This window comes from Chryseobacterium paridis (assembly GCF_016595215.1).
GTDB classification, from domain to species: domain Bacteria; phylum Bacteroidota; class Bacteroidia; order Flavobacteriales; family Weeksellaceae; genus Chryseobacterium; species Chryseobacterium paridis.
Genome location: NZ_JAENHK010000010.1, coordinates 519,044 through 576,714, shown reverse-complemented (window position 1 = coordinate 576,714; position 57,671 = coordinate 519,044). Strand labels below are relative to the sequence as shown.

Here is a 57,671-nt window from a genome sequence, read left to right as displayed (position 1 = left end):
AGATTACCACACCTATAACGACGGATTCTACGGTACAATTATTGACATGGAATGATGATCTTGGAAAGAAAGCTTTTTGGCATTCTTCTGCCCACCTTCTGGCGCAGGCGATCTTAGAATTTTATCCTGATGCTAAACTTACTATCGGCCCTGCCATAGAAAATGGATTTTATTATGACGTAGATTTTGGAGACGAGAGTTTATCTGAAAAGGATTTTGAGAAGATTGAAAAGAAAGTATTGGAAAATGCAAAAAAAGGTTCTACTTTCTCATTATACCCTGTTTCCAAAGAAGAGGCTTTAAAAACATATGCAGATAATCCATACAAAGTAGAATTGATCTCTAATCTTAATGATGGAGAAATTACTTTTGTAACTCATGATAACTTCACAGACTTATGTCGTGGAGGACATATTCCGAATACAGGAATTGTAAAAGCTGTAAAAATATTGAATGCAGCCGGAGCATACTGGAGAGGTGATGAAAAAAATCCTCAGTTAACAAGAGTATATGGTATCTCTTTCCCTAAACAGAAAGAACTTACTGAATATCTTGAAAGATTAGAAGAAGCAAAAAGAAGAGATCATAGAAAGCTTGGGAAGGAATTAGGAATTTTTGCATTCTCTGAAAAAGTGGGTGCCGGACTTCCATTATGGCTTCCAAAAGGTACTGCATTAAGAAGAAAATTAGAAAACTTCCTAAGTGATGCTCAGAAAAAAGGAGGTTATGAGTTTGTAATGTCCCCTCACATCGGTTCAAAAGAACTGTATGTAACTTCAGGACACTGGGATAAATATGGTGCAGACAGTTTTCAGCCAATAAAAACACCCAATGAAGGTGAAGAGTTTTTATTGAAACCTATGAACTGCCCTCACCACTGTGAAATCTATAAGACTTCGCAATGGAGTTATAGAGATCTTCCAAAAAGATATGCAGAATTCGGAACTGTGTACAGATATGAGCAAAGTGGAGAACTTCATGGACTAACAAGAGTACGTGGATTTACTCAGGATGATGCTCACTTATTCTGTACTCCGGATCAGCTTTTAGAAGAATTCGAGAAAGTAATCGATTTAACGTTGTATGTTTTTAAATCATTAGGATTTGAAGATTTTGTAACTCAGGTTTCTTTAAGAGATCCTGAAAACAAACAAAAATATATCGGCTCTGATGAGAACTGGGAGAAAGCGGAAAACGCGATCATCAGTGCAGCAGAGAAAAAAGGATTAAAAACAGTAATTGAATACGGTGAAGCCGCATTTTATGGTCCTAAACTGGATTTCATGGTTAAAGATGCCTTAGGAAGAAAATGGCAACTAGGAACCATCCAGGTGGATTATAATTTACCAGAAAGATTTGATCTTCATTATATCGGAAACGACAATGAAAAGCACAGACCGGTAATGATCCACAGAGCGCCATTCGGTTCTATGGAGCGTTTTATCGCCATTTTATTAGAAAATACTGCAGGTGATTTCCCATTATGGTTGAGCCCTGATCAGTTTATAATTCTACCGATAAGTGAAAAATATGTAGATTATTCAAAAAAAGTTTCACAATTTTTGGAAAATCACGATATTAGCGGTCTGATTGATGATAGAAATGAGAAGACAGGAAGAAAGATCCGCGATGCTGAAATGAAGAAGATTCCTTTCATGCTTGTAGTGGGTGAGAATGAAGAAAACGAAGGAACAATTTCTGTAAGAAGACGTGGAGAAGGAGATCTTGGCGTAATGAAGATGGAAGATTTCGTCAATTATTTTAAAAAAGAAGCAGCTATATAAGAAAGCTGTCAATAGAAAGTTAACCAATAAAATTTAAGACAATAGCACAAAGATTTAACAACAGAGGCCCAATGCGTCGTCCCGTACAGGAGGATTTGCATCAAATTAATGGTAAAATCAGAGCCAGAGAGGTTCGTTTAGTAGGTGACAATCTGGAGCCTGGTGTTTACCCATTAGAAAAGGCTTTGCAAATAGCCAAGGATCAGGAATTAGACTTGGTTGTGATTTCAGACAAAGCAGAACCTTTTATTGCGAGAGTATTAGACTATAAGAAGTTTTTATACGAGCAAAAGAAAAAGCAGAAGGAACTTAAAGCCAAGCAAATAAAAGTGGTTGTAAAAGAGATCCGTTTCGGACCTCAGACTGATGACCATGATTATGAATTCAAGAAAAAGCACGCTGAAAAATTCCTTGAAGAAGGTTCGAAACTTAAAACTTACGTATTTTTTAAAGGACGTTCAATTATCTTTAAAGATCAGGGAGAGATCCTACTTTTAAAACTTGCACAAGAACTTGAGCATGTAGGAAAGGTAGATCAATTGCCTAAACTGGAAGGTAAAAGGATGATTATGATGATGAGTCCTAAAAAACCAGCAAAATAATTTAATTAAATTTCGTATTTAATTTGTCAGATATAAACCTCAAAGAAATTTGAGGTTTTTTATTTTTCACAAATCCGAATAAAATATCCTATGTTAAGATGTACAAGTATGAATAAATTTAACTTTGGCTTAGAAATAACAGATAAATAATCTGATATTGTAAAGTAAATTATTAATCATATTAAGAAATAAAACAATGAGTACAATTCAGCTAAAAGACGGGACAGAAATTTATTACAAAGACTGGGGAAAAGGGCAGCCTATTTTCTTTCATCACGGTTGGCCTTTATCAAGTGACGATTGGGATGCACAAATGCTATTCTTTTTGGAAAAAGGATACAGAGTAATTGCTCATGACAGACGTGGACATGGAAGATCTACACAAACTGCAGAAGGACATAATATGGATACATACGCATCTGATGTTGCAGAAATCGTAACAGCGTTGGATTTAAAAGATGTTATTCATGTTGGCCACTCTACCGGTGGTGGTGAAGTGATCAGATATGTAGCACAACACAGTAAAGGCAGAGCTGCTAAAACCGTTTTAATTAGTGCTGTAACACCGATTATGGTTAAAACAGACAACAATCCAAATGGAGTTCCGATGTCTGTTTTTGATGAAATTCGACATAATACAGCTACGCAAAGACAACAATATTTCGTAGACTTCTCACTTGCCTTTTATGGATATAACAGAGAAGGAGCGAAAATATCCCAGGGTATTCGTGATAACTGGTGGAGACAAGGAATGATGGGATCAATTAAAGCGCATTATGATTGTATTAAAGCGTTTTCAGAAACTGACTTTACAGAAGACCTTAAAAGCACAGATGTTCCTGTATTGGTTCTTCATGGAGAAGATGATCAGATTGTACCTTATGAAATTACAGGTGTGGTAGCCGCAAAATTAGTTAAAAACGGAAAACTGATTACTTACCCAGGCTTTCCTCATGGTATGCCAACAACAGAAGCAGAAACCATCAATAAAGATCTTCTTGCATTCTTTCAATCTTAATTAAATACTTTATATGAGTATAAATTATAAAACCTCGATTTAATCAATCGAGGTTTTTATATTAATATATCATTAATCAGTGTAATTTTAATTGACTGAAAACCCTATAAATACATTGTTTTGTAAGTATAATTAACTCTTTAAATTGGGATTTAGTAAGGGATTATTTATATTTGCAGCTCAAAAATAAGTTATGAAGATAAAATTATTGACTTTCGTAAGTCTTTCGATGCTTTTAGCATCTTGTGGTCAGGATGATACTCTTGACAATGTAACAGTGGAAAATGGGAAAGTAAAAACAACTGAGAACGCAAATACATCTATTCCTGGTGGTGGTCTTACAACATTAAAATTTATTTCGGAGACAACAAGTCATCCACAGGTATTAAATGCTGGTGAGTCAATTAGTTTAGAAAATAATGGTGTTATCTATCGACTTGTAATGCAAGGAGATAGCAATCTTGTTCTATATGTAGAAACACCAGGTAGTTACAGAGCAGTATGGGCATCTAATACAGTAAGAAGCGGTGGTACTCCAAGACTTATTGCACAAAATGATGGGAATCTTGTCATCTATAATAATAATGATCCTCTTTGGAATTCAGACAGTGCAGTTGCAGGCAATGTTTCCAATCCACATATTAAACTCCAGCTTTATTCAAGAACTGGTTATTTAATAGGTAGTGGCTTTAGAATTAAAGTTATTCTAGGTGGGAATAATGAAGAAAGAAGAGAAATAACCTACAGAGATATCTAGTAAGCAATTCAATAAAATTATAAAGACTTTCTATAAAGGCCGTTTTCTATCAAGAAGCGGTCTTTACTTTTATTTTACCAGATAAATACTCTCATATCATAATCTGTCTTTTTATATCATTTACAGTTTGAGTTTTTAATTTTTTTAACAATGCTTTTTTTTCTTATTTTGCATTCGAAAACTCCTTAATAATTGAGGAGAATAACTCTAACAAGACTTACATTGATGCAGTTCGGATATAGACCTTTTTTTATTTTTTCTGCCCTTATTTTTTTTCTGAGCTGTTGGTATTTTTATCCTTTTATATCAGACGATAGTTTAATTTCATTAAGATATGCACAGCGTTTTATTGAAGGAAAAGGAATCAGCTGGAATGACGGTCATCCTGTAGAGGGTTACTCTAATCTTCTCTGGATTTTAGGAATATCTTTTTTAGGAAAGTTTGGAATCGATCTCATTTTATCAGCAAGAATTCTGGGAATCCTCTGCTCTCTTGTTACCATTTGGAGTATTTTAAATTATTTCAGAAAGCAAAATGTAAGAAAAGAGTATGTTTTTCTGGCGATTACCTTATTGGTAACGACTCCAGGTTTTGCCGTATGGGCTATTGGAGGGCTTGAGCAACCATTGTATGTTCTACTAGTGACGTTGGTTATAATAGAAGTCTTACACATTACAAACAACAAAAACTTAAAAAGAGCTTATTATTTATCCTTTTGGCTGGGTCTACTTTCAATAACAAGGCCAGATGGCTTTTTATTTTCAATAGTTACTGCTTCTTTTTTATTGTTTATCAATAGACATCAGAAATCAAACCTCTTAAAAATTGCTGTATTCACAATTACAATTCCTTTGCTGTTTCTTTTATCCCAATTGTTGTTCAGATATATTTATTATAGTGAATTAGTTCCCAATACAGCATTAGTAAAAGTAAAAATCAGCTTTCACCATATCATTAGAGGCATTTATTATCATGTAAAAGCATTCTTTGGAACATTACTTATTTCTTCATTAGGATTTTATTCTTTATTTGTACTGGTCTTCAAAAAAAAGAATCTTCCCGGCATTTTCATTTTTCTACTTCTTATATCATGGACTGAATATATCAGCCTGGTGGGAGGTGATATTTTCCCGGCATTTAGGCACTATGCCGTGGTTTTAATTTTTCTTGTATTCTCAATTGTCCTTGGACTGCCAGATATTAAAATAATTGATTTTAAAAACAAAAAGGTACTGATCGGTAGTGCATTATTATTGGTGCTTAATTTTACTATCCAAATGCGGTTCCCTCAAAACCAAGATGCAATCTCGGAAAGATGGGAATTTCATGGAATGCAATTAGGAAAAGAATTAAAGCAAAGTTTCCCTAATAAAACTTTAATTGCTGTAACAGCAGCAGGATGCATTCCCTATGCTTCGCAACTTCCATCAATAGATATGCTAGGACTTAACGATTACTATATACCCAGGCATCCACCTGCTAATTTCGGTAACGGCTCATTAGCACATGAGTTAGGTGATGCTGATTATACTATGAAACGGAATCCTGACATTGTAATTTTTTACACTGGCACCCCTATTTCATATGGTGATTTTAATATTACCAGTCAACTTAAAAAGAATAATACATTTACAGAAAACTATGTTGAAGTAAATGCAAAAACACGGGAAACTGAACATTATATATACATCAATAAATATGGTGAAAACGCTGGAATCAAAATGAATAACAATGAATTAAGAATTCCAGGATATTTATTCAGCAATAAAAAAGATTCATCAAGCTCTTTTTATAATAACAACGGATTAGTAAAAAATATACTTCCCACAATTGTTTATGAGGTTAGCCTAAAAAACACATCTGAAAAAAAATGGGAAATAAAAGAAACTGATCACTACAAAAAAGAAGATTTCAAAACGAATATCAAGTATGAAAATGATCAAATAAAAATATCAATTTCTTCTTCCCATAATACTTTGCTGGATTTTCTGGTATTAAAGGAATCTAATTAATGTTTTTTTTGTATCTTTGCACACTATTATTCCTAAGTGTCTTTTGGGAAAAATATAACAAATCAGATATTGATAACAAAATATAAAAAAGCAAGACAATGCCAAAATTAAAAACGAAATCAGGTGCTAAGAAACGTTTTGCTCTTACCGGTACTGGTAAGATCAAAAGAAAAAACGCTTACAAAAGCCACATCTTAACTAAGAAAGAAACTAAGCAGAAGAGAAATCTTACTACTACTTCTTACGTAGCTAAAGTGGATGAAAAAAGCGTTCAACGTCAATTAGCAATTAAGTAGTTTTTATAAATCTATATTCGGTTTATAAGAATTCAAAAAAAATTCAACAATTTAACCCTGAAATGGAGCAAATAAGTGTAATGAAACAGTTTACCGCCCTTTTCAAAAAAACAATTTAAATTATGCCTAGATCAGTAAATGCAGTAGCTTCAAGAGCTCGCAGAAAGAAAATTATGAAGCAAGCTAAAGGTTTTTTCGGTAGAAGAAAGAACGTTTGGACTGTAGCTAAAAACGCGGTAGATAAAGCAATGCAATATGCTTACCGTGGAAGAAAAGAGAAAAAGAGAAACTTCAGATCACTTTGGATCACTCGTATCAACGCGGGAACTAGAGAACATGGAATGTCTTACTCTCAATTTATGGGAGCTCTTAAAAAGAATGAGATCGAACTTAACAGAAAAGTTTTAGCAGATTTAGCAATGAATCACCCTGAAGCTTTCAAAGCAGTTGTAGATCAAGTAAAATAATGTAAATTTTTTTGTTATCAATATAAATCCTGAGTTTTTTGCTCAGGATTTTTTAATTATATACATTTGTTTCATCAAAATCGTAACAAATAAGTAATTCTTTTATAAAGTGAAAAAATTAACTACTCTACTTCTTTTTTCTATTGCTTCGTACAACATACAGGCACAAAGTTTCGTTCAGGCTTATCAAAACAGGGCATCTCAGACAACCCAAACCAATATTACGTCTCTTTTGCATGAGTTCGAAAATCTGGGTGTTAAAACTACAGGTTCGGCAAATAATACCAATACATTAAACTGGATCAAAAATAAGTATTTGTCATACGGATATACAGCCAGCCAGATGGTTGAAGATCCTTTTTCGTTTGGCAGTACAAATTCAAAGAACTTAATCATTACAAAAACAGGAACTGTTTATCCGGATACCTATGTGATTATTTGCGGGCATTATGATACCATAACTGGTTCTGGTGTTAGTGACAATGGCAGTGGGACTTCGATCATTCTTGAAGCTGCCAGAATTTTAAAAGATATACCAACGGAATACTCTATCAAATTTATTCATTTCTCTGGGGAAGAACAGGGATTAAAAGGAAGCTATCATTATGCAGATAATGTAGTGTTTCAAAATGATGTTCGCCAGATGAATGTAAGGTTGGTATTTAATATTGACCAGGTGGGTGGCCAATTGGGAAATAATAACAATACCATACGATGTGAAAAAGGAGTAAATGGAAGCTCTGCTAACAATACAACTTCGAGCGCTTTTACACAACAGTTAGCTACTTGTACAAGCCTTTATTCACCACTTCAGACTTTAACTACCAATGCTTATTCTTCAGATTATATTCCTTTTGAACAAAATGGAGATATCATCACAGGTTTCTATGAGAATATCAGAAGTAATAACGAGCATACGGTAAATGATACCTTTGCCAATATAGATCCTGTTTACGTTTTCAATGTGGGTAAAGCTGCTATAGGGGCACTTCAACATTTTGCTGTAGCCACATCATTGAATTTAGGAACAAAAGAGACAGAGGGACAAAAATCATTAGAATCCGTAAAGATCTACCCTAACCCGGCAAAAGAGGTTTTTAATATTGAGCTTCCAAATACCATTAAGGATTTTAATCTTGAGCTGAGAGATCTTTTAGGACACACTTTAGTTAAGCAGGAGAATAAAAAAACAATTAATGTTTCTGCTTTAACAAATGGAGCCTATTTAGCTGTAATAAAGGCGGGAGATTATACTGCAGTAAGAAAAATTGTAGTTGAAAAATAATTTGATTTATATTAAAAAGTAAATACATATAGCCTTAAAAAATGCTCTTACTATTAACAATATGAGCATTTTTTATTTATAATATAAAAATTATATTCTTTCATTGTGATTTTATTATTACTTTTACAAAAATCACCGAACAATGAAAAATATAATTACTTTTCTTCTTTGCGGCTTATTAAGTCAGCAATTACTGTCTCAATCATTTATTCAGGCCTATCAGAACAGAGCCAATCTTGTTACTCAGACTAATGTAACAACCAATTTACAGCAATTTGAAAATCTGGGTGTAAAAACTACAGGTTCCACCAATAATGCTAATACCCTTACATGGATTAAAAATAAGTATATATCTTATGGTTATACTGCGAGTCAGATCGTTGAAGATCCTTTTACATTTGGAAGTACGAGTTCCAAGAATCTGATCATAACAAAAACAGGCACTACATATCCAAACACTTACGTGATTATTTGTGGACATTATGATACTATAACAGGCTCAGGTGTAAGTGACAACGGAAGCGGAACTTCAATTTTACTGGAAGCCGCCAGAATTTTAAAAGATATCCCAACCAAATATTCAATTAAGTTCATTCATTTTTCAGGAGAAGAACAGGGACTTTATGGAAGCTATCATTATGCTGATAATGTAGCTTTTCAAAACGGAGTTCGCAAGCTTAACATAAGATTGGTTTTCAATATTGATCAGGTAGGTGGCAAGTTGGGAAATAATAACAATAAGATAAAATGCGAAAAAGGAGTTAACGGAAGTTCTGCTAATAACGCAACATCAAGCTCTTTTACTCAGCAATTGGCTACTTGTACAAGTCTGTATTCCCCACTTCAGACAGTAATGGCTACCGCTTATGCTTCAGACTATATTCCTTTTGAAGAAAACGGAGATATTATCACAGGTTTTTATGAAAATGTTAGAAGCAATAATGAACATACAGTGAATGATACGTTTGCCAATATAGATCCCGTTTATGTTTTCAATGCAGCCAAAGCGGCCGTTGGTGCACTTCAACATTTTGCTATTGCAAATACAACAGCTGAAATGGTTTTAAATACCAAAGAAGCAAAATCACAAGCATCACTAGAATCAGTAAAAATCTACCCCAACCCTGCAAGAGATGTCCTGAATGTTGATTTGCCAAGTATCATTAAAGATTTTAATCTCGAGTTAACGGATCCTTTAGGAAATATTTTGATCAAAAAAGAAAATCAATCAAAAATAGATGTTTCAGGATTGAAAGAAGGAGCTTATTTAGTCATTATAAAAACCAAAGATCATGCTGCCGTAAGAAAAATAGTTATTGAAAAATAACTTAATCTTATATTTAGATACATTAAAAATGCTTTTATTATTAACAATAAGAGCGTTTTTTATTTATAACATAAAATTTTTATTCTTTCATTGTGATTTTATTATTACTTTTACAAAAATCACCCACCAATGAAAAAAACAATTACTTTTCTTTTTTTAGGCTTATTAGGCCAACAATTACAATCTCAATCTTTTATTCAGGCCTACCAGGATAGGGCTAATCAGGTAACCCAAACCAATATTACCACAAATTTACAACAGTTTCAAAATCTTGGCGTTAAGACAACTGGTTCTACCAATAATGCCAATGCACTTACGTGGATTAAAAATAAGTATTTAGGATATGGCTACACAGCAAGCCAGATCGTAGAGGATCCATTTACTTTTGGAAGTACAAGTTCAAAGAATTTAGTGATTACAAAAACAGGAACTGTATATCCTAATAAATATGTTATTATTTGTGGGCATTTCGACAGTATTGTTGGCCCAGGTACCAATGATAATGGAAGCGGAACTTCAATTATTTTAGAGGCAGCCAGAATTCTTAGAAACGTTCCTACTGAATATTCTATAAAATTCATCCATTTTTCCGGAGAAGAACAAGGATTAAGAGGGAGTTCTCACTATGCTAATAATGTTGCTTATCAAAATGGTGTTCGAAAACTGGATATAAAACTCGTTTTCAATCTTGATCAGGTAGGGGGTAAAATGGGTAACACCAATAATAGAATTTATTGTGATGAGGATCAGGGAGGTCTTAGCAGTAATAATGCAGCGTCTACTGCTGTTACTCAGCAATTGGTAAACTGCACTACTTTATATTCTCCACTTCTAACAGGTATTGATCCTGCAGAAGATACTGACTATATCCCTTTCGAGCAGAAAGGAGAAGTAATCACAGGATATTTTGAATATAAAAGAAGTAGCTATCCGCACACTGCTAATGATACTTTTGCCAATACAGACCCAGTATATATTTTCAATGTAGGAAAAGCGACTGTTGGGGCTCTTCAACATTTTGCAGTGGCATCAACAGCATCATCTATAGTTTTAAATACAAAGGAGACATCAATCAATGCATTAGAATCTGTAAAAATATATCCTAATCCGACAAAAGATTTCCTTACTTTAGAAGTACCCTCTAATGTTAAAAATTTCAGTTTTGAAATTACAGATTTGCTTGGACGCTCTTTACTTAAGCAGGAAAATCAAACAAGAATTAATGTTTCTAATTTACCAAAAGGGGTTTATTTAGGAAACCTTAAAGCTGATGAGCATACGGTAGTTAGAAAAATTATGATTGAATAATCACTTATACTATATATCAATGCAAAAGCTTTCTATTTTTAGAAAGCTTTTGTTGCTTTATGAGTTTAGGAGACAAGCAATTTTACTTTTGATTTCTACTCTTTAAAATCGCCTCAATTTCTTTAAGAGAAAATCCCTTTGCTTTCAGCAAGATCAGGAAATGATATAAAAGATCAGCGGCTTCATTTTTAAATAAATCAGCATCATTATCTTTAGCTTCAATTACTACTTCTACTGCTTCCTCTCCTACTTTTTGTGCGATTTTATTGATTCCTTTCTGATAAAGCGAATAGGTATAAGATCCTTCTACTTTTTCATCAATTCTCTTGGTGATCTTTTCCTCTAATTCATATATAAATCCTTTAGAGTCTTTTTCTCCAAAACAGCTGAAACTCCCGGTATGACAAACTACATTTTTAGGAATTGCTTTAATAAGAATGGTATCCTGATCGCAATCGATATCAATACTTTTTACCGTTAAAAAATTTCCAGATTCCTCTCCTTTTGTCCATAATCTATTTTTGGATCGACTGAAAAAAGTAACGATCCCATCATTCTTGGTTTTGTTAAAGGCCTCTTCATTCATATATCCAAGCATTAAAACCTGTAGAGTTATATTATCCTGAATAATTACCGGAACCAGCCCTTTTGTTTTATTAAAATCAATCATTGTCTTATCTGTATCTTTTGTGTTAGTAATTCATTTTTTAAACCCTTAATAGAAACTTCTCCAAAATGAAAAATACTTGCAGCTAATGCTCCCGTAGCTTTTGTTTCTTTAAATACTTTTTCAAAATCCTGTATTACTCCAGCTCCACCTGATGCAATGACAGGAATATTGATAGCTTCGGATACAAATTTGGTAATTCTCAGATCAAAGCCGTTTTTAGTTCCATCACCATCCATGGATGTCAATAAGATCTCACCAGCACCTAGAGATTCAGCTTTTTTTGCCCATTCTATTGTTTTGAAATCAGTGATTTCTCTTCCTCCTTTAACGTGAACCCAATCTGTCCCATTGATTAACTTAGTATCAATGGCAACAACAACACACTGGCTTCCAAACTCTCCGGATAATTCATTGATCAACTGTGGATTTTTAACCGCAGATGAATTAATACTAATCTTATCTGCTCCGGCTTCCAATAATTTTCTGACATCATCAATCGAGGAAATTCCACCACCTACTGTAAAAGGAATACTTAGTTCTTTAGCAATATCCCGGACAAGATCTACAAATGTTTTTCTTTTTTCAATGGTAGCAGTGATATCAAGAAATACCAGTTCATCAGCTCCATCCATTTCATACTTTTTGGCCAGTGCTATAGGATCTCCTGCATTTCTCAACCCTTCAAAATTAATTCCTTTTACCGTTGTTCCATCCTTGATATCCAGACACGGAATGATTCTTTTTTTAAGCATTTTCTATAAAATTTTGAAGTTCTTTTAATGCTATTTTTCCTTCGTAAATAGCTTTTCCGATGATCGTTCCTGAGCAGCCGATTTCTCTCATTCTGTAAACATCATTTATTCCTGAGATTCCCCCACTAGCAACCAACCTAACGGAAGTATTTCCTAGAATATCTTTATATAATTCCGTCGAAGGACCTTCCAACATTCCATCTTTGGAGATATCTGTACAAATGACCTGCTGAACTCCCTTATTCTTATATTGAAGGATAAAATCGATAACATCTTTATCACTTTCTTCCAACCAACCCGAAGTTTTTATTTTCCGGTTTTCACAGTCTGCGCCCAGGATAATCTTTTCGGCTCCATATGCATTGATGATGGAGTAACAAAATTCAGGATCCTGAACTGCAATACTCCCTATTGTTATTTGATTCGCTCCGCTATTAAAGGCAATTTCAATGTCGTGCAGACTTTTCAATCCGCCTCCAAAATCGATTTGCAAAGAGGTTTCGTTAGCAATAGATTCCAGCACTTTTTGATTGACAATATGTTTAGATTTTGCACCGTCCAGATCTACTAAATGAAGGAATTGGATCCCAAAACTTTCAAACTCCTTTGCAACTTCCAATGGGTTTTCATTATAAATCTTTTTAGTACCATAATCTCCTTTGGAAAGGCGTACACATTTTCCGTCAATAATATCGATAGCAGGAATTATTTTCATACTTAGAGTTTTAAAAAGTTTTCAAGTAACAAAGCCCCGGTTCTTCCCGATTTTTCAGGGTGAAACTGAGTGGCGAAGAAATTATCTTTTTGCAATGACGCACTAAAAGGCAAAATGTAATCACATACCGATGTCGTATATTTTGATAGTTCACAATAATAACTGTGAACAAAATAGACATCACGTTCTTTTTCAATATCTAAAAAAATAGGTGATTGGATATCAGTAACTGTATTCCATCCCATATGAGGAACAATATCCGTTTCCGGAAACTTCTTTACATTAATATCAAAAATTCCCATTCCTACGGTATCTCCTTCTTCGTTATTTTGACACATCAGTTGCATGCCCAGACAAATTCCCAATACGGGTTGTTTTAAAGTAGGAATAAAGAGATCCAGTCCTTTTTGCTTCAAAAGCTTCATTGTAGAAGAAGCTTCACCAACGCCTGGAAAAATAACTTTATCTGCATTTTTAATTACATCAAAATCATCTGTAATAGCAGATTCTACATTTAATCTACTGAGCGCATTCTGAACGGATTGAACGTTTCCGCCATTGTATTTGATAATAGCAAGCATCTTATAAACTCCCTTTTGTTGATGGTACATTAAAATTCTGATCCGTTTGCTTTACAGCCATTTTTAAAGCTTTAGCAAAAGCCTTGAAAATAGATTCAATCTTGTGGTGTTCATTGCTTCCTTCTACTTTGATGTTCAAGTTGGATTGAGAAGAATCTGTAAATGATTTAAAGAAATGCGAAAACAATTCAGTAGGAACATCTCCTATTTTTTCTCTTTTAAAATTAGCATCCCATACCAACCAAGGTCTCCCCCCAAAATCTAAAGCAACCTGAGCCAGACAGTCATCCATTGGTAACAAGAAACCATATCTTTCAATTCCTTTTTTATTTCCCAATGCTTTTAGAATAGCCTGACCTAAAACAATAGCGGTATCTTCAATTGTGTGGTGTTCATCCACCTGCAGATCTCCATTTACTTTTATGTTCAAATCTAAATTTCCGTGTTTTGAAATCTGTTCCAGCATATGATCGAAGAAATTCAATCCCGTTGAAATTTCAGAATTCCCTTTACCATCAAGATTCACCTCTATTTCAATATCTGTTTCATTTGTTTTTCTTGATACTTTTGCCCGTCTTGGCATTTTCTTTAAAAATTGGTAGATCTCTGACCAATCTTTAGTAGCCAGTTCAGCCTTTTCATTCGCTTCTTCACTAATGAATATTGCTTTTGATCCTAAGTTTTCTGCCAATTGAATATCAGTGATCCTGTCTCCTATGACAAAAGAATTTTTAAGATCATAATCTCCATAAATATACTTTCCAAGAAGTCCTACTCCTGGTTTTCTAGTGGGTAAATTTTCGTTTTCAAAACTTTTATCAATTAATATATCACTAAAAATGATCCCTTCATTTTTAAAAGCCTCCAGCATCTTTTCCTGAGGTTTTATAAAATCTTCAAAAGGAAAACTTTCTGTTCCCAATCCATCCTGATTGGTTACTATAACTAATTCATAATCCAGTTCTTTCACAATTTTAGAGAGATTTTGAAAAACGCCTGGATAAAACTCTAATTTTTCAAGAGAATCAACCTGAAAATCTGTTGGAGGTTCGATAATCAAAGTCCCATCACGATCTATAAATAATACTTTTTTCATAATCACAGATTTTTTAAAGCAGCAATTAAACTCTTATTTTCTTCTCTTGTCCCAATATTAATGCGGATGCAATCAGGAATTGCCGGAGCTCTTTTATTCGTTAGCACTTCTTTTTCCAGCAATTTTTGATATACCAGATTCACATCATCAAATTCAACAAGGAAGAAATTGGCATCTGTAGGGAAAATTCTTATAACACACTGAATCTGTTCAAGCTCACTTTCCAACCAAGCTCTTTCAATTAAGATATTTTCGACGTTCTGTTGAAGTTTATCTGACTCATCAATACTTTTTAAAATCAATTCCTGACTTAAAGAATTTACATTATAAGGAGCTTTCACTGTATTAATCAATCGAATAATTTCTTCTGTAGCACAGGCAATTCCTACCCTTGCTCCTGCTTTTCCCCAGGCTTTAGAAAAGGTTTGCAGAACAATAAGATTAGGATATTTTACAAGCAGTTCAAGACTTGATTTTTTAGTTGAAAACTCAATATAAGCTTCATCCACCACCACAATTCCATCAAAATTCTGAAGATAAAACTCAATATCTTCTACACTGTTCCCTGTGGGATTATTTGGTGAGCAAAGGAAAAATATCTTGGGTTGAGTTTCCTTTGATACTTTTAAAAAGTCCTGTTTTATGATCTCGAAATTTTCATCAAGATCTATCTTAATTACTTTATTTTCATTAATTGCAGCATAAAAAGCATACATCGCAAATGATGGGTTCATCATCATAATAGCATCTTTTTTAGGTTCACAAAAGATCTTGATGATCAAATCAATAAGCTCATCACTTCCGTTTCCTACAGCAATTTGATTTGGAGATAAGTTTTTAAAGTCAGCAATCTTTCTTTTAAGCTCTTTCTGTGTTGAATCAGGATAACGATTATATTCGCCAAAAGGACTTTCATTAGCATCCATTAAAACAGGTGCCTGAAACTTATTATGATCCCTAAAACTAATATAAGGCTGTAATTCTAAAATGTTCTTTCTTACCAACTGACTGATCGTTAATTGCTTCATTATTTCTTGTATTTTAATCGTATTGAAACGGCATTTTTGTGAGCAAATAATCCTTCTGCCTCTGCCATAATTTCTATTGTTTTTCCTAAATTTTTTAGTCCTTTTTCTGAGAGTTCCTGAAAAGTAATTTTCTTTACAAAACTATCCAGTGAAACTCCACTGTAATTTCTAGCGAATCCATTTGTGGGAAGTGTATGATTGGTGCCACTTGCATAATCTCCGGCACTTTCACAAGAATAGTTTCCAAGAAATACCGAACCCGCATTCTGAATTGATGAAATGTATTTTTGAAAATCATCTATTGCTAGAATAAGGTGCTCAGGTGCATATGAGTTACTAAACTCTACAGCATCTTCTATTGAATTCAACAAAATAAAATGACTGTTATTCAGTGATTCTTCTGCTAATTTATTTCTGGGTAATTTTTTAATCTGAAAATCTATTTCTTCAATGGTTTCATTAAAAACATTCAGATCTGTAGAAATAAATACAACCTGACTATCACTTCCGTGTTCTGCCTGGGAAAGAAGATCAGCCGCACAAAATGCAGGAATAGCCTGTTGATCAGCAATTACCAGAACCTCACTCGGTCCGGCTGGCATGTCAATAGCAACACCATAATTTTGTGCAAACTCTTTTCCTGCAACAACAAACTGATTTCCCGGGCCAAAAATCTTATATACATTCGGAATACTTTCCGTACCAATAGCCATTGCTGCAATAGCCTGTGCACCCCCTGTTTTAAACATTCGGGTTACTCCACAAAGCTTTGCTGTATAAAGAATGGCCGGGTTTACGTTTCCATCTTTGTCCGGAGGTGTGCATAGAATAATTTCTTTACATCCTGCTAATTGGGCAGGTATTGCAAGCATGAGAACTGTTGAAAATAAAGGAGCTGTTCCTCCTGGAATATAGATTCCTATTTTTTCAACTGCCCTATTTTCACGCCAGCAAATAACACCATTTGTTGTTTCTATTTTTTCAATCTCTGGCTGTTGTGAATTGTGGAATGTTGTAATGTTTTCTTTAGCTTCCTGAATGGCTTTTTTCAATTCATTGCTGATCAAGAATTCTGCCTGATCAATTTCATCCCTTGAAATAACAATACTTTCAATTTGTGCTGAATCAAATTTCTTACTGAATTCAAGCAAAGCTTCATCACCATTTTGTTCTACCTTTTTGAAAATTTCTGAAACTATTTCCGAAACTTCTTCTTTTTTCAAAACAGGACGTTGTACCAATTCCGCCCAGGTTTCTTTTTGAGGATATCTGTGTATAAACATATTAAATCACCATTTTATCAATTGGAATTATGAGAATATCTTGTGCACCATTTTCTTTGAGCTCATCTATGACCTCCCAGAATCTTTCTTCAGCTATTACAGAATGAATACTGCTCCACCCTTCTTCTGCTAAAGGAAGTACAGTAGGGCTTTTAAGAACAGGAAGGACATTCGTAATGTCTGCAATCTTCCCGTTCGGAACATTCATCAGGATATATTTGGATTTTTTAGCTTTTAAAACCGCTTTAATGCGAAATAAAAACTTCTCCAGTATCTTTTCTTTCTCCTCATCTAGCTGAGGGTTCTTAGCCAAAACAGCTTCAGAAGTCAATAGTGTAATAGTTTCTCTTAAACCATTTTTAAACAAAGTGCTTCCCGAACTTACAATGTCACAGATTCCATCTGCCAAACCAATATTAGGAGCAATTTCTACAGAGCCGGAAATAACGTGAATATCTGCTGAAACAGCATTTTTTGTTAGAAATTTTTTGAGGGTATTCGGATAAGAAGTAGCAATTTTTTTTCCTTGAAAATAGTCCAGATCATCTGTATCTATATCTTTAGGAACTGCCAGAGAAACTCTACATTTTGAAAATCCGAGTTGTTGAACAATTTCAATTTGTTTTTCTTTTTCTATCAGCAGGTTTTCACCGACAATAGCAATATCCACCACTCCGTCCTCAAGATATTGAGGGATATCAGAGTTTCTAAGGTACATAATTTCGAAAGGAAAATTATCTACCGAAACTTTTAGTTGGTCTTTTCCATTGTTAACGAAAATCCCACAATCCTTCAAAAGTTGTAAAGAATCTTCATACAATCTGCCACTTTTCTGGATGGCAATTCTTAATTTACTCATTGTTGCACTTATTGAGTCTGAGTAAATAAAAAGTATTTTTGAAAAATTTCCGGGAAAGAATTTAGAAACAAAAAAACCGTCTGTTACTCAGACGGTTTTTAATTATTTTTGATTTTAACACAGGTTACTATCAATCAATTCCGTCTTAGCAGAGATGATGATAATAATGATGTAGTGTTAAAAAATTCGGTTTCATGTTTGAAAATTGTGGTACAAATGTAGGACTTATTTTTAAATAACAAAGTTTTTTTTATAAAATTTCCTGATATAAATTCATCAGCTCTCCTGCAATCGGCTCATCATTAAATTTTTGAACAAACTCGAAACTCTTATCAGCACGGCGTTTTCTTTCAGATTCGTTGTCCCAGAGAAATTGTATTTTCGATTGAATATCTAAATGACTTTCCGGATTGATGTAAACCGAATCTTTTCCTCCTGCCTCAGGTAAGCTGCTTGTATTACTTGTAATGGTTACAATCTTTGAAAAAAGGGCTTCTATAATTGGGATTCCAAAGCCTTCAAACAAGCTTGGATAGATGAAAATATCAGCTAGTTTGTAGATGACAGCCAGTTCATCCATAGAGACTCCTTCCAGGAAATGAATCTGCTTTTCAAGGTTATTTTTCTTAATGAAAGCTTCTACTTTTTTGTAATATCCTGTTTTTCGTCCGACCACAACCAAAGGGATTCCAGTTCCGCTCACTGCTTTCACGACATTCAGAAGATTCTTACGTTCTTCAATGGTACCAACATTGAGAATAAACCTTTCAGGAAGTGTAAATTTATCTTTAGTAGCCTGGATCAGTCCTTCGGATTGTTGTTCTTTAAAAGCCTTATGACATCCCTGATAAATGACTTTTATTTTATGTTCCGGTACTTTTAAATACGTGATAATATCGCTCTTGGTTTGCTCCGAAATTGCTATGATCTTATCCGCATTTCTGGCTGCTTTTTTGAATTTCCATAAATGAATTTTCCTATCAAAAAATGAGTAATACTGAGGGTACCTTACAAAGATCAGATCATGAATTGTTACGATTTTTTTTATCGGTTTCTTATCCCATTTCAGAGGTAATTCTCCCGACAATCCATGGAAAATATCAGCATTATTCTTTTGTGCATCCTTTCCCATTTTAAATTGACGTGACATACTTCCTTTTGACGTTTCAACAAAATGAACGTTAGGATTCTCCATAATATCTGCTCCTCTGTCAGATTTATTTTTATTGAGCAACAAATACTCATTATCGGGATAATATTGAGAAAGAATTTTTATCAGATCTCTTGAGTAATTCCCCAACCCTGATGTATTGTGAAAAAAACGTTTGGCGTCAAAAGCAATCTTCATGATTCTATCTTTTTTTGAAATTCCTGGAACGTTCCAAAGCTATACTTTTTATTTTTAAGCCAGCCTATGAATTCATCAAATCTTTCTACCATATCTTTCCCTGATCTTTTCACAGTAAATCCAGGAAGTTTGAATGCTTCATCCTTAATCTCAGCAAATTCCCAGGGATGAAAATAGACATTCAGATAATTATCTTTTTTAAGACTGTCTGAAGCCAGTTTCTTATAGAATGATAAAGGAAAATTGTGAAAGCTTAACCAGAATAAAGGTATTCTGAAATTAGGTGAAACCGATGCCGGAATCTGGGTCACATTTCCTTCTTTAAAATAGGTTCTTGACACTTTCAGATTATTATATCTTCCCGGCAAAAAAGTAGGATTGATAGAAGAATTATAAGAATAGCCTGCTTTTTCAACAGCAGTTTCATTCACTGGCATCATTCTGGGCATTCTTAATCCGGTAACTTTTGTGGAAAACAACTCTTCCAGTCTTTCTCTAGATTCTTTTAAATGTTTTTCTTCAAATTCAGAATGAAACCAGGTATGAGAAGCCAGCTCATGCCCTTCTTTTAAAAGTCTTTCAATTAAATGCTTACTGTTTTCTGCAAAAATAACTGTCGAAAAAAAAGTAGCTTTTACCTGATGTTTTTTCAGAAGATCCAAAATCCTCTCCAGTCCGGTTTGTGAAATCGAAATCTGCCTGTCAAAGGGAATTTCTCCTTTATACTCTAATGGCATATCAAATTCCTCAATATCAAAACTTAATAAAACCATTTATAAATTTTTATTTTTAATAATGTAATTCGGTCTCTCTTTAACCTGTTTAAAGATTTTACCTAAATAGATCCCAATAATCCCCAGGATAATCAATTGTAAACCACCAAAAAATACAATGGTCATGATTAACGACGCCCAACCAGAAATCTCTGTATGAGAAACGAAAGAATGAACGACGTAGATCCCATATCCTATAACAGAAATTGCAGAGAATAAGAATCCCAGATAAGCAGCTAAATACAATGGCTTCACACTGAAAGCCGTAATTCCTGTAAATGCAAAAGTAACCATCTTTTTGAGGTTATAACTGCTTTTACCAGCTATCCTTTCGTTAGCTGTAAAGTCAATAGCCGTCTGCTTGAAGCCCATCCAGCTTGTAAGACCTCTTAAAAACAAATCATCTTCATTAAACTGTCTCATTACTTCTACAGCACCTGCGTCTAAAAGTCTGAAATCAGAACCACCCCCTTTTGTCAGGTTTACATCTGAAAGGCTGGATAATATTTTATAGAAAAAATCAGAAGTTTTTCTTTTGAAGAAAGAAATTTCTTTTGGATAGGTTCTGACGGTTAATACAACGTCATACCCTTCTTCCCATTTTTTAATCATTTTCGGAATGAGTTCCGGTGGATGCTGAAGATCTCCATCCATAGAAATGACTGCATTTCCATGAGCCTGATCCATACCAGCTTTTACTGCAGGCTGATGTCCGAAATTTCTTGAAAATTCTATAAATTTCACTTCATCATATTGCTCCGCCAGCTCTTCAAGTTTTTGTTGTGTACTGTCCCTGCTTCCATCATTTACAAATATAATTTCAAAATCATAGTTATTTAATCCAGAAAAAACTTCCTTGATCTTTTGATGGATCATTGCCACATTTTCTTCTTCGTTATAGGCAGGAATTACAATAGAAATTTTTTTCATAAGATTATTTCAGGCTATAATTCTTTTCAAAATCTTTAGTTAAAAGCTCATAAACCACTCTCAACCAAACGACGATACAAGGTACTGCTTTTAATGAATATTTAATGATATAATCATTTTTTACAGACTTTGGAAACAAATCAGAAGTTGAAAAACAAGTGAAAATAATTACAAAAACCAACAAACCAATAATGAATGGTGTTCTCTCTTTTTGAAGGAAAAACCAGATCATTACCCCTACTACAGCAATAATATAGGTTGGAGATTCTGAACTTGAACTGAATAGTACAAGAAACAATAATGTAGAAGCCAGAATCATCAACTGAAAAGCATAATTTTTATATTGTTTTATCCTTACATACGGCAACGCAAATAAAGGTAAACCAAAAGCAAGAAATACCAGATTAGAAATCGAAGCATCACCAAGAATTCTTCTCACAAAGCCCATTAATGAAATATCCTGCATATTTCCCAATACCTGATTTTCATTATTCTTTTCTATAATAGAATGAAACCAGTCTGCATAACTCTGTAAGACAAATTGAGGAGTCGAATAGATCATAGGAATGACAAGAAATAAAGCCGCGATTGCTATTCCTGAAAGAATGAACTTCATTTTATTCTTGATAAAGAAAAATTGGGTAAGCCCAACGATACCATATATTTTCACAAAAACACCAATTAGTATCGCAGTCGCTGACTGTACTTCTTTTCTTTCATAAATATATACTGCTGACAGTATTAAAAGGCCTGTTAGAGCCACATTAAACTGTAAACTTAAAGCTGCTGTAATATACTCCTGAAGACACAGCAATCCAAAAATCGCTTTTTTAGAATCTGAAAATGGTAATTTATAAATAGCAAATACAAAAATAAATGTATTGATCAGATTCCAGAGAGAAATCCCTAGCCAGTCCGGCATGACCGCAAAAGGAGCGATCAGTAAGCTAAAAAAAACTCCATAATGATTCAAATCAAAATAGAGATCGGGATAATGGATAAATAAATTTTTCTGATGTATCGTATTAAAAAATACATTTTTAAAAATCAAATAGTTATTGATAGCATAATCACCTCTGAGGTATTTGGAAATCGCTGTAACTACTGATATAATAAGATAAACCCCAAATATATATTTAGGGTTTAATATAAATTTTAAAACTTTTTCTTTCAAAATTATTTGTATTAGGTAGGTTAAGGCTTAAACAGCTACGTTGTTTTCCCTTAAAGCATCGTTAAGAGAAGTCTTCTTATCTGTAGATTCCTTTCTTGTACCAATGATCAATGCACATGGAACCTGGTACTCTCCAGCAGGATACTGCTTGGTATAGCTTCCTGGAATCACTACTGAACGTGCAGGTACTCTTCCTTTGATTTCGATAGGCTGATCTCCTGTAACATCAATAATTTTAGTTGAAGCTGTTAATACTACATTTGCTCCCAATACCGCTTCCTTCTCTACATGCACTCCTTCTACTACGATACATCTTGATCCGATGAAACAATCATCTTCAATAATTACCGGTGCAGCTTGTAAAGGCTCTAAAACACCACCAATACCAACACCACCACTTAAGTGAACATTTTTACCAATCTGTGCACAACTTCCTACAGTTGCCCACGTATCTACCATTGTTCCTGAATCTACATACGCTCCGATATTAACGTATGAAGGCATCAAAATTACCCCTGAAGCAATAAAAGAACCTTCTCTGGCAACAGCATGAGGTACAACTCTTACTCCTTTTTCAGCATAATTTCTCTTTAAAGGCATTTTATCATGAAATTCAAATGGACCCACTTCAATAGTTTCCATTTTCTGAATTGGGAAATACATTACTACCGCTTTCTTCACCCATTCATTTACCTGCCATCCGTTTTCTGTAGGTTCAGCAACACGAAGCTCTCCGGAATCTAATAAAGAAATAACCTCTCTTATTGCCTTTTGGCTATCTTCATTTTGTAATAGATCTCTATTATCCCAGATGTTCTCAATAGTTTGTTGTAACGACATGCTTCTAATTTAAATTATTTTTTTCTAGTATAAATAACGACCCGTTGGTGCGTTATTTCCGGCGATAAAAGTACAAAAGTTTGTTGTAGTATACAAGTTCAGAGCAATGACAAATAGTAAGAAATTAACAATATCAATCATTTTATACAATCTCGGATCGGACTGATATTTTTCTATTCACAAATAATAAATTCCATCGTTTTATCAATATGCTTTTGTTCGGTTATTGGCTTTGCATATTGTTTGGTGCTGTATTTTGTTAAATAAGCCTGATTGATAGAAAAAGTAAGATCGTTGAGATCAGGTGGAATACAAGCCTTGATGCTGAATATCTGATCTCCGCATTTTATTTGTCCACAAGAGTCTTTTAAAAAGGTATTATACCAGCTTTTTTCAGCAAAGCCCCAGGAACGGGCAAAAATTCTATCATTTACAACCACCATCCAGATATCTAAAAAGGTGTCCCGTTGTAAACCTGCTTTTATTCCAGTAATTTCATTTTCATTCACATACTGGATAGCCATTTGTTTATTCATTTTGTTATGATTTTTCACAAAACTAGCCTGAATAGAAATACGAAAAAATTTAATTATTTAGTTGGCCACGAATCATATTTCGTTGAACGATATATCTATGTGGATGGATTATAGCATCATTGTGTGCAAGGTATTTGTAAAACATTCCCGGTAGCTTTTCGCTACAGTGATCTTTAAATCTTTACAAATGATTTGATTATTTTCGAAAGATTCAATATTGGTTAGGTTCACAATATATGAATTATGAATACGCATAAATTCATCAGGTAAACTTTCAATTAAATCTTTGAGCGTTTTATAGTAAATGTATCGTTTTTGATCACGGGTATAAATTTCGACATAGTTACCAAGCCCTTTTATGACCATAATATCATCAAAGAAAAGCTTAATCAGTTTTTTATCGGTTTTGATAAAGGCAAATGTCTTATTTCCCATGTGTACTGTTAATCATTACAAGACCCTACGTGCATGCAGGTAAGCTTTATTCCAGTATTTTTCATTTAAAGAAGAAATCATTACTCCTTTTGAGGTTGAAGCATGAATAAATTTAATTTCTCCATCGTTGCCAATGTCATGTACGATACCTACGTGAGACACTCTACTTCCACCAGCTGTAGCAAAGAACAGCAGGTCGCCCGGCTTTACATCAGTAATGTCTATTTCTTTCCCGGCACCCGCCTGATCAGAAGATCTTCTCGGCAGTCTCTGATCATTCTCTTCAAATACTTTTACGGTAAAGCCTGAACAGTCAAAACCAGAAGAGGTGTTTCCTCCGAATTTATAAGGTGTACCGATGTATTTTTCAGCATCTTTTAAAACACTATTGATTGAGCCAGATACCTTGCCATTAAAATTAGAATCCAGGCGTCTCAGATTTTCAGATTTAGCTACTGTTTTTGTTGTATTCTTTTTGGAGGAAACACTTTTACTGCTTCCACACGAAATCACAAATGAAGTTGCAATCAGTAAAGCAGCCAGCTGCTTTATTCTCATTTTTCCAATAAATAATCCTGCTTTCATATCTATCTGATTTTTACCAATGTATGTAATTATCCACAAATATACATTTTATATTTTAATTATATATATTCTATACTACAACTATATTATAAACTTATGTTAAAATTTTGTATTTAATTAATTATCATTATATTTGGATCTAATTTCATTCAAATGGCCACATATGAAAGCTTAATTAAAATAACCGGCTCTGTGGGAGATTTGGTTTTTTACACCCTGAACGGAAAGAATATCGTTCGGAAAAAAAGTGGATTCAATAAAACTGCTTTCAAAAAAAGTCCTACTTATGAAAAAGTAAGACAAAACAGTTCTGAATTCGGGCATTGTTCTAAAGTGGGCAAAATAATCCGTCTTGCTCTTGATCCTTACATAAAAGCAGCTGAGGATCCTCTCCTCTACCAAAGCTTTGCGAAGCTGATGACAGAAATAAAGGATCTCGATCTTACTTCAGAAAAAGGTAAGCGTACCATACGAAATGGAATTTCAGGAGAAACAGGAAAAGGTTTACTTAGAAAGTTTCAATTTGGTAAGCTTCCTAATCTGGAAAATGAAGCTCTTATATCATTTGATCTTTGGGAAAACAATCTAAAATTAGACAGAACCCTTGAAGCTGACGAAGTTATTATACTGAGTATAAAAGTAGATGTTGAATCCTACTTGACAGAAAAGTTTGAAGAAGTTATTTCATTAGAACAACAAACAGAGATCATTAGGTTTGAAAAGCATTTTTCCGATGATGATCTTATTCTTTATTGCGTTGTGATTAAAAATAATGGACAAGTTTCAAAGATGGGATTTGTTTGATCTGAAATAAATGGTTCTAAAATAAAAAAAGGCGACCCTGTTAGGTCGCCTTTCAATATTGTGAATATTAATTATCATTTTTTATCCTTTTCTCCAGACCATGATCCAGATCTTGTAGGAGTAGGAACTTCGTTAGTCCAGCTTCCGCTTCCTTTTTTATCTGTATCGAAATTCCCTCTGAACTCACCATCGGCTGGTAGACCTAATGAAGCGTTCAATTCCCCTGAATCACTAAGATGACCGTCTATCTTATAATTTTCATTATTAACATCAGAGTGCATTGTTCCCTTGACGGTTCCGTCACTTGCCACTACTACATTCCAAACTCCTTTATCACTTCCAGCATAAGTTCCGGACCAGGTTCCAATATAATCATAGATTGTGTCATCGTCCGAGCTACATCCTATGAATGTAAAAGCAGCTAATAAAAGAAAGAAAAATTTCTTCATAGTTTTAATAGTTTACAGGTATTTGTGGAGAATACGGGGATCGAACCCGTCACCTTTAGACTGCCAGTCTAACGCTCTAGCCAGATGAGCTAATTCCCCATGTCTACTCCCATTTTTTCGAAGCGCTACAAAAGTAAGTATTTATCACACATATACAAATAGTTTGTTAACTTTTATTTAATAAGATTCGCAATTAACTGGATAATAGTCATAAATTTTATGAATTTTAAGATGATAAACAATCCAAATTGTATTTTTTTTACCGCCATCGTATTTTGAATGATGCTGGTACTAACAAAAAATCTCCGATAGATACCGGAGATTTAATCTTAAATAATATATAAAAATTGATGTGGTGTATTGCTTTTATATAATTGATTTTAAGGAAAACCTCAATATCTATCGTATTTAAAGCATAATTTGCAGTTGCGGTTTTGTTATCTGCAAATACTATACCCTATGCATCTTTAATTTTAATTTAATTTTAAGTTTTTTTTCAACTCATGCAGTATCAACAGGTTAATTTTATTCTTTTTCTGTTTTAGAATATAAGATAAAGTCCGTTTCTAAAAACAGGAAGGTGTATTATAGAAAAATCCCACCATCTGCGGGATTTCTGAGATATAACACTATCAAATCTTATTTAAAAAATATAAGCAAGATTATTTTGCATTTTTCAATTGGAGTGCACGTTGAAAAAATGATTGATTGGCAATTTTTTCTTCTGCTTCGTCGATAGCCTTCAGGAGATGATTTTGATTATCTGCAATCTCTCCCAGTACTGTTGCAATCAACTCCCAAACTGGTTTCATTTTTTCTATCAGTTCAAGGCCTTTAGGAGCAAGCTCTATCAAACGTTTTCTTTCATCCAGCTTATCTTTCCTGGAAATGATCATTTTCTGTTTTTCAAGCTCTTTTAATAGGCTTATAGTAGATGGATGGGTATATCCTATTTCATTTGCTATTTCTACAACGCTAAGTATTTGCTTATGATGCAGCGTAAAAATGACAGGAAACCATTTAGGCTCAAAGTCGATATCGAAAGCTTTATAGATTAATGCGCCATCCTTACGCAGTTGCTCACTTAGTCTTTGCAATCTCGTGGATATAGCAAGAATACCCGATTCGTTGATAACATTCATACAGCTTGATTTAAGTTTAAAATATAGAATACATTATCAGCACTCATTAACGGAAATTTAGGAGGCAACTTATCTTTCTCAATTTTTTGAAAATGATTCCGCTCATAGAAACGCATTGCTGCATTCAGAACAGAAACTGTACCCAACATAATTTCATCAATTCCATTCTCATGACAATAAGAAATCAGAATTTCTAATAGTTTCTGAGCGATCTGATGTTCTTTTCCTCTGAACTCCTTTTTGACAAACATTTTTCTAATGGCTGCTGCTTTTTCATCAAATTTAACCAATGCAATGGTTCCTACCAATTCACCATCAATGAAAGCACCCCAAAAGTTTCCTCCTCCTTCCCTATAGAAACTTTCAATTCTTAAAAGATCTGGCTGGTCTTCAATGGTGATGGGAATATTAAATTCTTTTTGCTGGATATTCAGAATCAAATCTATGACTTGTTCGGAATATATATTGCCTATGGGTTGAATTTCTAATATCATACATTTTATTTAATGTACAAAACTACGTAGTTAACTACATATATACAAATATATTTAATCAATTACCAATTAATATTCTATCAATGGAAACAAAAAAGCGCATGTAATTAATACATGCGCCTAATTTTTTAAAACTTAGTAACACTATTTCCAGCCCCCTCCTAGTGCCTGATATAAATCTACACTAGCCTTCATCTTATTGTACTGAGCGTTTGAAATGTTCAATTCAGCATTTAATGAATTGACACTTGCATTTAATACTTCAAGATAATTGGCCATACCGTAGTTTACCAATTCCTGGGAAAAGTCAACAGATTTTTTATAAGCATCTAATTCTTTTCTCTTTAAATCAATAAAAGAATCCTGAACACTATATACACGGATCGCATCTGAGACTTCTTTACCTGCTGTAAGTACCGTTTTTCTAAAGTTTAAATAAGCAGTTTCCTGGTTCGCCAGACTTACGTCGTAATTTGTTTTGATCGTTCTTTTATTTAAGATCGGCTGAGCCAATCCTGTAACAACATTCGCAAACAATGAATTAACACTAAATAAGTGATCAATATCTACCGATTGAACACCACCTGTTCCTGTTAGTTTTAAGGTAGGATAAAACTGAGCTTTTGCAGAGTTAGTCAGTTCAAAAGCATTCATTAGGTTGTATTCAGCACGCATTACGTCTGGACGATTAGCGAGTAACTGAGCAGGATATCCTAACTTTATATCGTTTGGAAGATTTTGATTTTCCAATGTTGATCTTTCAATAGCGTGTGAAGGCTCACCCATTAACAAACTCATTGTATTTTCAAGAGATTGAATCTGGGTATCAATGTCAATAAGCAATGATTTGGCATTAAAAACAAGTGCCTCACTTTGCTGAACAGCTACTTCTGTAACCGTTCCGGCTACTTTCAGGGCCTTTGTTGTTTCTAAATTCTTTTCACGTACATCGATTGTTTCCTGAATAATTCTTTTCTGTGAATCAAATGTCAGCAACTGATAATAAGCAGAAGCTACAGAAGCAACCAGGCTGCTCTTTACTGCTTTATGAGCAGCAACTGTTCCTAAATAGGTAGCTAACTGAGCCTTTTCCTGAGCTTTCAATTTACCCCAGATATCAGCTTCCCAGCCAATAGTTGCGGTAATATCAAATTGATTTACATAACGTCTTTCTCCGATGATCTGACCAAACTGTGTATTAATAGACTGCGTCTGAAACGTATAGTTAGGCCCAATGGATACTGTCGGTTCATATGCTGCTTTACTTTGCTTTAAATACGCTTCAGCTGATGCAATACTCTGCAAAGCAATTCTGATATCTAAATTATTTTCTAAAGCTTTTGAAATATGCCCTTGTAATATTGGGTCCGTAAAAATTTCTTTCCAGGAAATATTGGCAATACTTGCACTATCCTTAGGAAGCATATCCGTACGGAAAAGCTTTTCGTCAACAACGTTCTTCGGTCTTTCATAATCCTTTCTTGCCATACAAGATGAAATGGCAGCCAGTATGAAAACTGAAAAACTGATTCCTTTTATGATGTTTAATAAACTTTTCATTTTAAAATTGGAAGTTAGAAATTAGAGGTTAGAAGCTAGATTCAGGATTTTAAATTAATTTCCTAATCTAACCCCTAACTCTTTAATTTTTATTTTTATTCAGCTAAATTGATGTCTTCTCTTTTAATAGGCTTGATCTTTTCTTGCAATGTTTCGAAGATCACATACAAAACAGGAATTACGATAAGTCCTAATATTGTCCCTATCAATAACCCGATTGCAGCACCGGTTGCAATAGATCTGTTACCTACGGCTCCAATTCCACTTGCAAGCACCAATGGTAATAGACCAAAGATAAAGGCAAACGATGTCATAAGAATTGGTCTTAATCTCGCCTTGGCAGCATTGATTGCAGACATTACAATGGTTTCGCCGTGGTGTCTTCTCTGAACGGCAAATTCAACAATCAGGATGGCGTTTTTCGCCAACAACCCGACCAACATGATCAAAGCAATCTGGAAATAGATATTGTTTTCCAAGCCCATGATCTTTTGTCCGAAATAAGCTCCCATTACCCCTAACGGAAGTGAGATTACAACAATTAACGGAAGAATATAACTTTCGTATTGTGCAGAAAGGATAAAGTAAACGAAGATCAAACTTAACCCGAAAATCAATAAGGTTTGAGATCCTGAGTTTAATTCTTCTCTTGTTAATCCGGTAAACTCGACATCATAATTCTGATTCAATGTTTCTTTTGCTACCTGCTGTACCGCAGTAATAGCATCCCCGGAACTATATCCCTGAGAGTTACCCCCTGTAATTTTCACCGATGTAAATAGGTTATAACGGCTTACAGACTGTGGTCCGTATGCTTTATCCAATGTCACAAACTGTGAAATAGGAGACATTACTCCTGAACCTGTTTTTACATACAGATCGTTTAGGTTATCGATGTTCTTTCTGTTTTCAGGAAGAGCCTGAACCATTACTCTAAACTGCTTTCCATATTTCGTAAAGTCAGCCGTATAAATACCTCCGATATATCCTTGCATTGTACTAAGGATATCACTTACGGAAACTCCTAATTGCTTAGCCAATGGAACATTAATTTCCATCTGGTATTGAGGGTATTTTGTATTGAACGAGGTCTGTGCAAATTCAATTTCAGGTCTTTCTACAAGCTTACCGATGAATTCATTTGTTTTATCATCAAGCGCTGTATATTCACCACCGGACTTATCAAGTAACACCATCTCAAACCCAGCACTGTTACCAAAACCTGGTACACTTGGTGGCTGGAAGAATACTACTTTGGCATCTGGCACTTTCCCTGAAATTCCAAATAACTTTTTCGTAATATCTTCAGATGTTAAATTATCTTTTTTCCTTTCGTCGAAAGGTTTCAATTTAATAAAGGCAAGACCATTGTTACTTCCGTTTCCAGACAAGAAACCTCTACCTGTAGAGATTGTAACATTCTGTACTCCCGGAATTTTCATTGCATTAGCCTGTAAGGTTTTCAATGCATTGTAGGTTCTTTCCATAGAAGATCCCGGAGGAAGCTGTACATCAGTAAAGATAATCCCACGGTCTTCAGTAGGAACGAATCCTTTTTTCATCGTTGAGCTTGCCCAGAATAAAATTCCTCCTGTAACGGCAAAGATGATCAGGGTAACCCATTTATGTCTTAATAAGAAAACAAATCCTCTACCGTAGCGTTCAGTGGTTGTTCTAAACGCAATATTGAATTTATAGAAGAACTTCTGAAGAATATTCATGTTCTTATATTCCTGATGATGCTCAGAATGAGGCTTAAGGAATAATGAACATAAAACAGGACTTAACGTTAATGCATTAACCGCAGAAATGATAATCGCCACAATAAGTGTAATACCAAACTGTTGGTAGAATACCCCTGTAGGACCTGTAATAAAAGTTACCGGAATAAATACAGATGCCATTACCAATGTAATTGAAATAATTGCTCCCGTAATCTCATCCATAGCTTCTACCGTAGCCTTTTTAGCATCGAAAATACCATGTTCCATCTTGGCGTGAACGGCCTCGACGACGACAATGGCATCATCCACAACAATACCGATAGCAAGTACTAATGCGAATAAGGTCAAAAGGTTGAGTGAATATCCAAATAAATTCAGGAAGAAGAATGCTCCTACGATGGATACCGGAACCGCAATGGCCGGGATCAAAGTAGATCTGAAATCCTGTAAGAAAATATACACCACAATAAATACCAAAATAAATGCTTCAATTAAGGTATGAACAACCTTATCAATAGACGCATCTAGGAATTCATTCGTGTCAAAGTTGAAAGTATATTTTATCCCTTTAGGAAAACTTCCTTCTGACGCCTTTAAATAGGCTTTAATATTTTTAATAATATCCTGAGCATTAGAACCTGGTGTCTGAAAGAATCCCATACTGATGGAAGGGTTATTTCCGTTCTCCCCGATCCCTGTATACGATTGTCCTGCTAGTTCAACTTTAGCAACATCTTTCAACATCAAATTTTGTCCGTCTTTCAGAGATTTGATAATGATGTTATCATATTGAGATTTCTCGTTGAATTTACCTACATATTTAATGATGTATTCAAAAGAGCTACCACTGTTTTGTCCTATAGACCCAGCTGCTGCTTCTCTACTCTGCTCATTAATTGCTCCGGTAACATCATCCGGTGTTACTCCATATGCTGCCATTTTCGCAGGATCCAACCATACTCTCATCGAGTAGTTTTTCCCACCAAAAACCTGAGCATCCCCAACACCATTAATCCTTTTAATGTTAGGAATAATGTTAATATTCAGGAAGTTTTGAAGATATACATCATCAAGATCCTTATTTTCAGAATAGAAAGACATATACATCAAAGCACTGGTCTGCTGTTTCTGAGTAACCACCCCTGAACGGGTTACTTCACTTGGAAGCAATGGCGTTGCTCTTGTTACACGGTTCTGTACGTTTACTGCTGCAATATCAGGATCGATTCCTTGTTTAAAGAAAACCTGAATATTCGCAGATCCATCGTTTCCGGCAGAAGAAGTGATATAATCCATTCCTTCTACCCCGTTAATCTGTTCCTCCAAAGGAACTACCACACTTTTCATCACCGTCTCCGCATTGGCTCCCGTATAGTTTGCTGTAACGCTTACAGTAGGAGGTGCGATGTCCGGGTATTGGGTAACAGGCAATGAAATAAGGCCTAAAACACCAAGTATAACAATTAATATTGATATAACAGTGGATAAAACCGGTCTGTTAATAAAGTTTTTTATCATTAGAATTTCGGTTTTATAGATTGAACCAGGCTATCCATTTTTATAGGTTTTGGCTTTACAGGAGTCCCGGATTTCAATCCACCGATACCTGCTGCCACAATAGTCTCTCCTTTATTTATTCCTGATTTTAATAACGCCATGTTATCAATTCTGTCAATTACATTTACTACTACGTTTTTAGCAGTATCCTTTTCAACTTTATATACGTAAACAATTCCTTGTTGCTCGTAAGTTGCACTTTCTGGAACGACTAACACATTATCATATGCTTTTGGCAATCTTATCGTTCCACTGTTCCCGTTGCTTAATAATTTTTGGGCATTTGAAAATGCTACTCTGAACTGGATTGTTCCTGTAGTAGGATCAATTTGTCCTGTGATCGCCTCGATCTTCCCTTTTTCAGGATAAAGGCTTCCATTAGCCAATTGTAAATCAACCATTGGAAGATTTTTAATTTTCTCTGGCATAGTAGCTCCTACTGATTTCTCTAAAAAGTTGAAATACTCTTTTTCATTCATTGAAAAATAAGCAAATACCTGAGAAGTATCTGAAATTGTTGTTAATGGATTCTGATCAGTTGGTCCTACCAAACTTCCCACTTTTAAAGGAAGTTTTCCAACAACCCCAGAAATAGGAGCACGGATAATAGAATATTCAATGTTTGCTTCTACTCCTTTGTAATTAGCTGTTGCCTGATGTTTTGAGGCAATAGCCTGTTGTAACTGAGCCTGAGCCTGAGATAGATTAGCCTGCGCCGTTTGAAGTTGAACATTACTGATGATATTCTTTGCTACAAGAGGCTTCAGTTTGTTCACTTCTACCTGTGCGGCATTTACCGAAGCTTGTGCTGCTGCAATCGTAGATTCTGCAGCACCGATTCCTGCTTTTGCTGCGGCCGCATTTTCCGTTAGTATATTTGTTTCCAGACGGAATAAAGGTTGCCCTTTTGTCACATATTGTCCTTCATCTACTAAAAGCTGAGTAATATAACCTTGAATCTTAGCTCTTACATCATTATTCACTCTACCCTGGATACTGGCTGGAAATGTTTGATATCCAATGATATTTTTTTGTTCTACCGAAATCACCGGATAAGGCTTTGCATCATCCTGTTTCGGAGCTTCTTTTTTGCAAGCTGTTAATGAAAACGCTGCAACAGAAAGTATGATTAGTTTATTTGTCATTTTATAGTTTATTAATTGATTCCTGAATATTTGAAATATTTTTATTTAGTAGCGCCTTATAAATGGTAAGTTTTTCATTGTAGTCTTCATCTTTTACTTTTCTAAAATTGTTTAAATCATCTAATAATTTGAGTTCATCCTGTAATCTTTGAACTATTTTTTCAAATCTTATTTTCATATGCTCATCATTGATAAAAAAATACCTTTTCCGCTCATCCATCTTATTATGATCAATAATAAGCTGTGAGTTTAATAACAATGAAATGCTGGTGGAAACGGAACTTTTACTGGCAGAAAGTACTTCTACAAATTCGTCAAAAGTAATTCCTACTTTTTCAAAATCAAAAATGAGATAAGCATATATTTTTGAAGCTAATGGAGGTATATTCAGGGATGTACCATAAAATTTTACGGCATCCTGAAAAATTTTTTCATCAACTTCTATACTTTTATGCATAATATACAAATTTGAGCAAAAGTATAAATTAGTTCAGAACTAAACGAACAACCCCAATAGAGTTTATAAATATATAGCGTTTTAAAAATTCAATGAAAAAGGATTTAACTTTTTACTCAAATTATAATCTTCTCAAATGCTTTTCTTACACCGCCTGCTAAAACAACTTCACCACAATAGGAATACCCCTGTTTTTCAAGAATTTTTAGCATGGCAATATTATCATAATTAGTGTCTACTTTTACACTTTGCACTCCCTGAGATTTTGTATATTCTTCAATATAATCAAATAGCTTTTTTACTAAACCCTGTCCGGCGAAATCTTCAGAAACAGCTACCCGATGTACTACAACGAATTCACCATCACTTAACCACGCACCTTCAATAGTACTGTAAGCAGGCTCATCATTGAATATTAAAGCGACATATACTGCAACAGCTTCATCGATGGTAAGAACAAAACCAAAACCTTTGGCAATATCACTTTCTACGGTATCAGCATTAGGATATCCATTCTGCCATTGTGTACTTCCATCTGCTTTTCTTCGTTCAATCGCCTGTTGAATAATTTCCCAGATTATATTTCTGTCTTTAACTTCGGCCTGTCTGAACTTAATTTGCTGCGTCATATGTCTTTAATTATTGAAAAGAATTAAAAGATGGAAAATTAAGACTATTTTAAATCTTTTATATTTCTGTAGCATTAAATTTAAATAAAAAAACCGAAAACTAATTAAATTAATTTTCGGTTTGAAGTAGTAAAATTTAAAATTATGAAATTGTTTTATTGGTTTGCACTTTGTTGTATAAAAGTGTCAATAATTTCGAATGCTTTTTTCTCATCCTCTAAATCTACCATAACTTTTAACGATGTTGCCGTTGGCGTTGTTGTAAAAGTGAGGTAATTATTTTCAACCGTATTTGTGATTTGGGCGTCATCTAATTTAGACTTGATCAACTGAATTTCTGAAGGATTATCACTTTCAAAAACTGATACTCGCGTACTTCTTTCCATATTTTATCCTTTTTTGAATATCTAAATATAGTAAGATTTTTCCTAAATCACAAATCCGCGGTTTTAAATTTTGTTAATATTATTTTCAATTTTGTCCAAAGCCAATTGAATTTCTTCTCTTGAAACATTCAAATGTGGTCTAAAACGAACCGATTGGTCTCCACATGATAAAATGATCAAGCCATCTTTGAAAAGCTCATTGATTAATTGATTTCTTTGTTCTCCTGAAGGCAGGTCTATTGCACACATTAATCCTCTTCCTCTTGCATTGGAGATTTTCTCAGGGTATTTTTGAGCTAAGTCCTGTAAACCTTCTAATAGATACTCACCGACCAGTTTCGCATTTTCAACAAGGTTTTCTTTTTCAATCACTTCCATTACCAATTGGAAACGAAGCATATCAATAAAGTTTCCTCCGAACGTAGAATTAATCCTTGAACTCTCTCTGAAAACGTTATTAGGGATCTGATCAAACTTTTCTTTGTTAGCTAAAACTCCACATACCTGTGCTTTTTTACCAAAAGAAATGATATCAGGCTTTGCAGTGAAATGTTGGAAAGCCCACATTTCTCCGGTGATTCCAATACCAGTTTGTACTTCGTCAAAAATCAATAAAATCTCTTGCTCATCACAAATTCTTCTTAGCTCAACAAGAAACTCATCTCTGAAATGATTATCTCCACCTTCAGCCTGAATAGGCTCAATAATGATACAAGCCACTTTATCAGGATTTGCCATGATAGCTTCTCCGATGTGTACTAATGCAAGTTGTTCGTTTTTAATAGTTTCTGCTAAATTCTCTTCTGTAATTGGGAAAGATAATTTCGGATTAAGAATTCTTGGCCAATCAAACATTGGGAAATACTGATATTTTCTAGGATCAGAAGTATTGGTTAAGCTTAAAGTATAACCACTTCTTCCATGGAATGCTTGTCTGAAGTGAATGCAAATTCCAGCTTCTGTATGAAGTCCTTTTTCGAAGTTTTTACGGGTTTTCCAGTCGAAGCATGCTTTCATCGCATTTTCAACCCCTAAAGTTCCGCCCTCAATAAAAAAGGCATATTGTAATTCTTCAGGAATAACTACTCTTTCAAAAACTTCTAAAAAGTGAGCGTACTCTTCAGAATAAACGTCAGCAAGAGTCGGCTTGTTAACTGCCATTTTCCCTAACCATTCTGATTTGCTAACGATATAAGGGTGGTTGTATCCTACCGATGCAGATGCAAACATAGAAAACATATCCAGATACTCTTTTTCAGTAAGTTTGTCATATAACCATGATCCATGAGATCTTTCGATATCCATTACGAAATCAAAACCATCCGCAAGAACGTGTTTCCCTACTGTCTCTTTAACTTTATTTGCTTTTATATCAATTGTTTGTTCCATAATATTTTTGATGTGATTTAAAAATTGAATGATTAAAAGGTATAAGCATTCATGGGTATTAATTTTTAAATTCTTAAATCTTTAAATGATTTAAATGTTTTTTTTGTTAAATATCAAATTTAATTCCTTGTGCCAAAGGTAGGCTCGTAGTGTAATTGATGGTATTTGTTTGTCTTCTCATATAGTATTTCCAAACATCAGAACCTGATTCTCTACCACCTCCTGTTTCTTTTTCACCACCGAAAGCTCCACCGATCTCAGCACCTGAAGTACCAATATTTACGTTAGCAATTCCACAGTCTGATCCTGCATGAGAAAGGAATAATTCTGCTTCTCTTAAGTTCTGAGTCATAATTGCAGAAGATAATCCTTGAGGAACATCGTTTTGGATAGCAATTGCTTCGTCAAGCGTTTTATATTTTATTAAATATAAGATAGGGGCAAAAGTTTCGTGCTGTACAATTTCGTATGAGTTTTTAACTTCTGCGATACATGGTTTTACATAACATCCGGATTCATAATCTTTACCGCTTAGAACTCCTCCTTCCACAATGAATTTACCTCCTTCTTTCTTACACTTTTTGATAGACTCTTCATATTGTGTAACAGCACCCGTGTCAATTAGTGGTCCTACATGATTATTTTCATCTAAAGGATTTCCGATCTTCAATTGTCCATAAGCTTTTACCAATCTGTTTTTCACTTCGTCGTAAACGCTTTCGTGAATGATCAGTCTTCTCGTTGAAGTACATCTTTGTCCTGCTGTTCCTACAGCTCCAAATACAGCTCCGATAATTGACATATCAAGATCAGCATCTTTAGAGATAATGATTGCATTATTTCCTCCCAATTCAAGGATCGACTTACCGAATCTTTCAGCTACTTTAGAAGAAACCATTCTTCCTACTCTTGTAGAACCTGTGAAAGAGATTAATGAAACACGTTTATCTTCGACTAATTTTTGTCCGATCTCATGATCTGAAACCAATACACTAGAAATTCCTTCAGAAAGTTTATTTTCTTTTAAAACTTCTGCTAAGATATTTTGACATGCGATCGCACAGAAAGGTGTTTTCTCTGAAGGCTTCCAGATCGTTACATTTCCACAGATCCATGAAAGTGCCGTGTTCCAAGCCCAAACAGCTACCGGAAAGTTAAATGCAGTAATGATTCCAACAATCCCTAGCGGGTGATATTGTTCATACATTCTGTGACCTGGTCTTTCTGAATGCATCGTATATCCGTGAAGCTGTCTGGATAGACCAACTGCGAAATCGCAGATATCAATCATTTCCTGAACTTCACCAAGACCTTCTTGTAAGGATTTTCCCATTTCATAAGAAACAAGTTTTCCTAAATCATCTTTATATTCTCTTAATTTAAGACCTAACTGTCTTACGATTTCCCCTCTTTTAGGAGCCGGGATCAACCTAAATTCCTGAAACGCCTTTTGAGCGGATTGAATTACCTTTTCATAATCGGCTTCATTGGAAGTCTTTATTTTTGCTATGAGCTTTCCATCTACAGGAGAGTAACTTTCTATTGTCTTTCCTGCTGCAAAGTATTTTCCTCCTACAGAAGTTCCTTTGTTGTCCTCTTTAATACCTAGATTTTTAAGGGATTTCTCGATACCGAAATCCTTGACTTTTTTAGACATAAAATATTCCTTTTCGTTTTCTCTAAAGATAAAAATATTATGCGAAACGCAAAATTTTAATTTTCAATACCTTTTTTATTTGGACTAATTATAAACATGGTTATCTTTGTAGAATCAATATTTTAATTTCAGAAATGGAAAATAATAAACCAATAAACGAACCTGCAAAAGAAAATACTTCAAAATGGAGACAATGGGTGAAGCGTTTTGGAATTGGAGGGATCATATTTTTTACCGTAAAAGGTATTATTACTTCCACTCTCATCTATTTTCTTGGAAAAAACTTCTGGAGTATTATTAGCAATTACGTAACAGCTCTATTCGATTAAAACAGAGCTGATTATTTAAAATAAAAAGAAAGCAGAGAAATTGTCTCTGCTTTCTTTTCTTTGTAAGATTCATAGGTTATTTTTGTTAATCGCAAAGGCGTAATTACAAAAAACGCATTGTCTTTAAGGTACGAGAAAATCAAAAATTTTCAACTTTCAATTTTCAACTTTCCATTACTACCTATTCAGCAATTTTGTGATTCTGCCTTTTAGCCTTTCACTATAAATTATTCTTTTTTCTTCCTTCCCGACTCCACAAGGCTCTGATGAAGCAAATACTCAATTTGTCCATTTACACTTCTGAACTCATCATTCGCCCATTTTTCAAGAAGTTTGTAAGTAGATTCTTCGATCCTTATCACAAAGGACTTTTTGCCTTTTGGGGTACTTTCGGAAGAATTTTGAGATTTTTGAGGTTTCATTTTTTATTTTTAGAAATTTCAGACTGAAACCTAATCAGGTTTTCAAGCCTTCCTATTAATTAAGGATTTTAATTATATAATGTTCCTGCATTTAAGATGGGAGTTGCCGCTTTTTCGCCACAAAGCACGACCATCAGATTACTCACCATCGCTGCTTTTCTTTCATCATCCAATTCAACGATGTTTTCCTCAGACAATTTTTTTAATGCCAGATCAACCATTCCTACGGCACCTTCTACAATTTTGGTTCTTGCAGCGACAATGGCAGTAGCCTGTTGTCTCTGAAGCATAGCACCTGCAATTTCAGAAGCGTAAGCCAGGTGTGATATTCTTGCTTCCTGAATTACTATTCCAGCTTTTGAAAGACGGTCAGTTAATTCCTGTTCCAGGATCGAATTGATCTTATCACCACCTTCTCTTAAAGTAATCGGAGCATGATCATCTTCCAGATTATCATAAGGGAAACTCATGGCTAAATGACGTACAGCTGCCTCACTTTGCATTCTCACAAAATCAGAATAGCGCTCTACATCGAAAGCAGCTCTATAGGTATCTCCTACTTTCCACACAATCACCACCGCAATTTCGATGGGATTACCCATTTTGTCATTTACTTTCAAGGTCTGCCCCTGCAAGTTTTCAGAACGAAGTGATATTTTTTGTGATGAATATAAAGGGTTGATAAAGAATAATCCGTTATCTTTTACTGTTCCCACATATTTTCCGAAGAAATTCAACACTCTTGAATGATTAGGCTGAATGATCATTAATCCTTTGAGAAAGAAACAAGAGGCAAGAAAGCATAACATGGCTAAAACAACATAGGTAATACTCTGGTCTACTCCGCTTATAAAAAAATAAACAGCAGCTGCAAACAACACAAGACAAATAACGAGTGTTATGTAGCCGGACATAGGTTTTAAGATTTTTTCCATACAGATATAAGTTTTAAATTGATATTATTTTGATATCATAAAGTTATACATAAGTTTTGAATTATAGATCATAAGTGATAAGTTTTTTTATCTCTACCCATTTATAAAGTATTTTCCAGGGCACAAAAAAATCCCGGAAATATATTTTCCGGGATTCTGTTTATTATATTTTAAAACTTATTTCTTGCTATTAAGCATTTTGAATTTAAAGTAAGAAACTCCAGCTAATAAAAGCATAACGGATAATCCTATATATACCCAAGCCGGAACCGGAACCGGATCACCTGCTGCGTAAGAGTGAAGTCCTGTTAAATAATAATTAACTCCAAAATACGTCATTACCATTGAACAGAACGCAAACATCGTTGCTACGTGGAAAGCCCATTTGCTTCTCAATCCTGGAACTAATCTCATGTGCAATACAAAAGCATATACCATAATAGAGATAAAAGCCCACGTTTCCTTTGGATCCCAGCTCCAATATCTACCCCATGATTCATTCGCCCAGATTCCTCCTAAGAAGTTTCCAACCGTTAAAGCAAACAAACCAATAGTAAGAGACATTTCTGATACAATCACCAATTCTTTTAAGGTAGTATCGTGATGGATTTTATAAGTCTTTTTGCTTGAAATAATATAAAATACTAGTGATATCACCGCAATGATCATAGATAGGGCAAAGAAACCGTAACTCGAAGTAATAATAGCTACGTGAACAATCAACCAATATGACTTTAATACAGGTACCAGTGGTGTAATCTGTGGATCAAGTGCAGATCCTCCGTGAGCAAATCCCATCATAATAACCGCTACCATAAATCCAGCTGCAGGAATTAATGCATTGGCATTTCTATAGAGTAATAATCCGGCAGAGATACCCACCCAAGAGATAAAGATAATAGCCTCATATCCATTACTCCAAGGAGCGTGACCAGAGATATACCACCTTGCTACTAATCCAAGGAAATGGAATATATATCCTATCAGACCCAGTACTATAATTACTTTGATGATCTTGTTTAATATCTTATTTGGCTTGAATAATTCAACGAAACCTAAAATCAATAATAAACCTCCGATCAGGGTATAGAAAATCAATAACTTAAAGTTAAGATTAACTTTGTTCATGAATACCTCAAGATCAACTTTAGATTGAGTAGGAACTACACTTTTTCCCCATTTTTGCTGGTATTCTGAAAGCCTTGCCAATTGAGTATCTGCTTTTCTCCAGTCTCCTGATTTTTGAGCAGCTAAAGCTTCAGCAAAATAAGGTCCCATTACCTGCTGAGATTCCATATCCGGTTCGAATTTTTGATCTAACCAGGAATGCCATGTATGGTTGGGGTCATTTTTCACAGGAACAATTCTCATAAACTGTCCACTAAAAAACTCATTGAAGATCTGAACTCTTTCATTTACGGAAATAACTTCCTTATCATAATTGGTTTGTTCAGAAGGTTTTTTACGGAAAGCGATGTTATAGTCATGCTCCAGAATATAAGTAAGATTCCCGTTTGCATCCGCAGGGAAAAGATTCATTAATGAAGTATACCCTTCATCATCCGCCTTTGTTTTATTTTTTAGTTCATCCCCACCTTTTGTACCTACTTTAATGATTGGCACCATTGTCCAGCTTGGAGTATCTGTATTTACAGAAAGAAACCATTGATTAGCTGTAAGGGATTTCCCATCCGTTCCTTTGAATTCGTCTTTTTTGTATAGTTTTCTTAATACATCCAAAGCTTCGGTATTGATCGGAACAATTCTTCCCTCGAAATTCTGAACTAAAAGATATCCAAATTTATCTGCGTGTTCTTTACTTATTTTGTTTCTGGCGATGATTTCATCAGCAGAAATTAATCTCATTTTAGAAAACGGAGCCGCCAGAGAATTTTGTTTTTGTGGAGCAGTTTCAGTTTGGCCCATCTCAGAAGGCTGTACGTGCGTGTGATCATCGCCTTCTACATGAATATGCTCCCTGCTTCCGTCAGTCGTTCCATGAGTTTCAATTTTCTGAGCATTTAATCCTAAACTTAATAGCAATAAGACAATGGTTGCTGCTCTTTTCTTGTTAACATCAGTCAACATCTTATTCAATTTCCAGAAGTGAGTTCCTTTCCAGAAGAAAATAACAAACAGTCCTCCAAATAGAAGGGTATATCCTATGTAAGAAATCAATGTTCCCCAGAAGTCATGGTTTACAGACAATACCGTACCCATTCTGTCCGGGTCAAAACTTGCCTGGAAGAAACGGTATCCTCCATGATTAAGAACATGGTTCATATAGATTTTATAAGGAGTCTGTTTACCTCCATCGATGATCTTCACATGACTCTCATAAGCACTTGGAGAAGAACTTCCCGGATAAGTTTCCATAACAAAGTCATCCAGCTTTAATGCAAAAGGAGTGGTATATACTTTAGGTCCAAAACCTGCCATAATATTCAGTCCATCCATTGTGATCTGCTTATAGGCATTAGGATTCCCTTTCTCCACTGATAGTTCAACCAACTGTTTTGTTTTAGGACCCTGGATCTCTATTTTCAACATATCCGGAACAGCCTGATCTTTCTTTCTATCACCTTCAAAGGCTATTAATTTTCCTTTTTTCAGACCTTCCGGAACAACTAATTTTAAGTCATTGATACTATATAAACTTCTCAATGCCAAAGGCTGAAATTCATCTTTCTTCGTACTTCCGGTAGCTTGTGTTGCCATCGTCATATACGTTGCGTCAACCGGAGTTTTCACAAATAGCTTTCCTCCTTCATTTTTAAATTCTACAGCCCCTTCAATCGCTCTGTTGAATGTAACAAGAGTTCCGTTGATCGATTTTGTTTCTCCTGGCTTGATATAGATGTTCTGTCTTCCTGTCTGCCCGGTTGAAACCAAGTGTAAATATTCTGCACCATTTGGATCAGCAACTAAGCTGTCTTTTTTTCTTTGAATATATTCTTTTGCAAAAACCTTCACTTCTTTTCCATGGAAATCATAAGTTGCACTGAAATCTTTATGCAATGGAGACATCAGATAAGGAATATCCTGATAGTTTAAAACATCACCTTTTTCTTCAATCTGAATTTTAAAGAAATTTTTATCCGTTACAATTTCGTTGGAAGTTTCACCTTCTCTGATGTGCATTGTACCTTCAAAACTTACATATCTTGTAATGGCACCACCAATAAAGATGAAAACAAAAGCAAGGTGAAAAACTAAAACCGGCCACTTTTCTCTTTTCCAAAGTCTATATCTTCCAATATTTCCAATGAAGTTTAAGATTAGCAATACCATGATCAGTTCAAACCATTTTGCTTCGTAAATTAATGCTTTCGCTGTAGGGGTTCCATAATCGTTTTCGAGAAATGTAGCATACGCCATCGAAAATGCAAACACCAGCAACAATACAGCCATTGTCCTGGTTGAAATAAGAATATCTTGGATCTTCTTCATGATTTATTTTACTTGACATGCAAAAATAAGCATGATTAAGTAAAAGGTCGATAAAAAAAGATGTTTTTTATCATTTTAAAGCCTACATTGGCTATTTTGAATTATTCTTAATAAGCTGAAAAACATTAAAGAAAATTTAAATTCAAAAACATAAATAATATGAATGAAAAATAGCTATATACATCATTGAGCTTGTCTATTTCCCAAGCACTGTTTTCTTTCTTATTTTGCTTAAAAATTCATGAGAAATCCCTAAATAAGATGCAATTTGTTGCTGTGTAAGGCGTTGTTCAAGCCCGGGGTATTTTTGCAGAAATTCGATATAGCGCTTATCTGCTGTTTTAGTCATTAAAGAAAGAATCCTTCTTTGCAAGGCTATTGACGCCTGCTGATTCATTATTCTGAAAAGTCTTTCAACCACAGGTAACTTTTCATATAAATCCAATTTTTGTTTTTTTGAGATCAGTAGTACTTTACTATCCTCCAAAGCCTCGATAGATAAAGTGCTTGGAACATTATTTATAAAGCTGTCAAGATCTGTAATCCACCAGTCCTTGACTGCAAAATATAATGTTTGCTCCAGTCCATTTTCATTCAGAAAGAATATTTTAAAGCATCCATCAAGCACGAAGCCTTCAAAAAGACAGTAATCTCCTTCTTTCAATATAAGGTCTTTCTTCTTATATTCCCTGAGTTCAAAGGACTCAGCAAAAATTTCAAACTCATTTTCAGTAAGCTGAGCATACTTACTTATATTTTTATACAGGACATCTTTCATAAGCACACTAAACATAAAACAGTATAAAGATACCAACATCGTTGATATCTTTACAAAAATTTGAAAGTTATTGGCTTCATTAAGCGTTTAAAAATTCTTTTGCTGTGATAACATCCGCATAAAAATTACCCAAAGCTGAAAGGCCTGCAAGATAGCCTACATGTACATCAAGTGCCTTAATAAGTTGACCATTGAGCTCCCTATCTTCGGTCGTACAAGCATCGCAGATTACTGTTATCTTAAATCCAAGATCCTTTGCTGCTCGTACTGTGGCATCAATACAGACATCTGTCATCATTCCAAAGACAATCAATTCTTTTATTTTCTTTTCCTGAAGGTGTTCCAAAAGATCAGTCTCTCTAAAACTGTTTGGATAATTTTTTGTAATGATTTTCTCTCCTTCATTAGGTTTCACCCAATCATTGATTTCGATCCCATAAGTGTCCGGTAGAAAGAAGTCCGCTCCTTCATTTATACTGACATGTTGAATGTAAACAATTTCTACACTCCTGTCACGGGCCTTTTCCAAAACCAATGCTGCATTCTTAACTGCCTTTTCTGGATCATATAAAGAATGTGCTCCCCCAGAAAAATAATCATTTTGTACGTCGATAATTAGAATTGCTTTTTCCATGTTAATTACATTTATTAAATTTCATGGCACAAAGGTATATCCGTCGAATTACGGAATATTTGAACTAGTTCAAAAAATGAATTTATTTTATCTTTTATTTTTAAATACTTTCACCCTAATAACCAACAGAAATGATAAGAATATTGCAAAAAATGACGATAAATTAACAGTTCTTTTTGAATAAAAAATATTCTTTAGTATTGAAAAAACACTAAATTTGCCCTCATTGATATTATGGACAAAAAGACACAAACAAAGCAACAAGACCTATCTGAAAAAGGCAAAATTCTATCTAAACCCCGTATATTTTTCGGGCTTACTTTCATACTTTTTTCTGTCGTTCTTATCTTTTCTTTCATTTCCTATTTAATGAACTGGAAAGCGGATCAAAGCCAAGCTGGAACTATGCTGGATAAAAGTATACAATCTTCTAACATTTTTGGTAAAGTAGGAGATTGGCTTGGAAATATTTTTATATTCGACAGTATTGGGGTAGCTTCTTTTATCATAGCATTTTTATTCTTAGTTGTTGGAACATTAATTTTAAAAAAGAAAATATTCAAGCCCTGGAAAACTATTGGTCATTCTTTATTTTTCATCTGCTGGGTTCCTATTTTTATGGGAGCCATTACAAAAGGACAAGGTGTTTTAGGAGGAGTTTATGGTTACCAGATCATGGATTCTCTCAATGCGATAATAGGAACAGTTGGGCTTTGGTTGGTATTGGCTTCCAGTATTGCGCTCTATTTTATATTGGAATTTAATTTACGTCCAAGTTCCATTAAAGCAAAGCTTAACAATATCAATGAAAATACTATAGGAAAAGTAAAATCAATGATGCCTAGTTCTGATGAGAATTTTAAAGCTGATGACGAACTTGAAGAAGAGGCAGAAGAAGATCATCCTAATATTTCTGTTACAGATACTACACAGCCAATTAAAGTACAGGAAACGGTAAACGTACCTAAAGGGTTTCCAGAAGTTCCGGTTTCGACAAACCTTGAGACAATTACCACTCCAAATCATACTTCCTTTGAAGACGGGGAAGACCTTTCTAAATCAGTCAATCTCAACCTCAATACTAAACCTACAATTCCGGTTTCAACACCAGAGCAGGCTTTCGATATGACACCATCTACTCCTTCACAGGGAGATATTAAATTTAATGTCGAGATCGCTCCGGTTATTGACGTTTTAGATGACACAGAAAAGAAATCTCAGGAACTTATCGAAAAGCACGGTTTATATGATCATAAACTGGATCTGGCTAAATTCCAAATGCCACCTGTGGATTTATTAAAAGATTATGGAAATGAAGAAATTTCCATTAATAAAGAAGAATTAGAAGAGAATAAAAATAAAATTGTTGGACTTTTAAAGAACTTTAATGTTGGTATTGCTGAAATTAAAGCTACGATTGGACCAACAGTTACTTTATATGAAATAGTACCGGAAGCAGGGATCAGGGTTTCAGCAATTAAAAAACTTCAGGATGATATTGCTTTAAATCTTTCCGCATTAGGAATCAGAATTATTGCTCCTATGCCAGGAAAAGGGACTATTGGAATCGAAGTTCCAAGAAAAAATCCTACCATGGTTTCTATGCGTTCAGTAATCGCATCCCATAAATTTCAGAATACCGATATGGATCTTCCGGTAGTTTTTGGAAAGACCATTTCCAATGAGATCTTTATGGCTGACCTTTCCAAGATGCCGCACTTACTTATGGCAGGTGCTACAGGACAAGGTAAATCGGTAGGTATTAATGCGATCCTTACCTCTCTTTTATATAAAAAGCATCCAAGCGAATTGAAGTTCGTAATGGTAGACCCTAAAAAAGTGGAACTTTCTTTATACTCTAAGATTGAAAGACATTATTTAGCGAAGCTTCCTGATACAGATGATGCCATTATAACAGATACCAATAAAGTAATCAATACTTTGAATTCTCTTTGTATTGAAATGGACAACAGATATGATTTACTGAAAAATGCATTCTGTAAGAACTTAAAAGAGTATAACAAAAAATTCGTTGAAAGAAAATTAAATCCTGAAAATGGACATCGCTATTTACCTTACATTGTTTTGGTAGTTGATGAGTTTGCTGATTTAATTATGACTGCCGGTAAAGAAGTGGAATTACCAATTGCAAGATTGGCACAGTTAGCAAGAGCAGTAGGAATTCACCTTATTGTAGCGACACAAAGACCTTCCGTAAATGTAATTACCGGGATGATCAAGGCAAACTTCCCTGCAAGAGCAGCATTCAGAGTTATATCAAGTGTTGATTCCAGAACGATTTTAGATTCTACAGGGGCAGATCAATTGATCGGTAAGGGTGATATGCTTTACTTTAATGGAAATGAAATCTTAAGACTACAATGTGCATTTGTGGATACTCCTGAAGTGGAAAGAGTGGCTGAATTTATTGGTGAACAAAAAGGATATGCTTCAGCATTTTTACTTCCTGAATATGTTTCAGAAGATTCTACAAGTACTGTAGGTTCTTTTGATCCTAATGAAAAAGATGCTTTGTTTGAAGAGGCAGCTAGAATTATCGTATCTACACAGCAAGGTTCTACTTCAATGCTTCAGAGACAGCTAAAATTAGGATATAACAGAGCAGGAAGAATTATGGATCAATTGGAGGCAAGCGGTATTGTGGGAGGCTTTAACGGCGCAAAAGCCAGAGAAGTGATCATTAGTGACCTTCATTCTTTGGAACAGTTTTTGGAAGATCTGCGTAAATAATAGGAAAACATCAATTGTTGTTTAACTTTTGAAGTAGGAAAATGTCTAAAGATTATTAAAATGAAACAAATGAAAAGCGTTATTTCAAAAATTATATTAGGAGGATTTGTAGTAGGAGCAGTTGGTTTATCCAGTGCACAAAAAATTGATGCAAAAGCAAAGAAAATACTGGATGATATTACCGCGAATTACAACTCTAAAAAAAATACTTATTTCAAGTTTTCTTTCGGAAGTGGTATAAATGGGCAGGTTGCTAAAACGGAACCTGGAATTTATTATTCTGCCGGAGATAAATACAAATTGAAAATCATGGATACAGAACAGATTTTCGATGGAAGTAAGATCTATAACATTAATGCAGATGACATGGAGGTAACCATTGCTAAACCTAACGGAAGCAGTACGATGTTCTCTCCTATCAATTATCTTTCAACTTACCGAAATGATTACAATGTAGCTTATGGAGGAAAGAAAACGGTAAATGGGGTAAGTGCTGATCTTATTAAATTAACTCCTGTTAAGGCAAATGGATTAAGCTATGTTTATCTGTTCGTAGATTCTGCAAAGAAACAGATGGTAAAACTGGAACAACATGGAACAAATAAAGATGTTGCTGTAATTGCTATTAAAGAATACAAAGAAAACCAGGAATTAGACCCTAATATGTTTGTTTTCGATAAAAATAAATTTAAAAATTATGTTGTTACAGAATTGTAACTTAAAAAAATAATAAATTATAAAGTCACAAAGTAAACTTTGTGGCTTTTTCATTAATTTTGGCGAATGTTAAAAATACTAGACCGATATATCATAAAAACCTTTTTCGGACCATTTTTCTTTATATTCAGTGTATTGTTTTTCATTTTTATTGTAAACATTATCTGGGTTCAATTAGGGCAATTTATGGGAAAGGGATTAAGCTACTGGCAAATCCTTAAACTTCTTTTTTATCTCGGAGTAAGCGTTATAAGTATGGTACTGCCGCTTACGATTCTATTGGCGAGTATTATGTCCTTCGGAGAATTCGGAGAACGGTATGAGCTTGCGGCTATGAAAGCAGCCGGAATCTCTTTAACCAGAGTGATGGTCCCTCTTTTAGGAGTGACTACCTTACTCTCGATAATGCTCTTTTTCTTTTCTAATAATATTATTCCTGACTTTCAGCGGAAAGCAAAGAATATGCTCTTTAATATTGCTCAGACAAAACCTGCCCTTAACTTTACCCCCGGTCAGTTTATCGATCAGATTCCGGGATACATGGTGAAGTTTGATAAAATATATGGTGAAAACGGAGAAAATATTGAAGGGGTCTTTATCCATGCAAAAGCAAGTACTTTTGAAAATCAACGGTCTATTGTAGCCGAAAAAGGAAAATTCAAGCCTGCAGTTAATAAGAATTATCTTAAGCTTGTTTTATATAACGGTTATGTATTTGAAGATAATTTTGCAGGAAAAGGTGAAGCGGTTAGGCTAAAGCAGCCAGATCAGGCTATCAAATTTGATTCATTGGTTTCTCATTTCGATATCAGTGAAATCATCAATAAAGCTATTGAAGAAGAGCAAATCACAGATGATTATCGTTTCCAGACTTTTAATCAGCTTAATAAAACAATTGATCTTAATATAAAAGATAATGAAAGGTTCTTTTCATCCATTACCGGAGATGTTTTAAGTCAAACCAATTCCGCCGTAACTTATATGGATAAGAACAATAAATCGAAAGCACCTGTTAAGCAACAGCTGAAACTAGATACGGTAAAAGGAAATAAAAAAATGGAGATCATTTATAATGCCTATACAAGATTGGATAATTTAAAGACAACTCTTGATGGTAAAACCAATGATTTCAAACCTAATGTTAAGTATTTCAGTAAAATTGTAATCTATCAACAAAGAATACTTTCCTATTCATTTACCTGTATTATATTCTTTTTGATTGGTGCCAGTTTAGGTTCTATCATCAGAAAAGGAGGAATGGGAGTTCCGGTAATTATTGCGATCGTAATATTCATTGTTTTTTATGTTATTAATGTGGGAATGGAAAACCTTGCCTGGTCCGGAACTTTAAATCCATATCTTGCAGCCTGGCTTCCCAATATTATACTTTTCCCATTTGGGGTGATTATGACCTATAAAGCATTAACAGATTCACAACTCTTCGATGCTGAAAAATACAAAGCATTTCTCAAACCAATTACAAAACGATTCTCTAAAAACAAAGAACATACAAGATATCAATAACAAAAAAAGATCCGGAAAATTCCGGATCTTTTTTTGTTGTTCTGTTTCAGTCTCTCTTTGTCTTTAACTGTGGATTAAACTTAAATAATAGAAACTATACCATACAAAAATAGGCTTCAAATTGAAGCCTATTTTGTATGGTAAAAACTGAAAATTATACTTTCATAATTTCAGCTTCTTTTGTTTTAAGATGCTCGTCACAAGACTTTACGTATTTATCGGTAAGAGCCTGAATGCTTTCTTCAGTTCCCTTTACAACATCTTCAGAAATACCTTCTAATTTTTTAAGTTCTTTCAAACCGTCTTGTCTGGCGTTTCTTACTACGATTTTTGTCTGTTCAGTTTCTCCTTTAGCCTGCTTTGCAAGATCTCTTCTTCTTTCCTCTGTCAATGGTGGAACATTCAAAATGATATTCTCTCCATTGTTAGAAGGTGCAAAACCTAAATTAGAATTAATAATAGCTTTTTCTATAGCACCAATAGCTGTTCTGTCCCAAGGTTGAATAGAAATAGTCATGGCATCAGGAACTGAAACGTTAGCAACTTGGTTGATAGGAGTCGGAGCTCCGTAATATTCTACCATAACATCCTGAACCATTGAAGTAGAAGCACGTCCTGCTCTGATTCTTTGAAATGCATGTTCCAAGTGTTTAATAGCTGCTTCCATATCCTGTTTTACAGACTCTACTATAAGATCTAATTCTTCCATTATATATCTAAAATTTGAATAGTTACACAAAATTATAAATGATAAGTCGTATTAATGACTAATAAGTAATCTTTGAATTTTTAAATGTTTAAATTTTTAAATCTTTTAACATCCAATTATCCAATTCCTATAAATCAACTAAAGTTCCTACATTTTCCCCGTCTACAATTTTCACCAAATTACCATCTTTGTTCATATCAAATACAATAATAGGTAATTTATTTTCATGACTTAAAGTAAATGCAGTCATATCCATTACTTTAAGGTTTTTCTCAAAAACTTCATCGAAAGATAAAGAATTATATTTTACTGCTCCTGCATTTTTTTCAGGATCACTGTCATAGATTCCATCTACCCTTGTTCCTTTTAAAATAACATCAGCACCAATTTCTATAGCTCTTAATGTAGCAGCAGTATCCGTTGTAAAGTAAGGATTTCCTGTTCCTGCTCCAAAAATAACCACTCTTCCTTTTTCCAAATGTCTTACAGCACGTCTTTTAATAAAAGGTTCAGCTACTTTATCCATTTCAATAGCCGATTGAAGTCTGGTTTTGATTCCTGCATCTTCTAAAGCACCTTGTAAAGCCATACCATTGATCACTGTTGCCAGCATCCCCATATAGTCTCCCTGTACTCTATCCATCCCTTTTGCAGCACCCGCTACTCCACGGAATATATTTCCTCCTCCAATTACAATGGCAACTTCACAACCTTTATCTACTACTTTTTTTATTTCCGCAGCATACTCTTGTAGTCTGTCATTGTCAATACCATATTGTCTGTTCCCCATTAAGGCTTCACCACTAAGTTTTAGAAGGATTCTTTTATATTTCATTTTAAATTTTTATAACTTTTTTATTAAGGCTTATCTCCCTGAAATTTGATTTTGCAAATATAATCATTAAAAATATTGGAAAAAGAAAAATATTTAGCTGTAAATAATGTTAGAAATATTTTGACAACTACAAAAAAGGATTATTTTTGCAATAATTATAAATTGAATTGAAGAAAATTATCATTCTTTCATTATTTCTGTCAGGAATTGTTTCTTATGCACAAACAGGAACAAATGTTTATCCTTTCTTAAACATTCCCGTATCTGCAAGACAGGCTGCATTAGGTGGCGATGCAATTACTATAAGAGATTATGATGTTTCCTTTGCTATAGCAAATCCAGCTTTACTTAATAAAGATTCAGACAAACAGCTTTCTGTAAATGGTGCTGCATATCTTGCAGATTCTAAATATGGAACCATTGCTTTTGCTAAAGACTTTGATAACGGCCATATGGCTACGATCAATGCTCGATATATGAGCTATGGTGATATTCCAAGAACAGATGAAAGTGGTTTTGAAAATGGGCAATTCAAAGCATCTGATGTTGCGATCGGAGCAGGATATGCTTATCAGTTTGAAGAAGACTGGACCATTGGAGGGGGAATTAATTTTATCACTTCAAAAATTGACACCTATACTTCATCGGCAATTTCCGGTACTGCGGGAATTACCTATCATAATAAAAAGAACAAAGAAGTTCTATCTCTGGTCGCAAGAAATTTCGGATATCAATTTAAATCCTTTAACGGAACAAGAGAAAACCTTCCCTTCCGTATTGATCTTGGATACACCAGAATTTTAAAGGCAATTCCTCTGGCTATTACAATTACAGCACATGACTTACAGCAGTTTGATATTTCTTCTCCATTTAATGTAGATGGTCAGGAAGTGAATGTAGGAAGAAAAATTGCTGATCATTTTTCCATTGGTGCAGAATTGTTTCCTGAAAAAAACTTTAATATCAGATTGGGATATAATGTAAAAAGAGGAAACGAATTAGCTGTGGCAGACCAAAGAAACTTTTCCGGATTGTCAGGAGGGTTTGGAATTAAGATTTCTAAATTCAGAATCGACTATGCTCACGTAAGATATCATAACTCTTCTAATGTGAATCAGATAGGTGTTTCTATGGATCTTAGCGGACATCGTTATTAAATTTTTTTCAATATTTACTTTTCCATTTCCTTGATTTTTTAAAAAAAATCTTGAAATTTGCGTTATGAAAAAACCTGTAATAGCTATCGATGGGTACTCGTCTACCGGAAAAAGTTCAATATCAAAGGTCATTGCCGACAAATTGGGGCTTATTCATTTAGATACCGGAGCACTTTACAGAGGAGTTACCTGGTTTGCCCTACAACATTGTAAGGATGAAAATGGCTTGATAGATCTTAACCTTCTTTTCTCATCATTGGACAAAATTCAGCTTGAATTTAAAAATAATGACGGAGAGCTTGTTCTTTATCTTAATCAAAATGACATCTCTAAAGAAATACGAAGCAATGAGGTTTCTGATAATGTAAGCCTGGTTGCCAAACAGAAAGAAGTGAGAGACTTCCTTTTACAATCTCAAAGGTCTTTAGCAGATAAAGGCGGTATTATAATGGATGGCCGTGATATAGGAACTGTCGTTCTACCTAATGCTGATTTTAAATTTTTCCTTACCGCAAGTATTGATGAAAGAACAAAAAGAAGATACCATGAGCTTTTAAGTCTGGATATTGAGGCTAATGAACAGCAGGTAAAGGAAAATCTTATTGAAAGAGATAAAATTGATAGCGAAAGAGAAATCGCTCCTTTAAGAAAAGCCGAAGATGCCATTGTCATTGATAATACGAAACTTTCCAAAAAAGAAACCATCGAAGCAATCCTGGCTTATATTCAAAAGATTTAACAATTTTTAATAAGGACATAGCCCCATTTGGTATATTAATTGTAATATTCAACACGTTAAAAAACTAATATTATTAACTATTAAAAAAACGAAAAATGTCTAGAAAAGGAAACAATACAGCAGGTATATTAGCAGGACTTCTTGCAGGTGCAGCAGCAGGTGTAGTGCTTGGAATGCTTTATGCGCCAGAAGAAGGAAAAGAAACTAGAAAAAAAATAAAAACAAAGGCTAATGATCTTAAAGATCAGGCTAAAAGCAAGTACGATGAAGTTTCTGAAAAAGTAAAAGATCAATATGGTAATATATCTTCTACATTTAAAGAAACAGCAAATAGTGTTGCTCATACCGTAAAGGATGGATACGATAAATATAAAGATCAAATCGTTTCTAAAACTACAGATGTTGTAAAAGATGTAGAAGCAGAATTGAATGATCTTAAATAATATAATTTCAATTAATTTTTAAATTATGAAAGGGACTTTTTGCATTAAGGTTCCTTTTTTTGTAACTTTAAAAAAAAACAGATGATAGAAACTATCAAAGAATATGCATCTAAGAGGATAGATCTGCTTAAAATAGAAGCTACCGAAAAATCATCACTTTCCGCTGGTATGATTACCTATCTGGTTGTATTACTTGTTGCCTTCGCTTTTTTCATCATTCTTTTTAACTTTGGAATTGCATTTCTTATAGGTAAAGCAATGGATAATTACTCTTATGGTTTTTTGATTGTTGCCGCATTTTACTTGTTATTGATGATTATCGTTATGGTATTTAAAAAGAGAATTGTAAATTCTGTTGCAGATCAGGTTATTAAATTTTTAAATCATTAAGCTATGAGCAGAAACTACGAAAGTTTAAAAGAATTAAGAATAAAAAAGAAATTACTGAAAGAAGAACTTAGTGATTTAGAAAACCTTCTTACATTTAAAAATACAAAAGAAAGCTTAAGTGCATTTACCAATGGTTTAACAGATCAATACCTACAGGAAAAGGTAGATGAAGATGGTGATGAAAAAATAGTTTTGAGAAAAGATGTCATTGCAAAACAGCTTACCTCAGAAGTAAAAGATATACTGATCAGTAAGAATACAGCAATGGGTATTGCAAGTTCAGCATTCTCGGGAAATGCTTTGGATAGCATCATTAGGCTAGGAGCTACTGCGTTGGTTGGAAATTATGCGAAGAAAAATATGCGTAGTTCTAACTGGAAGAAGAAGCTGCTTGGTGTTGCTATGATTTATCTGGCGCCGGTTGCCTTAAAGTTCGTTAGAAAAAAGCTTGAAAGCTATCAAAAGAATAAAAGTGTATCCAGCATGGAACAGTTGATATAGAAATTAGAGACTAGAGGTTAGAAATTAGTTCAATACTTTTTTATCTAATTTCCAACCTCTACCTACTATCTATTTAGAAAACAATTGTCCTAATATGATTCCCGCTGCCATTGATACATTAAGGCTCTCTGTAGATTTAGATTTACCAAACCTTGGAATACTTATACTTTTTTGAAGTAATTTTTCCGTTTCTGCCCTCATTCCATTTCCTTCATTTCCTAAGATCAGATTCAGTTTTTCAGGTTTCTCAAACTGATAGATATTTTCCCCATCCATATCAGTTCCAATATTAATATTTTTCGTTTCAGAAAGATAATCAACAAGATTACAATATACCATATTAACCCTGGTAAAAGAACCCATTGTGGCTTGGATAACCTTTGGATTATAAAAATCTACTGTATCTTCACTGCAAATAATTTGTTCTATCCCAAACCAATCCGCCAAACGAATAATGGTTCCTAAATTTCCCGGATCCTGAATCCCATCCAATACAAGCTGAACACTTACATCCGGCATCTTTCTTTCCGGCTCAATATAACAAACTGCAACAGAGTCTTTAGGTGTTTTTAGAAAACTGATTTTTTTTAACTCATTTTCAGATATATGAGTCATAGGCACTTCGGAAAAATCCAACTTGTGTGGATCTGTAGAAAATATTTCTTTAATTTTAAAGTTAGAATTGGGAAGTTCACAAATGATTTTATTACCTTCAACCAAAAACAAATTGTATTTTTGCCTGAACTTCTTTTTATCCAAAGACTGAAAAATTTTTATTGTATGAGCTGTAAGCATTATAAGAATTCTCCTCAAAAATATTATAAAATTATATCATTTGCAACATTTGTTACTCTTCTTTACGCTTGTAGTACGACAAAAAAAGTTCCGGATGGTGAATATTTGCTTACAGAGAATAAATTTACTTTTGAAGATGGCAGACTGCCTTTTGACAGCGAACTAAAAGGTTACGTTCAGCAAAAGCCCAACAAGAAACAGTTTCTATTTATGCCATTGGGACTACTGCTTTACAATGCTGCTAATCCTAAATATGATACCATTCTTAATGAATACATGACCTACCCTAGTGAAATGAGAACTCAAAAATTAAGAGATTCTCTTTTTATCAGATACAACATGAAAAGTAGTGTGGGAAAAAGTCTTCTTATGGACAGATTGTACCATAACTGGGGTTCACCTCCGGTTATTTTGGATCAAACAAAGGCAGAGAAAGGTGCAGAGTCTATTAGTAAGAGATTAACCTACAGAGGATACTGGGATGCAGAAGTAAAATTTAAAACAAAAATAGATTCTGCAGCAAAAAAAGCAGCTGTAACCTATTTCATTACCCATAAAGACCCTACTTATATCAAAGAATATTATTATAATATTCCAGATCCGGTTATCCATAATCTTTATCAGCAAAAGATTAATCAGACCCTTGTGAGATCAGGCCAGATACTTGATCAGACTGTTCTTGAAAAAGAAGTAACAAGGATCAATGAATTCATGAGAGATTATGGTTATTACAAGTTCAATAATTTTAATGATGAAATTTATTTTGTTGCTGATTCATTAAAAAGCAGAAAGCAGGTTCCCCTTACATTAGAGATCCATAAAGATTCTTTAAATAGTCCATATAAAGTTTCAACCATTGGGAATATAGATGTTGCCATAGTAAATGAGTCAGGTGAATATCGTAAAAGTACAACCAAGGATAGTTTGAGAGGAATACGATTTCATAAAATCGATAATAAATATCAGACAAGATCTATTTGGCGAAATATAATCGTTGGCCATAAGCAGGTGTATGACCAAAAGAAACTTGATCTTACCAAAAGGAATATTTTATCAATGAATAATTTTAGCATTTTAAAGGCTAAAGATTCTTTAAGACAAGGAGGCGACAAATCACCCAATGACAGTATTATTGATGTTTTATACATCCTTAAGCCACTTCCAAAATATGAATTAAAGGTAGGAACGGATGTTAACTATTCCCAAATATTAAATTTAGGGATCTCACCTTCAGTCGATCTTACTACAAGAAATGTATTTAAAGGGGCTGAAAACCTTTCAACAAGTCTTTCGGGAACATTTGGATCTATAAGAAATCCAAAAGATATCAGCCAGCGTATCTTAGCTTATGAATTGTCGGCACAGGCTTCTCTTAACTTCCCAAGACTTCTCCTTCCTTTTGACTATTATAAACTGATTCCTAAAAGGTATAGCCCTACATCATCAATTGTTTTAGGAGCAGCTATCCAAAATAATATAGGTCTGGGAAGGGTTAACTTTAATACTGGATTAAATTATCTCGCTACAGTAAATGATAGGGTCTCTCACAGACTTACACTCTTTAACACTCAATTGAGTTTAACAAAGAATAAATCAGCATATTATAGTTATTTTACCAGTGATGAAGAAGTAAGAAAAGAAATATTTGAAAATTATTTTCAAAGTGGTCAGGTAGGTCATGATACTCAAATCAAATTTTTGGCAGGAAACCTTACGATCGATGAAGTTTCAAAACAAATAGTAGAAGACGTTAACTATCGCAACTCCCTTGATCAGACAGGAGCAGATCTTTTCACTGCATTTACAGGAGTCCTTGTTAATAAAGACAGACAGACTCAGGATGTCCTTATTTCCTCTATGATCTATAATTATGTATATAATGAAATAGGAAAAAAAGAATATCCAAATGCTTTTTATTTTAATGGAAAAGTAGAATTGGCGGGTAATATACTCAGCGTATTTAACCAAAGAAGAAATGATGGCGGAGGGGTTGTAACCAGCCCACAAAGAACCATTTTTGGAGTACCTTATGCTCAGTTTGTGAAATTTGATTTTGATGTAAGAAAGTATTTTAAATTTAATGGCAATCAAACTTTGGTTCTCAGACAGTTTATTGGAGTTGGGATACCTTATGGAAACTCCACTTCAATGCCTGTTATCAGATCTTATTTCAATGGGGGTTCAAATGATATCAGAGCCTGGGTTGCTTTTGGAGGATTAGGCCCAGCTGACTCTCAAGTCGATGAAAGAGTTCGAACCTATATGACAGATAACCTAAAACTGACAACGAATATTGAATACAGGATTCCTTTCACGGATATGTATGAAGGCGCGCTTTTTACAGATATCGGTAACACATGGAGTCTAAAGAATTATAATGATGGATACGGTGATGAATTCAAGTTCAATAAATTCCTGGGACAGGTAGGTGTAGGTAGTGGATTCGGATTAAGAGTAAATATAGCCTATATTACTTTAAGACTTGATTTTGCCTATAAGATCTATGATCCTAACAAACCTAATGGTGACAGATGGAGATTTAAAGACTTCCAACCTTTTAAACCTACATTGAACGTTGCATTTGGTTACCCTTTCTAATCAGGAGAAATTCCCAACAAAAAATAAACTACAGCAATCATTCTGGCGAATATTTCTCTAAATTGGTTTCTGTAGTAACTTTCAGGCTTACTTACATCTTGTGCATCAA

Annotated in this window: 57 protein-coding genes and 1 tRNA gene (2 of these 58 running past the window's edge); 21 read left to right on the top strand and 37 right to left on the bottom strand. The window is 34.2% G+C overall.

All coding sequences use genetic code 11. The features are described 5' to 3' along the window. From thrS to JHL15_RS12045, 10 genes are all read left to right on the top strand, one after another. Window positions 1–1,784 carry the 3' portion of a threonine--tRNA ligase gene (thrS, locus tag JHL15_RS12090; RefSeq protein WP_200246020.1) on the top strand. Its footprint begins 136 nt before the window's first position, so only the last 1,784 of its 1,920 coding nucleotides appear in the window; the start codon falls outside the window, past its left edge; its stop codon occupies window positions 1,782–1,784. Window positions 1,785–1,855: 71 nt separating this feature from the next. Then, a complete protein-coding gene (gene infC / locus JHL15_RS12085) occupies window positions 1,856–2,386 on the top strand; it encodes a translation initiation factor IF-3 (protein WP_200246018.1) in 531 nt (176 codons plus the stop codon). Between the two features lie 196 nt (window positions 2,387–2,582). Next, window positions 2,583–3,404: an alpha/beta fold hydrolase gene (locus tag JHL15_RS12080; RefSeq protein WP_200246016.1), complete on the top strand. Its 822-nt coding sequence runs from the start codon at window positions 2,583–2,585 to the stop codon at window positions 3,402–3,404. Window positions 3,405–3,597: 193 nt separating this feature from the next. Continuing rightward, window positions 3,598–4,161, top strand: a complete 564-nt coding sequence (locus JHL15_RS12075) for a hypothetical protein (protein WP_200246014.1) — start codon at window positions 3,598–3,600, stop codon at window positions 4,159–4,161. A gap of 192 nt (window positions 4,162–4,353) precedes the next feature. After that, window positions 4,354–6,174 carry a hypothetical protein gene (locus JHL15_RS12070; protein ID WP_200246012.1) on the top strand — a complete coding sequence of 607 codons (1,821 nt, stop codon included), beginning with the start codon at window positions 4,354–4,356 and terminating at the stop codon, window positions 6,172–6,174. 98 nt (window positions 6,175–6,272) lie between these two features. Beyond that, window positions 6,273–6,470, top strand: a complete 198-nt coding sequence (gene rpmI / locus JHL15_RS12065; RefSeq protein WP_034676300.1) for a 50S ribosomal protein L35 — start codon at window positions 6,273–6,275, stop codon at window positions 6,468–6,470. 122 nt (window positions 6,471–6,592) lie between these two features. Next, window positions 6,593–6,937, top strand: coding sequence for a 50S ribosomal protein L20 (gene rplT, locus JHL15_RS12060; RefSeq protein WP_089026270.1), 345 nt, complete (start codon window positions 6,593–6,595; stop codon window positions 6,935–6,937). A 109-nt stretch (window positions 6,938–7,046) separates the two neighbouring features. Then, window positions 7,047–8,222, top strand: coding sequence for a M28 family peptidase (locus JHL15_RS12055; protein WP_200246010.1), 1,176 nt, complete (start codon window positions 7,047–7,049; stop codon window positions 8,220–8,222). Between the two features lie 142 nt (window positions 8,223–8,364). Further along, on the top strand, window positions 8,365–9,549 hold the full coding sequence (locus tag JHL15_RS12050) for a M28 family peptidase (RefSeq protein ID WP_200246008.1): 1,185 nt from the start codon (window positions 8,365–8,367) through the stop codon (window positions 9,547–9,549). A 129-nt stretch (window positions 9,550–9,678) separates the two neighbouring features. After that, entirely contained in the window at window positions 9,679–10,857 is a 1,179-nt protein-coding gene (locus JHL15_RS12045; protein WP_200246006.1) for a M28 family peptidase, read from the top strand. An 82-nt stretch (window positions 10,858–10,939) separates the two neighbouring features. Here JHL15_RS12045 and hisIE read toward each other — a convergent pair whose 3' ends face one another. The 16 genes from hisIE to JHL15_RS11965 all read right to left on the bottom strand — a co-directional run bounded on the left by hisIE (window position 10,940) and on the right by JHL15_RS11965 (window position 24,462). After that, on the bottom strand, window positions 10,940–11,527 hold the full coding sequence (gene hisIE / locus JHL15_RS12040) for a bifunctional phosphoribosyl-AMP cyclohydrolase/phosphoribosyl-ATP diphosphatase HisIE (protein ID WP_200246004.1): 588 nt from the start codon (window positions 11,525–11,527) through the stop codon (window positions 10,940–10,942). Continuing rightward, window positions 11,524–12,279 carry an imidazole glycerol phosphate synthase subunit HisF gene (gene hisF / locus JHL15_RS12035; protein WP_200246002.1) on the bottom strand — a complete coding sequence of 252 codons (756 nt, stop codon included), beginning with the start codon at window positions 12,277–12,279 and terminating at the stop codon, window positions 11,524–11,526. Before hisF ends, hisIE begins: the two co-directional genes overlap by 4 nt. Then, a complete protein-coding gene (gene hisA, locus JHL15_RS12030; protein WP_200246000.1) occupies window positions 12,272–12,994 on the bottom strand; it encodes a 1-(5-phosphoribosyl)-5-[(5-phosphoribosylamino)methylideneamino]imidazole-4-carboxamide isomerase in 723 nt (240 codons plus the stop codon). The genes hisF and hisA overlap by 8 nt, the downstream gene beginning before the upstream one ends. A 2-nt stretch (window positions 12,995–12,996) precedes the next feature. After that, on the bottom strand, window positions 12,997–13,575 hold the full coding sequence (gene hisH / locus JHL15_RS12025) for an imidazole glycerol phosphate synthase subunit HisH (RefSeq protein ID WP_200245998.1): 579 nt from the start codon (window positions 13,573–13,575) through the stop codon (window positions 12,997–12,999). 1 nt (window position 13,576) lies between these two features. Beyond that, window positions 13,577–14,671 (bottom strand): bifunctional histidinol-phosphatase/imidazoleglycerol-phosphate dehydratase HisB, encoded by a 1,095-nt coding sequence (hisB, locus tag JHL15_RS12020; RefSeq protein ID WP_200245996.1) that lies wholly within the window; start codon window positions 14,669–14,671, stop codon window positions 13,577–13,579. Window positions 14,672–14,673: 2 nt separating this feature from the next. Continuing rightward, entirely contained in the window at window positions 14,674–15,699 is a 1,026-nt protein-coding gene (gene hisC, locus JHL15_RS12015; RefSeq protein ID WP_200245994.1) for a histidinol-phosphate transaminase, read from the bottom strand. After that, window positions 15,699–16,982: a histidinol dehydrogenase gene (gene hisD, locus JHL15_RS12010; RefSeq protein ID WP_200245992.1), complete on the bottom strand. Its 1,284-nt coding sequence runs from the start codon at window positions 16,980–16,982 to the stop codon at window positions 15,699–15,701. The genes hisC and hisD overlap by 1 nt, the downstream gene beginning before the upstream one ends. 1 nt (window position 16,983) lies before the next feature. Continuing rightward, window positions 16,984–17,841 (bottom strand): ATP phosphoribosyltransferase, encoded by an 858-nt coding sequence (gene hisG, locus JHL15_RS12005; protein WP_200245990.1) that lies wholly within the window; start codon window positions 17,839–17,841, stop codon window positions 16,984–16,986. A gap of 250 nt (window positions 17,842–18,091) precedes the next feature. Further along, window positions 18,092–19,189 (bottom strand): glycosyltransferase family 4 protein, encoded by a 1,098-nt coding sequence (locus tag JHL15_RS12000; RefSeq protein ID WP_200245988.1) that lies wholly within the window; start codon window positions 19,187–19,189, stop codon window positions 18,092–18,094. Then, on the bottom strand, window positions 19,186–19,962 hold the full coding sequence (locus JHL15_RS11995) for a polysaccharide deacetylase family protein (RefSeq protein ID WP_200245986.1): 777 nt from the start codon (window positions 19,960–19,962) through the stop codon (window positions 19,186–19,188). Before JHL15_RS11995 ends, JHL15_RS12000 begins: the two co-directional genes overlap by 4 nt. Then, window positions 19,963–20,892 (bottom strand): glycosyltransferase family 2 protein, encoded by a 930-nt coding sequence (locus tag JHL15_RS11990; RefSeq protein ID WP_200245984.1) that lies wholly within the window; start codon window positions 20,890–20,892, stop codon window positions 19,963–19,965. Window positions 20,893–20,896: 4 nt separating this feature from the next. Next, the gene (locus JHL15_RS11985; RefSeq protein ID WP_200249136.1) at window positions 20,897–22,072 is read right to left on the bottom strand and encodes a glycosyltransferase family 87 protein; all 1,176 of its coding nucleotides are present in this window, start codon (window positions 22,070–22,072) and stop codon (window positions 20,897–20,899) included. A gap of 21 nt (window positions 22,073–22,093) precedes the next feature. Then, entirely contained in the window at window positions 22,094–22,906 is an 813-nt protein-coding gene (locus tag JHL15_RS11980) for a 2,3,4,5-tetrahydropyridine-2,6-dicarboxylate N-succinyltransferase (protein ID WP_200245983.1), read from the bottom strand. A gap of 173 nt (window positions 22,907–23,079) precedes the next feature. Then, entirely contained in the window at window positions 23,080–23,442 is a 363-nt protein-coding gene (locus JHL15_RS11975) for a DUF2255 family protein (RefSeq protein WP_200245982.1), read from the bottom strand. A gap of 108 nt (window positions 23,443–23,550) precedes the next feature. Next, window positions 23,551–23,877 carry a LytR/AlgR family response regulator transcription factor gene (locus tag JHL15_RS11970; protein WP_200245981.1) on the bottom strand — a complete coding sequence of 109 codons (327 nt, stop codon included), beginning with the start codon at window positions 23,875–23,877 and terminating at the stop codon, window positions 23,551–23,553. 15 nt (window positions 23,878–23,892) lie between these two features. Continuing rightward, the gene (locus JHL15_RS11965; RefSeq protein WP_200245980.1) at window positions 23,893–24,462 is read right to left on the bottom strand and encodes a C40 family peptidase; all 570 of its coding nucleotides are present in this window, start codon (window positions 24,460–24,462) and stop codon (window positions 23,893–23,895) included. 153 nt (window positions 24,463–24,615) lie between these two features. Between JHL15_RS11965 and JHL15_RS11960 the strand changes: the two genes are divergently transcribed. Further along, window positions 24,616–25,266, top strand: a complete 651-nt coding sequence (locus JHL15_RS11960) for a hypothetical protein (protein ID WP_200245979.1) — start codon at window positions 24,616–24,618, stop codon at window positions 25,264–25,266. Between the two features lie 74 nt (window positions 25,267–25,340). On the opposite strand, the gene JHL15_RS11955 is transcribed toward JHL15_RS11960, so the two are convergent. From JHL15_RS11955 to amaB, 12 genes are all read right to left on the bottom strand, one after another. Beyond that, the gene (locus JHL15_RS11955) at window positions 25,341–25,715 is read right to left on the bottom strand and encodes a hypothetical protein (RefSeq protein WP_200245978.1); all 375 of its coding nucleotides are present in this window, start codon (window positions 25,713–25,715) and stop codon (window positions 25,341–25,343) included. 25 nt (window positions 25,716–25,740) lie between these two features. After that, window positions 25,741–25,814 (bottom strand) — tRNA-Ala (locus JHL15_RS11950). A 563-nt stretch (window positions 25,815–26,377) separates the two neighbouring features. Further along, a complete protein-coding gene (locus JHL15_RS11945) occupies window positions 26,378–26,857 on the bottom strand; it encodes a MarR family winged helix-turn-helix transcriptional regulator (protein WP_200245977.1) in 480 nt (159 codons plus the stop codon). After that, a complete protein-coding gene (locus JHL15_RS11940) occupies window positions 26,854–27,351 on the bottom strand; it encodes a GNAT family N-acetyltransferase (protein WP_200245975.1) in 498 nt (165 codons plus the stop codon). Before JHL15_RS11940 ends, JHL15_RS11945 begins: the two co-directional genes overlap by 4 nt. 144 nt (window positions 27,352–27,495) lie before the next feature. Further along, a complete protein-coding gene (locus JHL15_RS11935) occupies window positions 27,496–28,911 on the bottom strand; it encodes a TolC family protein (RefSeq protein WP_200245973.1) in 1,416 nt (471 codons plus the stop codon). Window positions 28,912–29,006: 95 nt separating this feature from the next. Next, on the bottom strand, window positions 29,007–32,153 hold the full coding sequence (locus JHL15_RS11930; protein WP_200245971.1) for an efflux RND transporter permease subunit: 3,147 nt from the start codon (window positions 32,151–32,153) through the stop codon (window positions 29,007–29,009). After that, window positions 32,153–33,337 carry an efflux RND transporter periplasmic adaptor subunit gene (locus JHL15_RS11925; protein ID WP_200245969.1) on the bottom strand — a complete coding sequence of 395 codons (1,185 nt, stop codon included), beginning with the start codon at window positions 33,335–33,337 and terminating at the stop codon, window positions 32,153–32,155. Before JHL15_RS11925 ends, JHL15_RS11930 begins: the two co-directional genes overlap by 1 nt. Before the next feature lies 1 nt (window position 33,338). Continuing rightward, window positions 33,339–33,794, bottom strand: coding sequence for a transcriptional regulator (locus tag JHL15_RS11920; protein ID WP_200245967.1), 456 nt, complete (start codon window positions 33,792–33,794; stop codon window positions 33,339–33,341). A 116-nt stretch (window positions 33,795–33,910) separates the two neighbouring features. Next, window positions 33,911–34,423, bottom strand: a complete 513-nt coding sequence (locus tag JHL15_RS11915; protein ID WP_200245965.1) for a GNAT family N-acetyltransferase — start codon at window positions 34,421–34,423, stop codon at window positions 33,911–33,913. A 155-nt stretch (window positions 34,424–34,578) separates the two neighbouring features. Next, a complete protein-coding gene (locus tag JHL15_RS11910) occupies window positions 34,579–34,809 on the bottom strand; it encodes a DUF2007 domain-containing protein (RefSeq protein ID WP_089026244.1) in 231 nt (76 codons plus the stop codon). A gap of 63 nt (window positions 34,810–34,872) precedes the next feature. Then, a complete protein-coding gene (gene lat, locus JHL15_RS11905; protein WP_200245963.1) occupies window positions 34,873–36,198 on the bottom strand; it encodes an L-lysine 6-transaminase in 1,326 nt (441 codons plus the stop codon). 106 nt (window positions 36,199–36,304) lie between these two features. Continuing rightward, window positions 36,305–37,855 carry an L-piperidine-6-carboxylate dehydrogenase gene (amaB, locus tag JHL15_RS11900; RefSeq protein WP_200245962.1) on the bottom strand — a complete coding sequence of 517 codons (1,551 nt, stop codon included), beginning with the start codon at window positions 37,853–37,855 and terminating at the stop codon, window positions 36,305–36,307. A gap of 134 nt (window positions 37,856–37,989) precedes the next feature. On the opposite strand from amaB, the gene JHL15_RS11895 reads away from it, so the two are divergent. Beyond that, window positions 37,990–38,184 (top strand): hypothetical protein, encoded by a 195-nt coding sequence (locus JHL15_RS11895; protein WP_200249234.1) that lies wholly within the window; start codon window positions 37,990–37,992, stop codon window positions 38,182–38,184. Between the two features lie 227 nt (window positions 38,185–38,411). Here the strand turns inward: JHL15_RS11895 and JHL15_RS11890 are convergent, their stop codons facing one another. The 5 genes from JHL15_RS11890 to JHL15_RS11870 form a co-directional block, all read right to left on the bottom strand. Further along, entirely contained in the window at window positions 38,412–38,606 is a 195-nt protein-coding gene (locus JHL15_RS11890; RefSeq protein ID WP_200245960.1) for an Arc family DNA binding domain-containing protein, read from the bottom strand. A 68-nt stretch (window positions 38,607–38,674) separates the two neighbouring features. Next, window positions 38,675–39,541, bottom strand: a complete 867-nt coding sequence (locus JHL15_RS11885; RefSeq protein ID WP_200245959.1) for an SPFH domain-containing protein — start codon at window positions 39,539–39,541, stop codon at window positions 38,675–38,677. A 177-nt stretch (window positions 39,542–39,718) separates the two neighbouring features. After that, window positions 39,719–42,991: a cytochrome c biogenesis protein CcsA gene (ccsA, locus tag JHL15_RS11880; RefSeq protein ID WP_200245957.1), complete on the bottom strand. Its 3,273-nt coding sequence runs from the start codon at window positions 42,989–42,991 to the stop codon at window positions 39,719–39,721. 196 nt (window positions 42,992–43,187) lie between these two features. Next, window positions 43,188–43,769 (bottom strand): Crp/Fnr family transcriptional regulator, encoded by a 582-nt coding sequence (locus JHL15_RS11875; protein ID WP_200249135.1) that lies wholly within the window; start codon window positions 43,767–43,769, stop codon window positions 43,188–43,190. A gap of 79 nt (window positions 43,770–43,848) precedes the next feature. After that, a complete protein-coding gene (locus JHL15_RS11870; protein ID WP_200245956.1) occupies window positions 43,849–44,403 on the bottom strand; it encodes a cysteine hydrolase family protein in 555 nt (184 codons plus the stop codon). 234 nt (window positions 44,404–44,637) lie between these two features. On the opposite strand from JHL15_RS11870, the gene JHL15_RS11865 reads away from it, so the two are divergent. From JHL15_RS11865 to JHL15_RS11855, 3 genes are all read left to right on the top strand, one after another. Beyond that, entirely contained in the window at window positions 44,638–47,154 is a 2,517-nt protein-coding gene (locus tag JHL15_RS11865) for an FtsK/SpoIIIE family DNA translocase (RefSeq protein WP_200245955.1), read from the top strand. 69 nt (window positions 47,155–47,223) lie between these two features. Then, entirely contained in the window at window positions 47,224–47,871 is a 648-nt protein-coding gene (locus JHL15_RS11860; protein WP_200245954.1) for a LolA family protein, read from the top strand. Between the two features lie 66 nt (window positions 47,872–47,937). Then, window positions 47,938–49,395: an LptF/LptG family permease gene (locus JHL15_RS11855; protein WP_200245953.1), complete on the top strand. Its 1,458-nt coding sequence runs from the start codon at window positions 47,938–47,940 to the stop codon at window positions 49,393–49,395. 154 nt (window positions 49,396–49,549) lie between these two features. Here JHL15_RS11855 and frr read toward each other — a convergent pair whose 3' ends face one another. After that, window positions 49,550–50,104: a ribosome recycling factor gene (gene frr, locus JHL15_RS11850; protein WP_200245951.1), complete on the bottom strand. Its 555-nt coding sequence runs from the start codon at window positions 50,102–50,104 to the stop codon at window positions 49,550–49,552. Window positions 50,105–50,231: 127 nt separating this feature from the next. Further along, on the bottom strand, window positions 50,232–50,939 hold the full coding sequence (pyrH, locus tag JHL15_RS11845) for a UMP kinase (RefSeq protein WP_200245950.1): 708 nt from the start codon (window positions 50,937–50,939) through the stop codon (window positions 50,232–50,234). Window positions 50,940–51,106: 167 nt separating this feature from the next. Between pyrH and porQ the strand changes: the two genes are divergently transcribed. The 5 genes from porQ to JHL15_RS11820 all read left to right on the top strand — a co-directional run bounded on the left by porQ (window position 51,107) and on the right by JHL15_RS11820 (window position 54,169). Next, entirely contained in the window at window positions 51,107–52,096 is a 990-nt protein-coding gene (gene porQ / locus JHL15_RS11840; protein ID WP_200245949.1) for a type IX secretion system protein PorQ, read from the top strand. Between the two features lie 64 nt (window positions 52,097–52,160). Further along, window positions 52,161–52,835, top strand: a complete 675-nt coding sequence (cmk, locus tag JHL15_RS11835; RefSeq protein ID WP_200245948.1) for a (d)CMP kinase — start codon at window positions 52,161–52,163, stop codon at window positions 52,833–52,835. 95 nt (window positions 52,836–52,930) lie between these two features. Further along, window positions 52,931–53,278 (top strand): YtxH domain-containing protein, encoded by a 348-nt coding sequence (locus JHL15_RS11830; RefSeq protein ID WP_200245947.1) that lies wholly within the window; start codon window positions 52,931–52,933, stop codon window positions 53,276–53,278. 81 nt (window positions 53,279–53,359) lie between these two features. Further along, the gene (locus JHL15_RS11825; protein ID WP_200245946.1) at window positions 53,360–53,668 is read left to right on the top strand and encodes a phage holin family protein; all 309 of its coding nucleotides are present in this window, start codon (window positions 53,360–53,362) and stop codon (window positions 53,666–53,668) included. Window positions 53,669–53,671: 3 nt separating this feature from the next. Beyond that, window positions 53,672–54,169, top strand: a complete 498-nt coding sequence (locus JHL15_RS11820; RefSeq protein ID WP_200245945.1) for a phosphoribosyl-ATP pyrophosphatase — start codon at window positions 53,672–53,674, stop codon at window positions 54,167–54,169. 69 nt (window positions 54,170–54,238) lie between these two features. Here the strand turns inward: JHL15_RS11820 and JHL15_RS11815 are convergent, their stop codons facing one another. After that, window positions 54,239–54,964 (bottom strand): TrmH family RNA methyltransferase, encoded by a 726-nt coding sequence (locus JHL15_RS11815; protein WP_200245944.1) that lies wholly within the window; start codon window positions 54,962–54,964, stop codon window positions 54,239–54,241. On the opposite strand from JHL15_RS11815, the gene tamL reads away from it, so the two are divergent. Beyond that, a complete protein-coding gene (gene tamL, locus JHL15_RS11810) occupies window positions 54,950–57,562 on the top strand; it encodes a translocation and assembly module lipoprotein TamL (protein WP_200245943.1) in 2,613 nt (870 codons plus the stop codon). The two genes, JHL15_RS11815 and tamL, sit on opposite strands and share 15 nt — an antisense overlap. On the opposite strand, the gene JHL15_RS11805 is transcribed toward tamL, so the two are convergent. Beyond that, window positions 57,559–57,671 carry the 3' end of a SanA/YdcF family protein gene (locus tag JHL15_RS11805; RefSeq protein WP_394369211.1) on the bottom strand. The gene runs 487 nt beyond the window's last position, so only the last 113 of its 600 coding nucleotides appear in the window; the start codon falls outside the window, past its right edge; the stop codon is at window positions 57,559–57,561. The genes tamL and JHL15_RS11805 overlap by 4 nt on opposite strands.

Excerpts from the sequence above, each read along its gene's own strand:
- JHL15_RS11895 (WP_200249234.1), top strand. The coding sequence starts at position 37,990 with ATGGAAAATAATAAACCAATAAACGAACCTGCAAAAGAAAATACTTCA.
- hisC (WP_200245994.1), bottom strand. The coding sequence starts at position 15,699 with ATGAAGCAATTAACGATCAGTCAGTTGGTAAGAAAGAACATTTTAGAA.
- JHL15_RS12000 (WP_200245988.1), bottom strand. The coding sequence starts at position 19,189 with ATGAAGATTGCTTTTGACGCCAAACGTTTTTTTCACAATACATCAGGG.
- frr (WP_200245951.1), bottom strand. The coding sequence starts at position 50,104 with ATGGAAGAATTAGATCTTATAGTAGAGTCTGTAAAACAGGATATGGAA.
- lat (WP_200245963.1), bottom strand. The coding sequence starts at position 36,198 with ATGGAACAAACAATTGATATAAAAGCAAATAAAGTTAAAGAGACAGTA.
- JHL15_RS12045 (WP_200246006.1), top strand. The coding sequence starts at position 9,679 with ATGAAAAAAACAATTACTTTTCTTTTTTTAGGCTTATTAGGCCAACAA.
- pyrH (WP_200245950.1), bottom strand. The coding sequence starts at position 50,939 with ATGAAATATAAAAGAATCCTTCTAAAACTTAGTGGTGAAGCCTTAATG.
- JHL15_RS11975 (WP_200245982.1), bottom strand. The coding sequence starts at position 23,442 with ATGAATAAACAAATGGCTATCCAGTATGTGAATGAAAATGAAATTACT.
- hisG (WP_200245990.1), bottom strand. The coding sequence starts at position 17,841 with ATGAGTAAATTAAGAATTGCCATCCAGAAAAGTGGCAGATTGTATGAA.
- JHL15_RS11920 (WP_200245967.1), bottom strand. The coding sequence starts at position 33,794 with ATGCATAAAAGTATAGAAGTTGATGAAAAAATTTTTCAGGATGCCGTA.
- JHL15_RS11925 (WP_200245969.1), bottom strand. The coding sequence starts at position 33,337 with ATGACAAATAAACTAATCATACTTTCTGTTGCAGCGTTTTCATTAACA.
- amaB (WP_200245962.1), bottom strand. The coding sequence starts at position 37,855 with ATGTCTAAAAAAGTCAAGGATTTCGGTATCGAGAAATCCCTTAAAAAT.
- hisIE (WP_200246004.1), bottom strand. The coding sequence starts at position 11,527 with ATGATTGATTTTAATAAAACAAAAGGGCTGGTTCCGGTAATTATTCAG.
- cmk (WP_200245948.1), top strand. The coding sequence starts at position 52,161 with ATGAAAAAACCTGTAATAGCTATCGATGGGTACTCGTCTACCGGAAAA.
- ccsA (WP_200245957.1), bottom strand. The coding sequence starts at position 42,991 with ATGAAGAAGATCCAAGATATTCTTATTTCAACCAGGACAATGGCTGTA.
- JHL15_RS11865 (WP_200245955.1), top strand. The coding sequence starts at position 44,638 with ATGGACAAAAAGACACAAACAAAGCAACAAGACCTATCTGAAAAAGGC.
- hisA (WP_200246000.1), bottom strand. The coding sequence starts at position 12,994 with ATGAAAATAATTCCTGCTATCGATATTATTGACGGAAAATGTGTACGC.
- infC (WP_200246018.1), top strand. The coding sequence starts at position 1,856 with ATGCGTCGTCCCGTACAGGAGGATTTGCATCAAATTAATGGTAAAATC.
- JHL15_RS11860 (WP_200245954.1), top strand. The coding sequence starts at position 47,224 with ATGAAAAGCGTTATTTCAAAAATTATATTAGGAGGATTTGTAGTAGGA.
- JHL15_RS11910 (WP_089026244.1), bottom strand. The coding sequence starts at position 34,809 with ATGGAAAGAAGTACGCGAGTATCAGTTTTTGAAAGTGATAATCCTTCA.
- JHL15_RS11830 (WP_200245947.1), top strand. The coding sequence starts at position 52,931 with ATGTCTAGAAAAGGAAACAATACAGCAGGTATATTAGCAGGACTTCTT.
- JHL15_RS11960 (WP_200245979.1), top strand. The coding sequence starts at position 24,616 with ATGGCCACATATGAAAGCTTAATTAAAATAACCGGCTCTGTGGGAGAT.
- JHL15_RS11970 (WP_200245981.1), bottom strand. The coding sequence starts at position 23,877 with ATGGGAAATAAGACATTTGCCTTTATCAAAACCGATAAAAAACTGATT.
- hisH (WP_200245998.1), bottom strand. The coding sequence starts at position 13,575 with ATGCTTGCTATTATCAAATACAATGGCGGAAACGTTCAATCCGTTCAG.
- JHL15_RS12050 (WP_200246008.1), top strand. The coding sequence starts at position 8,365 with ATGAAAAATATAATTACTTTTCTTCTTTGCGGCTTATTAAGTCAGCAA.
- JHL15_RS11995 (WP_200245986.1), bottom strand. The coding sequence starts at position 19,962 with ATGGTTTTATTAAGTTTTGATATTGAGGAATTTGATATGCCATTAGAG.
- rpmI (WP_034676300.1), top strand. The coding sequence starts at position 6,273 with ATGCCAAAATTAAAAACGAAATCAGGTGCTAAGAAACGTTTTGCTCTT.
- JHL15_RS11930 (WP_200245971.1), bottom strand. The coding sequence starts at position 32,153 with ATGATAAAAAACTTTATTAACAGACCGGTTTTATCCACTGTTATATCA.
- JHL15_RS12075 (WP_200246014.1), top strand. The coding sequence starts at position 3,598 with ATGAAGATAAAATTATTGACTTTCGTAAGTCTTTCGATGCTTTTAGCA.
- rplT (WP_089026270.1), top strand. The coding sequence starts at position 6,593 with ATGCCTAGATCAGTAAATGCAGTAGCTTCAAGAGCTCGCAGAAAGAAA.
- JHL15_RS11965 (WP_200245980.1), bottom strand. The coding sequence starts at position 24,462 with ATGAAAGCAGGATTATTTATTGGAAAAATGAGAATAAAGCAGCTGGCT.
- JHL15_RS11945 (WP_200245977.1), bottom strand. The coding sequence starts at position 26,857 with ATGAATGTTATCAACGAATCGGGTATTCTTGCTATATCCACGAGATTG.
- hisD (WP_200245992.1), bottom strand. The coding sequence starts at position 16,982 with ATGTTTATACACAGATATCCTCAAAAAGAAACCTGGGCGGAATTGGTA.
- JHL15_RS11915 (WP_200245965.1), bottom strand. The coding sequence starts at position 34,423 with ATGACGCAGCAAATTAAGTTCAGACAGGCCGAAGTTAAAGACAGAAAT.
- hisF (WP_200246002.1), bottom strand. The coding sequence starts at position 12,279 with ATGCTTAAAAAAAGAATCATTCCGTGTCTGGATATCAAGGATGGAACA.
- JHL15_RS11875 (WP_200249135.1), bottom strand. The coding sequence starts at position 43,769 with ATGAAAGATGTCCTGTATAAAAATATAAGTAAGTATGCTCAGCTTACT.
- JHL15_RS11820 (WP_200245945.1), top strand. The coding sequence starts at position 53,672 with ATGAGCAGAAACTACGAAAGTTTAAAAGAATTAAGAATAAAAAAGAAA.
- JHL15_RS11870 (WP_200245956.1), bottom strand. The coding sequence starts at position 44,403 with ATGGAAAAAGCAATTCTAATTATCGACGTACAAAATGATTATTTTTCT.
- tamL (WP_200245943.1), top strand. The coding sequence starts at position 54,950 with ATGAGCTGTAAGCATTATAAGAATTCTCCTCAAAAATATTATAAAATT.
- JHL15_RS11825 (WP_200245946.1), top strand. The coding sequence starts at position 53,360 with ATGATAGAAACTATCAAAGAATATGCATCTAAGAGGATAGATCTGCTT.
- JHL15_RS11935 (WP_200245973.1), bottom strand. The coding sequence starts at position 28,911 with ATGAAAAGTTTATTAAACATCATAAAAGGAATCAGTTTTTCAGTTTTC.
- JHL15_RS11890 (WP_200245960.1), bottom strand. The coding sequence starts at position 38,606 with ATGAAACCTCAAAAATCTCAAAATTCTTCCGAAAGTACCCCAAAAGGC.
- JHL15_RS11990 (WP_200245984.1), bottom strand. The coding sequence starts at position 20,892 with ATGAAAAAAATTTCTATTGTAATTCCTGCCTATAACGAAGAAGAAAAT.
- hisB (WP_200245996.1), bottom strand. The coding sequence starts at position 14,671 with ATGAAAAAAGTATTATTTATAGATCGTGATGGGACTTTGATTATCGAA.
- JHL15_RS11885 (WP_200245959.1), bottom strand. The coding sequence starts at position 39,541 with ATGGAAAAAATCTTAAAACCTATGTCCGGCTACATAACACTCGTTATT.
- JHL15_RS11980 (WP_200245983.1), bottom strand. The coding sequence starts at position 22,906 with ATGTCGTTACAACAAACTATTGAGAACATCTGGGATAATAGAGATCTA.
- JHL15_RS12080 (WP_200246016.1), top strand. The coding sequence starts at position 2,583 with ATGAGTACAATTCAGCTAAAAGACGGGACAGAAATTTATTACAAAGAC.
- JHL15_RS11855 (WP_200245953.1), top strand. The coding sequence starts at position 47,938 with ATGTTAAAAATACTAGACCGATATATCATAAAAACCTTTTTCGGACCA.
- JHL15_RS11815 (WP_200245944.1), bottom strand. The coding sequence starts at position 54,964 with ATGCTTACAGCTCATACAATAAAAATTTTTCAGTCTTTGGATAAAAAG.
- JHL15_RS11940 (WP_200245975.1), bottom strand. The coding sequence starts at position 27,351 with ATGATATTAGAAATTCAACCCATAGGCAATATATATTCCGAACAAGTC.
- JHL15_RS11955 (WP_200245978.1), bottom strand. The coding sequence starts at position 25,715 with ATGAAGAAATTTTTCTTTCTTTTATTAGCTGCTTTTACATTCATAGGA.